Raw genomic sequence first — 55,999 nt, forward strand, 5'->3', positions numbered from 1 at the left:
CCGACCTCCCCCAACACACACCCCACTGACCACCCCGCCCCCACGGCGCCCACCCCCACGGCGGGCGCCACACCGGCACGCCCGGGCAGCGCCATCGCGGCGCACGCACGGCGCGCGGGCACGGAGCGCGAGCAAGCGAGCGAGGAGGCGGGGAAACGAGCTCGACCCTGGGGTCAGCCCCCGGAGACGCTCAGCTCCGCCTCACGCAGCCGCAGCTCGAGATCCGGCGTGATGTCCTGCGTGTCCAGCCATCCCTCGGGGCACGCCGGCACGCGGGCCGAACCCTGACGCCCGCGTGGCCCCTCGGCCTCCTCGCCCGGATACGGCGCCTCGAGGTCGAGGGTGTCGAGGATGTCCCGCAGCTCGGCAAGAGTCGACACGAGCCCGAGCGACCGGCGCACCTCGCCACCCACCGGGTAGCCCTTGAGGTACCAGGACATATGCTTGCGGATCTCGCGCATCGCCTTGTCCTCGTCATCGCCGAAGTGGCCGACCATGAGCTCGCCGTGGCGGTAGATGGCGGCCGCAACCTCGCGCAGTCCGGGCTGGACCCGCTCAGGGCGCCCCTCGAAGGCGGCCTGCAGATCCGCGAACAGCCACGGCCGGCCCATGCATCCACGCCCGACGACCACCCCGTCGCACCCGGTCTCCTCGACCATGCGGATCGCGTCCTCGGCCTGCCAGATGTCACCGTTGCCCAGTACCGGGATCGACGTGACCGTCTCCTTGAGGCGAGCGATCGCGGACCAGTCCGCCGTCCCGCTGTAGTACTCGGCAGCCGTGCGCGCATGCAGCGCGACCGCGGCCACACCTTCCTTCTCAGCGGTGCGGCCCGCATCCAGATAGGTGAGGTGGTCATCGTCGACGCCCTTGCGCATCTTCACCGTGACCGGGATGTCGAACTTCGACGCCTCGCGCACCGCGGCCCGCACGATGTCGCGGAACAGGTCCCGCTTCCACGGCAGGACCGCTCCCCCGCCCTTGCGGGTGACCTTAGGCACCGGGCAGCCGAAGTTCATGTCGATGTGGTCCGCGCGGTCCTCCTCGCAGATCATCTTCACGGCCGCGCCGATGGTCGCCGGGTCGACGCCGTACACCTGGACCGAGCGCGGGGTCTCGTCCGGGTCGTGCGCGATGATGCGCAGCGACTCGGGCGTCCGCTCGACGAGCGCGCGCGACGTCACCATCTCGGCCACGTAGAGCCCTCCGCCGTGCTCGCGGCACAGGCGGCGGAACGCGGCGTTGGTGATGCCGGCCATCGGCGCGAGGATCACGGGCGTGTCCACCTCGAGCGGGCCGATGCGCAGCGGCGGGAGCAGGCGGGTGGTCGGGGTCATAGGGTCCATTCTCTCAGGCCCCGGATGGGACCCGGGCGGGCACGATGCGGCGCGCACGCGAAGCGCTCGGCACCACCCGGGCGAGGCCCAACCGACGGCAGGCGCACTCGCGCCCGGGCCGCTGAGGGAAAGCCCGGGCGCGAGGCGCCGTGGCGCAGCGACCAGGCGCGCAGCCACGACGTGCAATGAGGGACGGCGGCATTCGCCTGTGTCCCCCAGAGGATGCGATCCGCATCCCCGAATGCCCGCCACGACAAGGTTGGGGCCACGGCGTATGGCGCGTCAAGAGGAACGGGGCAAATCAGTGGAAAACATCACGTTTCGGTCACATTTGGCCGCGTCAAAGCCCCATCCGAGGGCTTCTGAGCCTCAGCCGAGCCCTCATGAGCACCCGAATCCACGGAAGGCTCATCGCCCGGCCCGGCAGCCGCATCGTCCTCCTCCTCGCCGCTGAAGCCCACGATCATGGCGCCGATCGCCGTGGTGAGCGGCACCGCGAGCACGAGGCCGATCGACCCGACCAGCGTCCGCACCACCTCGCCCGCGAGCTCGGAGGAGGTGATCGCCCCCGAGACCGGGTCGTCGTACGCCGCGATGAGCATGATGAGCGGCAGCGAGGCGCCCACGTACGCGAAGGCGATCGTGTAGACGGTGGACGCGATGTGGTCGCGGCCGATGCGCATGCCGCGTGAGAACAGCTGCCACGCCCCGAGGTCGGGACGCGCCTTGCCCAGCTCCCACACGGCCGAGGCCTGGGTGATGGTCACGTCGTTGAGGACGCCGAGCCCCGCGATCATGAGCCCGCACAGCGCGAGCCCGTGAAGCGAGATCGAGGCGTCCAGGAACGTGAGGTTGATCTCCGCCTCGGAGGGCACCCCGGGGATGTTCGCCGCATGGACGGCCCACGTGCCCAGGATGGCCGTCGCGAAGAGGCCCGCCACCGTCCCGAGGTAGGCGGTGGTGGTGCGCGCGTTGAAGCCGTGCGCGATGTAGAGGAGCACCGCGAGCGCGCCCACCGATGTCACCAGCCCGACCAGCGGCGCGCTCGCGCCGTCGAACAGCGCCGGCACCGTGTAGAACGCGATGATGCCGAACGCCGCCGCGAGGCCCAGCAGCGCCCCGATCCCCCGCCACCACGCCACCGCGACGACCAGCACGACGTAGACGATCAGCAGCGCGAGGATCGGCGAGGTGCGTTCGAAGTCGGAGAAGACCACGCTGCCGTCGTCGAGCTCGACCACCCGCAGCTCGTCGCCCGGGTTGAGCTCGAGGTTGGGGATGCCCGTGGGAGACAGCTCGCGCGACCCCTCGGCACCCTCGGTCGTGATCTCGACCGTGGTGACGCCCGACTCCAGGTCGGTGGCGACCACGGTGGCGTCGAGCCTGCGCGCGTCGGAGTACAGCAGAGTCTCCGACCCGAGCGAGTCCCACGACGAGGGCCATGTGAGCGCGGCACCCAGGACGACCGCCGCGAGCACGCCGCCCACAAGCGCCCACAGGAGGCGCGTCGTGGCGGCGGACGCCCGCGGCGGGACCTCGGAGTGCGAGTGCCCCGCCCCCAAGGTCAGGCCCCGATGAGGCGCTGCGCGAGGTAGCCGCTCACCTGCGAGAGCGCGACGCGCTCCTGCTGCATGGTGTCGCGGTCACGGATGGTGACGGCCTGATCGTCGAGCGTGTCGAAGTCGATCGTGATGCAGTACGGCGTCCCGACCTCGTCCTGACGGCGGTAGCGCTTGCCGATCGACTGCGTGACGTCCACGTCGATGTTCCACGCGCCGCGGAGCTCCTTCGCGAGGCTCTCGGCCGTGGGCACCAGGTCCGCGGACTTCGACAGCGGCAGCACCGCGGCCTTGACCGGCGCGAGGCGGTGGTCCAGGCGCAGCACGGTGCGGGTCTCGGTGCCGCCCTTCGCGGTGGGCACCTCCTCCTCGGTGTACGCCTCGACCAGGAAGGCCATGAGCGAGCGGGACAGGCCGGCGGCCGGCTCGATCACGTACGGCACGTAGCGCTCGTTCGTGGCCGGGTCCAGGTAGCTGAGGTCCTTGCCCGAGTGCTTGGCGTGCGTCGACAGGTCGAAGTCGGTGCGGTTCGCGATGCCCTCGAGCTCGCCCCACTCCGAGCCCTGGAAGCCGAAGCGGTACTCGATGTCCGTGGTGCCCTTCGAGTAGTGCGAGAGCTTCTCCTGCGGGTGCTCGTAGAGGCGCAGGTTGTCCTCGGAGATGCCCAGGTCCGTGTACCAGTCCTTGCGGGTCTGGATCCAGTGCTGGTGCCACTCCTCGTCGGTGCCGGGCACCACGAAGAACTCCATCTCCATCTGCTCGAACTCGCGGGTGCGGAAGATGAAGTTGCCGGGGGTGATCTCGTTGCGGAAGGACTTGCCCACCTGCGCGATGCCGAACGGGGGCTTCTGGCGCGCGGTGCGCATGACGTTCTCGAAGTTGATGAAGATGCCCTGCGCGGTCTCGGGGCGCAGGTAGTGCAGCCCGGAGTCGTCGGAGGCGGCGCCCAGGTAGGTGCGCAGCAGGCCGTTGAACATCTTCGGCTCGGTCCACTGCCCGCGGGTGCCGCACGCGGCACACGCGATCTCGGCGAGGCCGCCCTCGGGCGCGCGGCCCTTCTTCTCCTCGAACTCCTCGAGCAGGTGGTCCTCGCGATAGCGCTTGTGGCAGGACAGGCACTCGACAAGCGGGTCGACGAAGGCCGCGATGTGGCCGGAGGCCTCCCAGACCTGCGGCGGCAGGATGACGGACGAGTCGAGACCGACGATGTCGTCACGCGAGGTGACCATCGCGCGCCACCACTGACGCTTGATGTTCTCCTTGAGCTCGACGCCCAGCGGTCCGTAGTCCCACGCGGAGCGCGTGCCTCCGTAGATCTCGCCGCACGGGAACACGAAGCCGCGGCGCTTCGCGAGCGAGATGGCGTTGTCGAGACGGCTGGGTGCGGCCACGTGATGCTCCTTGTGCAAGGGGGTCGGAATCGCTCGCGACAGTCTAGCGGCGCGTCGCGCCCTGGACGATGCGCGCACAACCGGGCCACGCAGCGCGCGCCGTTCCGGCGGGTCGCCTGGGACCACAGTCCTGATTTCGACAATCATTCTCAACTGTGCCTAGAATGACGACCATGAAGAAGACCTCCGCCCTCATCGCCGCCGCCGCGGCCTCGACCCTCACGCTGACCGCCTGCTCCACCTCGGAGCCGAGCGTCGACGGGTCCGCCTCCGGCGATGGCGCCCTCACGGTCGCGACCGCGTTCTACCCGCTGCAGTTCGTGGCCGAGCAGGTGGGCGGCGACCGCATCGTGGTGGTGTCGATGACCCCGGCCGGCGTCGAGCCGCACGATGTCGAGCTCTCCCCCGCCACCGTGCGCCATCTCGGCACCGCGGACCTTGCGCTGTACCTCTCGGAGTTCCAGCCCGCTGTCGACGACGCGATCTCGACCACCGGCGTCGAGGCGCTCGACGCCGCCGAGGTGATCGAGCTCCACGCGGCGGCGGAGCACGCCGACGAGGACCACGCCGAGGAGGAGGACGAGCACGACCACGGCTCGTCGGACCCGCACTTCTGGCTCGACCCCGACCTGCTGGCGCACTACGCCGATGCGGTCGGCGACGCCTTCGCCGCGGCCGACCCGGAGAACGCCGACACGTACACCGCCAACGCCGAGACGCTCCACGCGGCGCTCGAGGACCTCGACGCGCAGTACGAGTCGGGTCTCGCGCAGTGTGAGCGCGACACCATCGTGACCGGCCACGAGGCCTTCGGCTACCTTGCGGACGCGTACGGCCTGCACCAGGAGGGCATCGCCGGCCTCGACCCCGAGAGCGAGCCCTCGCCCGCGCGCATCCTCGAGATCAAGGACATCATCGCCGAGACCGGCGCGACCACCATCTTCACCGAGGACGCCGTGAGCGCGTCCGTCGCCGAGGCCCTCGCGAGCGACGTCGGCGTCGAGACCGAGGTCCTCAGCCCCGTGGAGACCGTGGCCGACGGCGACGACTACATTGGCGTCATGACCAGGAACCTCTCCGTGCTGGAGGATGCGCTCGGCTGTGAGTGAATCGTCCACGCCCACGGACGTCCCGCCCTCGTTGGTCGAGGCGCGGGACGTCCGCGTCTCCCTTCAGGGCACCGAGATCCTCCACGGCGTCTCGCTGACGGCCCGCCCCGGCGAGGTGGTGTCGCTCATGGGCGGCAACGGGTCCGGCAAGTCGACCTTCGTCCGCGCGATCGTCGGCGCCGTCCCCACCACCGCGGGAAGCATCGACCTGTTCGGCTCCCCCGCCTCCCCTCTGGCCCGTGCCCGGCTGGGCTACGTCCCGCAGCGCATCACGGCCGCGGGAGGCGTCTCCGCCACCGCGCTCGAGGTGGTGACCTCCGGGCTGCTCGGCAGCCGTGAGCGGGACGGTCGCGTCGGCTCCCGCCTGCGGGGGCTCGTCCCGCCCCGCGATGCCAAGGCCCGGGCCCGTGCCGCGCTCGCCTCGATGGGGGTCGAGGACCTCGCCAAGCGCGACGTGTCCCGCCTCTCGGGCGGACAGCAGCAGCGCGTCCTCATCGCGCGCGCGCTGGTCCGCAGGCCGCACCTGCTCATCCTCGACGAGCCCATGGCGGGCGTCGACCTCGAGTCGCAGGTCCAGTTCTCCCACACGCTCGGCCACCTCAAGGAGGAGGGCGTCGGCATCGTCGTCGTGCTGCACGAGCTCGGCGCGCTCACGCGCCATATCGACCGCGCGGTGGTCCTCGAGCACGGCTGCGTGACCTACGACGGCGTGCCGCCCAAGGATCTCGGCGTCCACGCCCTCCCCGGTCACGACCACGACCACCCGCATGCCGACCCGCCCGTCCGCGACGGCTCCTCGCTCGGATTGGAGGCGCCGTGAGCCTGCTGCAGGAGCCGCTGATCCAGCGGATGCTCATCGTCGGCCTGCTCGTCGGGGCTGCGGCCCCGGTGATGGGCACCTACCTCGTCCAGCGCCGCATGGCGCTGCTCGGCGACGGCATCGGCCACGTCGCCCTCGCCGGTGTCGCCGCGGGCTGGCTCGCCGGCGCGGCGTTCGACCTCGCGAAGCAGGACGCGCTCGCCATCCCGGGAGCCGTGCTCTTCGCGATCATCGGCGCGGTGGTGATCGAGCGCATGCGCTCGCGCGGCACCGCCGCCGACATCGTCATGGCGATCCTCTTCTACGGAGGCATCGCGTCCGGCGTGCTCCTCATCGGGCTCGCGGGCGGCTCGAACGCGAACCTCCTGGGCTACCTGTTCGGATCGATCTCCACGGTCACCTGGGGCGACGTCTGGATGAGCGTGGGCCTCGCCGCCCTGATCCTGGTGATCGGGCTCGGGCTCAGGGCCGCGCTGTTCTCCGTCACCCATGATCAGGAGTTCGCGCGCTCCACCGGCCTCCCGGTGGATGCGCTCAACATGGTCGTCGCTGTGCTCGCCGCCGTCACCATCACGGTCGCCATGCGCGTGGTCGGCGTGCTGCTGGTGAGCGCCCTCATGATCGTGCCCGTCGCGATCGCGCAGCTGCTCACGCGCTCCTTCTCGCGCACCATGCACCTCGCCATGGGGATCGGCGCGGTGCTGACCCTGACGGGCATCTGGATCACCGTGTTCCAGGACATCCAGCCCGGCTCGCTGATCGTGGTGCTCGGTGTGGCGCTCTACGTCGTGGTGGCCGCCGTCACCAGCCTGCTCAAGGGAGTCCGTCGATGAACGCCACGACACCCGCGCCTCGCATGACCCGCCAGCGCCGCGAGATCCTCGAGGCGCTCGACACGCGCGACTTCCGCTCGGCCCAGGCCTGGCACGAGCGCCTGCGCTCCGAGGGCTCCACCATCGGCCTCGCGACGGTGTACCGAGGTCTCCAGTCGCTCGCCGACCAGGGCGAGGTCGATGCCGTGGTCGCCGAGTCCGGCGAGACCCTCTACCGTCGGTGCGAGGCCGGCGACGAGCACCACCACCACCTCCGCTGCCGCGCGTGCGGCAAGGCGGTCGAGATCGACGTGCCGGAGTTCGAGGCCTTCGCGCACCGCATCGCCGAGCAGCACAGCTACGGCGACATCCGCCACACGATCGAGCTCACGGGCGTCTGCCCCGAGTGCACGGCCGCGGGGAAGGGCTGATGCCCGGCATCCCCGACTTCGTCGAGAACGGCCCGTGGTGGTGGCTGTTCGCCGCGCTCGTCTGCATCGTGTTCTTCCGTACGCAGGCGACCTACTGGATCGCGCGCTGGGCGCGCGCGGGCGCCGATGCGGTCGCTGACCGCGCCGAGGCGCAGCACTCCAAGCGGGCGCGGATCGCACGCCGGTTCTCGGGCCCCACGATGGCGAAGGCCCAGGCCTTCACCGAGCGCTGGGGCTGGATCGCCATCCCGCTGTCGTTCCTCACGCTCGGAATCCAGTCGCTCGTCAACGGCGGTGCCGGCTACGCGCGCATGCACTGGGGCCGCTACACGCTCGCGATGATCCCCGGCTGCCTGCTGTGGGCGACCGCGTACGTGGTGGTCGGCTACTCCGCGTTCAAGGCCTTCACCATGTCCCCGTGGGCGCTCGGCGCGAGCGCGCTGCTGCTCGCCGCCGGCGTCGCGTACCTCGTGGCGCGCCGCCGCCGCGCGCCGCAGGACGCCGCCCTCGCATCGTCCCCGGCCGAAGGGTCCTGACCTCTCAGGCCGCGCCGAAGCGCCGGTTGCGCCGCGCGTACTCCTCGATCGCGGCCCACAGGTGCGTGCGGTCCACGTCCGGCCACAGCGTGTCGCTGAACACGTACTCCGCGTAGGCCGCCTGCCACGGCAGGAAGTTGCTCGACCGCTGCTCTCCGGAGGACCTCCAGAACAGGTCCACGTCGGGCATGTCGGGCTCGTCCAGGTGAGCCGCGAGGGTCTTCTCGTTCACCTTGGACGGGTCGAGCTCCCCCGCCGCGACGCGCATCGCGATCGCCTTGGCGGCATCGGCGATCTCCGCTCGCCCCCCGTAGTTCACGCACATGGTGAGCGTGAGGCCGGTGTTGTCCTGCGTGAGCTCCTCGGCCCTCTCGAGCTCCGTGATGACGGAGCGCCACAGCTTGGGGCGCCGTCCCGCCCAGCGCACGCGCACGCCCCACGAGTGCATCTCGTCGCGGCGGCGACGGATCACGTCGCGGTTGAAGCCCATGAGGAAACGCACCTCCTCGGGACTGCGCTTCCAGTTCTCGGTGGAGAACGCGTAGGCGCTGAGGTGGGTGACGCCGATCTCGACCGCGCCGGCGACCACGTCGAGCAGCGAGGCCTCGCCGCGCTCGTGACCGGCGGTGCGGGGAAGGCCGCGCTCCTTCGCCCAGCGCCCGTTGCCGTCCATCACCACCGCGACGTGCTTCGGCACGGCCTCGGGCGGGAGGGCGGGCGGCGTCGCGCCGGAGGCGTGCGGGAACGGGGCGGCGTAGGTCACGCCGGTCAGCCTATCGGCGGACGATGCGCGGCAGGGTCGGGCACGGCCCGCCCCCGGAGCGGCCGGGCCACCGGGACCCCGCTACTCCCCCAGGCTCTCGGAGACCACGGCGAGCGCCGCCGCGCGCGCCTCCCGCGCACGCGGGCCCCTGCGCACCACGAACGCCTCGACCAACGCCTCGATGACGAGCGCGAACGCGGCCCGCGACGTCTGCGTGAGCTCGTCCTGGAACGAGTCGGTCACGGGCGGCACCACCAGCGTGGTGGTGGCGCGCGCCACGAGCGGCGCGCGCGAGAAGGCCGTGAGCGCGAGCACGGTGGCGCCCGCCTCGCGCGCCGCGTCGGCGGCGTGAAGCGACCCCACCGTCGCCCCGGAGCCCGAGATGACGAACAGGACGTCACCCGGGCGGAGCTGCCGCGCCGCGATGTGCTGCGACAGAGGGTCGGGCTGGAACTCGACGGGACGGCCGGCGCTCGTGAGACGCATCGCCGCGTCGTGCCCGAGCGGCGCGGACAGGCCGCTCGCCGCGATCACCAGCCGGGGGGCCTCGTCGAGCGCCGTCACGAAGGCCTCGACCACGTCCGCCGTGAGAGCCGCGGCCGTGTGCGGCAGGGACCGGGCGAAGCGATCGACCGCCGCCTGGACCACACCCAGGCTCCCCTCCGCGACCGGTGCGGCGGGCGCCGCGAGGGCGCGTTCGCGTGCGAGCGCGACCCGCAGCTGCGGGTAGCCGTCGAAGCCGAGCGTCTGCGCGGTGCGGACCACCGAGGCGCGGCCCACGCCGACCGCGTCGGCGAGCTCCTGCGCCGTCATGTCGACGGCGCACTCGACGTCCGCGGCGATCGCCTCGGCCACCTTGCGCTCACCCCTGGCGAGCGAGGGCACGAGCGCCGCGATGCGCACCGTCGGGGGTGCGTCAGGAGCTCCTGTCCACGCCACGAACCTTGGCCCCTTCCATGATCCTGCGGCGGATCGCGCCGGAGACGGCGTCGATGGTCATCGTCACCACGACCACCACGATGATGAGCACGCCCACGGTGTCCCACTGCCGATGCTGAGTGTAGGTGGTGAGCATGTCGCCGATGCCGCCCACGCCGATGAGCCCCAGGATGGCCGACGTGCGGACGTTGATCTCGAAGCGGTACAGCGCGAGGGACGCGAGCTCGGGCGAGATCACGGGCCACAGCCCCCAGCGCACGGTCGCGAGCAGTCCCCCGCCGCTCGCGCGCACGGCCTCGACCGCGCCCCCCGGCGCCGACTCGACGGTCTCGTACGTCCACTTCGCGTGCGTGCCGATCCCGCCGATCGCGAGCGCGAGCGCGCCGGTGAACGGCGTGAGGCCCGTGACGGTGAGGATGATGATCGCGATGACCACCTCGGGCACGGCGCGGATCACGGCGAACAGCCCGCGCAGCGGCAGGCGGAGCCACAGCGGGCCCACGCCCTCGGCCGCGGGGATGCCGAGCATCGTCGACAGCACCACGCCCAGCAGCGCACCGAGCCACGCCATCGACACCGAGCGCCACGTCTGGCGCAGGGCCTCGGGCAGCATCGACCAGTCGGGGTCGGAGAACATCAGCGTGCCGTAGTGGACCAGGTCGCCGGGCAGGTCGGCGAGCTTGTCCCACTCGATGTCGAGGCCCACGAAGGCGGCGAGCACCACGGCGGCGACGGCCCAGGAGGCGATCCTCACCGCGAGGCGGCGGGGCTTGGGCGGCGCGATCGGCGCGCGCACGGCGAGCGCGGTCATCGCAGCCTCTTCCGTAGGACGTTGGACGCGAGCTCGATCAGCACCACCACGATGAGGATCTCCAGGACGATGGTCGAGAGCGCGTCGTAGCGGTAGAAGCCGCGCATCTCGTCGATGAGGCGGCCGATGCCGCCCGCGCCCACGAGGCCCAGGATCGCGGAGATGCGCACGTTGAGCTCGAGCGAGTACAGCACCTGCGACACGTAGGCCGGCCACGTCTGCGGCAGCGCCGTGAGGCGGTTGATCTGGGCCTGGGTGCCGCCCGCCGCACGGCCTGCCTCCATGTAGGCGGAGTCCGCCGAGTCGATCGCCTCGGAGACCAGCTTGACCACGATGCCCACGTCGAACAGCACCAGGGTGATGACGCCCGGGAGCGCACCCACACCGACCATCGCGACGAGGATCGTCGCGTAGACCAGGTCGGGCACGGCGCGGACCATGTTGAGCACGAACCGCACGGCCATGCGCGTGGGGGTGTGCGGGTTGGTCGGACGCGCCGCCCACATCGACAACGGGATCGCCAGCGCCGCGGAGATCGCGGCGCCCACGACGGCCATCTGCAGCGTCTCGAGCAGCGGCTGCCACGTGCGCGGCAGCACCGAGAGGTCGGGCGTCATCATCTGAGCGATACGGTCCGCGCCGTTGGTCCAGTTCTTCGCGATCGCACCCAGGTCGATCTCGACCCCGCCGAGCGCGGGCGTCGCGGTGAGCGCCGTGAGCACCGCGAGCGCGCCGACGATGCCGAGCGTGCGCGGCCACGTGCGCGGTCGCGCCGGGATCGCCGTGGTCGTCACGTCACTCCCCCAGCCGGTCGCGTGCCTGGACGGGACGCCCGTAGATCGCCTCGAAGTCCGCGTCGGTCGCGGTCGCGGCGGGGCCGTCGAAGACCACCTCGCCCGCGCGCAGGCCGATCATGCGGGTCGTGTACTGACGCGCGAGGTCCATGAGATGCAGGTTCACCAGCACCGTGAGGCCGCGCGAGGCGTTGATGTCCTCGAGGTCCGCCATCACGGCATGAGCGGTCGGCGGGTCGAGGCTCGCGACGGGCTCGTCGGCGAGCATCACCGCCGGCTCCTGGCTGAGCGCACGGGCGATCGCGACGCGCTGCTTCTGCCCGCCGGAGAGGGCGCCGGCGCGGTGCCAGACCTTCTCGAGCATGCCGACCGAGTCGAGCGACCGCATCACCATCTCGCGGTCCTCGGCGGAGGCCAGCCCGAGCATCGTCCGCCACGTGGGCATGTGCGCGAAGCGGCCCACCAGCGCGTTGTGGAACACGCTCGCGCGGTCCGCGAGGTTGAAGGCCTGGAAGATCATGCCGATGTCCCCGCGCGCCTCGCGCAGCGCGCGCCCGCGCAGCTCGCTCACGGCGTGGGGTCCGACCGTGACGCGTCCGCCCGTGGGCTGCACGAGCCCGTTGATGGTGCGGATCATCGTCGACTTGCCCGAGCCGGACAGCCCCACGACGGCCACCATCTCGCCTGCCGCGATCGACAGGGAGACGTTCTTGAGCGCGACGACCCCGTTCGGGTACCGCACGGTGACGTCGTCGAGCTCGATGGGCCACGGCCCGGAGGCCGGGGGCGTGCCGCCCCCGGCCTCGGACCTGGTGAGGGTGTCGCTCATCACTCTCCGCTGAAGCGGGCGTTGACCTCGCGGGCGAGGTCGATCGCCGCGGCGTCCGCCGGGACCCAGTCGGTCTGGCTGAAGATGTTCATCAGCGTGTCCGGGTCCACGTCGGCGAAGCCGTCGAGCAGCGCCGTGATCTCGTCGCGCAGGTCCGCGGGGAGCTCGTCCGAGAGGACCACGCCGCCGTTGGGGTACATCTCCGACAGGCCGAAGACGACGACCTTCTCGCCCAGGTCGGGGACCTCCTCCGCGGAGACCGAGGACCGCGCGTCCCAGTACGCGAAGCCCACCTCGGCGTCGCCGTTGTAGACCGCCATGAGCAGCGTGTCGTTGCCGGTCACCGGGACCTGGTCGAGCGAGTCGATGTCGACGCCGTTGGCCTCGAGCGCGAGCACGGGGAGCTGGTAGCCGGCGGGCGAGGTGGTGTTGCCGAACGCGACAGCGGTGCCCTCCTCGATCAGCGCGAGCTTGTCCTGCGCGACGGGACCGACGCCGGTGTTGTCCTCGCCGGACGCGACGCCGTTGCAGTAGAGGAACGTCTGGCCGGTCGCGGCGTAGGTCGCCTCGACGGGCTCGTCGTCGCAGTACTTGTCGGGGTTGTTGGTGAAGTACATCGAGGCGTACTGCGACGCGCCGTAGCGGACGTCCTGAAGCACCGCGTGGGCGCCGTAGAGGTCCTCGGCCGCGGCGAGCGAGCCCGCGTCCGCGATCGCGATCTGCGCCTGGCCGGAGCCGATCGCCTCGACGGCGGCCTGGTAGTCCTTGGTGACGACGCCCTCGACCGTGATCCCGAGCTCCTCGCTCAGGTAGTCGGTGAGCGGCTCGACCGACGTGATGAGGTCGGTGACGTTCTCGTTGGGGATCAGCGCGAGCGTGATCTCGGTGGGCCACTCCGAGCCGGCCTCGGCGGCGGTCCCGCCGGAGGTCGCGGTCGATGCGGGGTCGGCGTCGGCGCTGCAGCCGGCGAGCGCGACGAGGGCCGAGGCCGCGAGGCCAACGGTGATGAGCGGGGTGCGCATGTCAGACGTGCCTTTCATGAGGATGGGTGCTGCTCAGGAACGGGTGGTGCCGGTGGTGCGGGGCGTGCCGGACGGCACGTTCTCGAGGGGCGCCGAGTCGGCGGCCCACGCTTCGATCGCCGGGTACAGGAGCTCGAGGCGCTCCGCGGCGAAGGTGACCTCGGCTGGGGGTGCCGCGGCAGCGGCGCCCACGAGCGCCGTCGCGGCACCGCGCTCTCGCGCAGGCGCCAGGTCGAACTCGTCGATGTCTCCGACGGACAGCACGGGGCCGTGGTTCAGGGCCTCGTCGATCACCGCGGCGAGGCCGAGCGGCTTGCGCGCCGAGCACACGATCCGCCCGAAGGCGCCCGCAGCGCCGAGCGCGTCGAGCGCCTCTGCGATCCGCGTCTCGGGCGCGTTGGTGACCAGCACCAGCTCCGCGTGCGCGGCGAGGCGCCCCAGGAAGTCCCCGAGCCCGGGCGCGGGCTCGACGGGCGCATCGTCCGTCGCGAGCAGGTCGCGGCTGCGCAGGTAGCCCTGCTGGAGCGCGTCCTCGTCGATCCCGAGCCCCGCCGCCGCGACGGCGACTGCGTGATAGGCGTCGCGGTACAGGCCCGGCTCGGTCAGGAGCCGCGCCCGCTCGGTCGCCGCTGCGGCCGCGAAGCCCTCGACGCCGGCGACCTCGTCCACGCACCGGACGTAGGCGTCGAGGGGTCCCTCGCCCAACGCCAACGTCCCGTCGAAGTCGAAGATCACGGTACGCGGCACAGGGGCTCCTCCGGTCGGCTGAGGTGGATTCATCGCCCTTCTGGACGATGCGTCCAACCTAGCGGCCGGAAATGGACGGATAGGCCACGATCTGGTGAACATCCTGTTAAATAACGCGGTGATACCGCCGGTCCTGCCTACGAACGGTCGACGTGACCCAGGCTGCGCACCTTGCGCTCGAGATGGAACTGGGCATAGGCCGCGATCAGCCCCGCCGCGTCCCGCCGATGACGCGGGTCCGCCGCATCGGCGACGAGCCAGTCCCCCACCAGGAGCGCCTCGAGCAGCGAGAAGGTCTCCGGCGCCGGCGCCGCCGCCCCCGGCGGACGGCACGCCTCGCACACCGCGCCTCCCCCGCCGACGACGAACGCGCGGTGAGGCCCGGGGCGCCCGCAGCTCGCGCAGTCGCTGAAGCTCGGCTCGTAGCCCGCGAGCGCGAGCGCGCGCAGCAGGAAGCTGTCGAGCACCAGCCCGGCCTCGTGCTCGCCCCGGCTCAAGGTGCCGAGCGCGCCGTGCAGCAGGCGGTAGTGGTCCCACGCGGGCTCGCGCTCGTGGTCGACCAGCTTGTCCGCGGTCTCGACCATCGCGGTCGCCGCCGTGAACTTCGCGTAGTCCTCCGCGATCCGCCGGGCGTACGGCTCCTTGGTCTCCACCTGGCTCACGATGTCGAGGTTGCGCCCCTCGTAGAGCTGGACGTCGACGAGCATGAACGGCTCCATGCGCGAGCCGATCCGGCTCGACGTCCGGCGCACGCCCTTGGCGACGGCGCGCACCTTGCCGTGGCGCCGCGTGAGCATGGTGACGATGCGGTCCGCCTCACCCAGCTTGTGGGTGCGGAGGACGATGGCGTCGTCACGGTAGAGGGGCACGGTCCATTGTCGCGCGCGTCAGGCGCGCTCCCGCTCCACGGCACGCGCGAGGCCGTCGAGCAGCAGGTCGAGCCCGTAGTCGAACGAGTCCCCGAAGTTGAAGTCGGGCCGCATCGCGTGCTCCATCGCGAAGCGCGTCATCATCGGGTAGGCGCTCGGATCGAAGGCCGCGGCGATCTCCCCCGCCAGCTCCGCGTCCTGGTCCCCGCGCTGCACCGCGAGGTTGGCCTCCTGCATCGCGAAGCCGTAGACGAAGCTGTCGAGGACCGCGTAGGCGTGCGCCACGAGCGGCAGCGGCATGCCGGCGCGGTCGAGCGTCACCAGCACCGACTCGTGGTGCGCGAGGAGCTCGGGGCCCGGGTGGTGGCGCGACTCGAGCAGGGGCACCGCCCAAGGGTGACGCCCGAGAACCTCGCGCGCGGAACGGCAGCGCACGCGCAGCGCCTCGCGCCACTCGAGCTCCGCCGGCGGCTTCTCGATCTCCGAGAAGACGATGTCGACCATGCCGTCGAGCAGCACCTCCTTGCCGGCGACGTGGTGATAGATCGACATCGGCTTGGTCCCGAGGTGGTCCGCGAGCGCGCGGATGGTGAGCGCCTCGATCCCGTCGCGGTCGGCCAGCTCCATCGCCGCGGCGAGCACGCGCTCGCGCGACAGCCGCGGCTTGCGAACATCCTGCCTGGTATCTGACATTCTCTGCTCCTACCCTTGCGCGTCGTACTAAGTACGTCTACCGTCGAGCATAGCAAGTCGTACTAAGTACGAGTCACAACGACACGAGAAGGAGAACCGACATGACCGCCACCGTCCCCACCTCCACCACCACGATGCGAGCCGCCGTCCAGCGTCGCTACGCCGGCCCCGAGGAGATCCACGTCGAGACCGTCGAGGCGCCCACGCCCGGCACCGGCGAGGTGCTCATCGAGGTCCGCGCCGCCGGCGTCGACCGCGGCGTCTGGCACCTCGCCACCGGCCGGCCGCTCGTCATGCGCGTCATCGGCTTCGGCTTCCGCCGTCCCCGTCAGCCCATCTCGGGCGAGGACGTCGCGGGCGTCGTCGTCGGCATCGGCCCCGGGGTGACGCGCTTCTCGCTCGGCGACGAGGTGCTCGGCGCGGCCTCGGGCTCCTACGCGGAGCACGCCATCGCGAAGGAGGACCGCCTGGTCCGCAAGCCCGCGTCGCTGAGCTTCGAGGAGGCGGCCGTGACGCCCGTGTCCGGCGTCGCCGCCCTTCGGGCCGTCGAGCGGGCGACCATCACCCCCGGGCAGCGCGTGCTCGTCCTCGGCGCCTCGGGCGGGGTCGGCTCGTTCGCCGCGCAGCTCGCGGTCGCCGCGGGCGCCGCCGTCACCGGCGTCGCGAGCGCCGCCAAGGCCGATCTGGTCCGCTCGCTCGGCGCCGTCGAGGTGATCGACTACCGCACCACCGACATCACCGCCCTCAACCACGAGTTCGACGTGATCATCGACACCGGCGGCCTGACCCCGCTGCGCCGCCTGCGCCGCATCCTCTCCCCCACGGGCACGCTCGTGATCGTCGGCGGCGAGGGCGGCGACTCGCTCATGGGCGGCTCGACGCGGGCGCTCCTGTCCCCCCTGGTCTCGCTGTTCACGCGCCAGCGCCTCATGGGGCTGATGTCCGTCACCGCGGCGGCGCCGCTCGAGGACCTGGTGTCCCGCATCGAGGCCGGGGACCTCCGCCCCGCCCTCACCCGCACCTTCCCGCTCGCGGAGGCCGGCAAGGCCGTCTCCGAGCTCGCGGCCGGCCGCATCGCCGGCAAGGCGGCCGTCGTCGTCTCGCAGCCCTGACGCCACCAGCTCGACCCACCTCACCCGACAGGAGTCCCCGCATGACCGCCATGACAGCCGCAAACGCGCCGGGCGCCACCCGCGCGCCGGCCCCCGCGCCCGCATCGTCCGCCGTCGCCCGCTGGGCGGGCGCCGGATACCTCGCGATCTTCGCGCTCGCGATCTACGCCAACTTCGCCGTCCGCAACCGCCTGGTGGTGGCCGACGACCCGATGGCGACCATGACCGCCATCGCCGGCGACGCCTCGACGTTCCGCCTCGGGATCGCCGCGTTCACCACGATCACGGTGATCGACATCGGCATCGCCTGGGCGTTGCACCAGGTGCTTCGACCCAGCGGCGAGCAGCGCTCGCTCCTCGCGGCGTGGCTGCGCCTCGGCTACAGCGTGATCTTCGGCGCCGCCGTCACGTTCATGGCGGTGGCGCTGCACCTGGCCACGGGCGGCGATGCGGTCGCCGGTCTCGGGGACGAGGCACGGGCCGCGATGACGGGCACGGCGATGGAGGCCTTCGACGTCGCGTGGCTCATCGGCCTCGTGGTGTTCGGCCTCCATCTCATCGCCGTGGGCCGCATCCTCGTCGACGCCCGCCTCGCACCCCGTGCGCTCGGGTGGGCCCTCGCCGTCGCGGGAACCGCGTACATCGCGGACACGTTGACCCACGTGCTGCTCGCGGACTACGCGTCGGTCGCGGACCTGATGCTCGTGATCGTCATGATCCCCTCGATGGTCGCCGAGATGTGGCTGACCGTCTGGCTCCTCGCCGGGGCGCGCCGCGCCACGGTGGAGGCGAGCCGCGCGGAGCCGGAGGCGGTCCCGGCGTGACGCGCGGCGGAGGGGCGATGCCCCGGCCTCACGGGCCGGGGCATCGTCGCGTCACCCGCCGGTCAGGTCGCCGACCTCCGCCGACACGGGCTCGCTGAACACCAGCACCTCGAGCGCGGCGCCTGCGAGCGCGGCCTCGACCTCGGCGTCGGCGGGGTCGTCGGAGATGGCGCCGATCACGTCGGCAGGGTCGACCAGCGACACCACCGCGGACACGAGCGTGCCCGACTCGGTGTCGCCGACGAGCACCGCACGGCACGCGCTCGCCTCGGCATCCGTCACCGTGTCGGACCAGCACAGCGCGCCGCTGACGTCCTCGGCGGAGCCGTTCGCGTCGAGCAGCAGGTCGAGGATCGAGTCGGCGGTGTCGAGGAACGTCGCCTCGGGGCTCCCGACCCAGCACTCCAGCACCGCGTCCTCCTCGCCCGTGGCGATGCCCGACATCTGGACCGTGTCCTCGCACGATGTCGACGTGAGCCCGAGCCCGGAGAGATCCGGCAGGTCGGTGTCGGTCGGCGACGAGCACCCGGCGAGCCCCGCCGCGAGCGCGAGCGCGGCGAGGGCTCCCGCGGCGACCCTCATCGACCCTCGCGGTTGACCGCGGAGATGATGGCCTTGAGCGTCGCCGTGGTGATCGACGGGTCGATGCCCACGCCCCACAGGATCTGGTCCCCGATCGCGCACTCGACGTAGGCGGCCGCGGTGGCGTCGCCACCCGTGCTCATCGCGTGCTCGTGGTAGTCGAGCACCTCGACATTCACCCCGCGCGTCGCGAGCGCCGCCACGAACGCGGCGACGGGGCCGTTGGCCGACCCCTCGATGGTGACCGCCGCTCCCCCGTCGGTGATGTCCGCGGAGAGCGTGTCGGGACCGGTCTCGCTCGACGTGCCGCGCGTGCCCACGAGCGAGAGGCGTCCCCACTTGCGCTCAGGGTCCGCCGCGGGGAGGTACTCGTCCTCGAAGATCTGCCACAGCGTGTCCGCGGTCATCTCGGCGCCCGTCGCATCGGCCTCCCGCTGTACGACGCGCGAGAACTCGATCTGCAGGCGGCGCGGCAGGTCCAGGCTGCGCTCGTTCTTCAGCAGGTACGCGACGCCGCCCTTGCCCGACTGCGAGTTGACGCGGATGACGGCCTCGTAGGAGCGGCCCACGTCCTTGGGGTCGATGGGCAGGTACGGCACGGCCCACAGGAGGTCGTCGACGCCGACGCCCTGCTTCTGGGCCTTCGCGTCCATCGCCTCGAGGCCCTTCTTGATCGCGTCCTGGTGGGAGCCCGAGAACGCGGTGAACACCAGGTCGCCGCCCCACGGGTGGCGCGGGTGCACGTCGAGCTGGTTGCAGTACTCGACCGTGCGGCGCACCTCGTCGATGTCCGAGAAGTCGATCTCCGGGTCGATGCCCTGGCTGAAGAGGTTCATGCCCAGGGTCACCAGGTCGACGTTGCCCGTGCGCTCGCCGTTGCCGAACAGGCAGCCCTCGATGCGGTCCGCGCCGGCCATGTAGCCCAGCTCCGCGGCGGCGATGGCGGTGCCGCGGTCGTTGTGCGGGTGCAGGCTCAGCACCACGGAGTCGCGGTAGTCGAGGTTCCGGTTCATCCACTCGATCGAGTCGGCGTACACATTCGGCGTCGCCATCTCGACCGTCGCCGGCAGGTTGATGATGACCTTGCGGTCGGGCGTGGGCTTCCAGACATCGAGCACCGCGTTGCAGACGCGCACCGCGTACTCGAGCTCCGTGCCGGTGTAGGACTCGGGGCTGTACTCGTAGAACACCCGGGTGTCGGGGATGGTCTCCTCGAACTTCTGGCAGAGCATCGCCCCATGCGTCGCGATGTCGAGGATCTGGTCCTCGTCGGCGCGGAAGACGACCTCGCGCTGAAGGATGCTCGTGGAGTTGTAGAGGTGGACGATCGCCTGCTTGGCGCCCTTGAGCGACTCGTAGGTGCGCTCGATCAGGTGCTCGCGCGCTTGCGTCAGCACCTGGATGGTCACGTCATCGGGGATGCGGTCCTCCTCGATGAGCTGGCGCACGAAGTCGAAGTCGGTCTGGCTCGCGCTCGGGAAGCCGACCTCGATCTCCTTGTAGCCCATGCGCACCAGGAGCTCGAACATGCGCAGCTTGCGCTCGCCGTTCATGGGCTCGATGAGGGCCTGGTTGCCGTCGCGCAGGTCCACCGCGCACCAGCGCGGAGCCTTCTCGATGCGCTTGCTCGGCCATTGCCGGTCCGGCAGATCCACCCGGATCTGCTCATGGAACGGCGCGTACTTCCGGATGGGCATAGGGGACGCCGTCTGGGCGCCGCCGGTGTAGTGGCTCATGATTCCTCGCTGCTTCGCTGTGTCCTGGGGTCCTCGGTCGGCAGGCGAAGGGCCGCGACGAGGGACCGACCTGGGCTAGGCCTCGTCGCGGCACGTAAGCAGCGAGCGTGCACGCATAGAGCCACCATAGCCCACGCGCCTCCCCACCAGTGGCGCGCATCGGCCGCGCCCCACCTCGCCGCCGGGACGCCGACCACGCCTCTTCGGGCGCGAGACGACCCGACGGGACGCCGACCTCTTGACCTTCGTACTAAGTACGAATAGCCTGGGAGTCACCACACGTACTTAGTACGAAACCTACAAGGAGAACCCTCATGTCCACGACCGCCCCGACCACCGAGACCCCCCAGCACGCCTCCCCCAGGAAGGACCACCCGTGGTGGGCCGTGCCCGCGATCCTGTCGATCATCATGCTGTCCAGCGGCGGGCTGTTCGTGCTGATCGCGTATGGGATTCGGATCATGTCCTCGGCGGGCTGAGCGCCCTCACCCGAGGGCGACGACCACCGCCGCCGCGGCCAGCACCACCGAGACCGGGGCCATGACGAGGCGCTCGGGCCTGCTCCGGGACATCGCGTTCGAGCCGATGGACAGGACGAAGAACGCGACGCAGACCCACATGGCGACCTCGCTGAAGGTCTCGCCGAACAGGTCGATGGCATCCGCGCGGTCCCAGGCGATGAGCCCGATCACCCCGTAGACCGCGATCGACACAGCGCTGCCGACGCGGAGGCGGGCCGGGAGCACCCGGTGCTGGCCGCCCCACGCGAAGCGGCCGAGCGGCGCGCCGAGCACCAACGCGGCCTGGAGCACGGCAAGACCCGCAAGGACGACGGTGAGGACGATCACGGCGGCCATGCAGGTCCCCCCTCTCGTCGGGCATCCTTGCACGGGCCGGTGCGTCGGCGCACGACCGATGTCGGTGAACCGCGAGAAGCCGCGCCTCTAGAAACCGAGGCGCCCCAGCTGCTTGGGATCGCGCTGCCAGTCCTTGGCCACCTTGACGTGCAGGTCGAGGTAGACCTTCCGGCCCAGCAGGTGCTCGATCCCCGCCCGCGCGGTCGCGCCGACCTCCTTGAGCCGCGAGCCGGCCTTGCCGATGATGATGCCCTTCTGCGAGTCACGCTCCACGAACACGTGCGCGCGGATCTCGAGCACCGGCCGGTGCGCGTCCTCGGAGTCGGGCTCGACCATCTCCTCGATCACCACGGCGATCGAGTGCGGGAGCTCGTCGCGCACGCCCTCGAGCGCGGCCTCGCGGATCAGCTCCGCGATGCGCACGTCCTCCGGCTCGTCGGTGAGGTGGCCCTCGGGGTACAGCGGGGGGCCCTCCGGCAGGCGGTTCGCGAGCACGTCGACGAGGGTGTCGATCTGGATGTCCTTGACCGAGCTCACGGGCACGATGTCCGCCCACTCCCCCAGCTGCGACACGTCGAGCAGGTGCTCGGCGACCCGCTCGCGCGACACCTTGTCGACCTTGGTGACGATCGCCACCACGGGCGCGCGCGTCTCCGCGAGCTCACGCGCGATCCACTTGTCGCCCGGGCCCACCTTCTCGTCGGCCGGCAGGCAGAACCCGATGACGTCGACCTCGAAGAGCGTCTCGCGCACCAGGTCGTTGAGGCGCTCGCCCAGCAGCGTGCGGGGACGATGCAGGCCGGGCGTGTCGACGATGACCAGCTGCGCATCGTCCCGGGTGACGATGCCGCGGATCGCGCGGCGCGTGGTCTGCGGGCGGGACGACATGATCGCGACCTTCTCGCCCACGAGCGCGTTCATCAGCGTGGACTTGCCCGCGTTGGGGCGTCCCACGAAGGCCACGAAGCCCGACCGGTGCTCACTCATCGTCGCCATCCTTCCGGCCGCGCCTGCGCGGCACCGTCTCGTTCTCGCCCGTGTCCTCGGGCGCCTCGGCGCGCTCCGCGATCACGGATACCAGCGTGCGCCTGCGGCCCTCGGCCCGCTCGGCGAGCAGCAGGAGCCCGTGCGCCGTGGCCTGCGAGCCCGGGATGGGCACCTTGCCGAGCGCCTTCGCGAGCAGCCCCGCGACGGTCTCCACGTCCTCGTCGTCGATCTCGACGTCGAAGAGCTCCGCGAGCTCGTCGAGGCCGCAACGCGCGGGGATCCGGTAGCGGCCCTCGCCCAGGTCCTCGACCTCGGGGGCGGACCGGTCGTGCTCGTCGACCATCTCTCCCACGATCTCCTCGAGCGCGTCCTCGATGGTGACCAGGCCCGCGACGCCGCCGAACTCGTCGACCACGACGCCCATGTGGAACACCTCGTCCTGCATGCGTCGCAGGAGGTCGTCCACCGGCACGGACTCCGGGATGAACTCGGGGTCGCGCACCAGCGCGTCGACCGGCTCCTCGAGCCGCTCGGGGTGGTCCCACGTCGCCCTCACCACGTCCTTGAGGTACAGGACGCCGCGGATGTCGTCGACACCGTCGCCTATCACGGGCACGCGCGAGAACCCGGAGCGCATGAACAGCAGCATGGCCTTGCGCGCAGGGGTGCCCGCCTCGATCGTGATCATGTCGGTGCGCGGCACCATGACCTCGCGCGTGAGGGTGTCGCCCAGGCCCACCACGGAGCGCAGCAGCTCGGCGTCCTCCTCCTCGAGCGCGTCGGTGGCCTGCTCGACCAGGTCCTCCGGCTCGGACAGCTCGCGGATGCGCAGCGGCGGGACCACCGCCCGGATAGGCGAGGTGAGCCGCACGAGCACCCACGCGAGCGGCGCGAGGGCGCGCACCGCGGCCTCGGGCGCGCGCCGCGCGGCGGCGCGCGGCCACGCACGCACCACCACGAGCGAGAAGAAGCCCGCGATGGCGACCGCGAACACGAGCGAGGCCTCGGTCTCCCACCCGGCCGCGCGGCCGATCTCGAGGGCGAGCGCGGTCCATGCGACGAGCGCGACGGCCTCGAGGACCGCGTACGCGACCGACGCCGCGTTGTCCGCGTGGTCGGGCAGCGCCGCGAGCCGGGCCGCGCGCGTCGGCCGGCCGTCGGGCCGCAGCTGCGCCGCGATGCGACGCTCGTCGGCGTACGGGATCTGCTCGAAGGCGGCGACGAGCGCGTGCAGCACCGCCGCCCCCGCGAGCCCCGCCGCGAGGACGACGACCAGCAGGGTGATCGCGGTCGACGTCATCGGTTCGCGAGGAACGTCAGCAGGAGGTTGCGCTGGAGCGCGAACATCTCCTTCTCCTCCTCAGGCTCGACGTGGTCGTAGCCCAGCAGGTGGAGCAGGCCGTGCGTGGTGAGCAGGAGCATCTCCTCCTCCGCCGAATGGCCGGCCGTCGCGGCCTGGCGCGCGGCGACCGACGGGCACACCACGATGTCGCCCAGCAGCCCGGCGGGGGTGGGCTGGTCGGGGGTGCCGGGGCGCAGCTCGTCCATGGGGAAGCTCAGCACGTCCGTGGGACCGGGCTCGTCCATCCACTGGAGATGGAGCTGCTCCATCGCCTCCTCGTCGACGAACATGATCGCGAGCTCCGCGCCCTCCGCGACATGCATCTGCCCCAGGACGTAGCGCGCGAGCTCCGCGAACTCGACCTCGTCGACGGTCGCATCGGTCTCGTTGTTGACCTCGATCACTGCCGCTCCTCCCGCTCGAACCGGCGCTTCTGGCCGGTGGGCCGCGCACGCCCCTGCGTGCGCTCGTCGTTCTCGGCGTACGCCGTGATGATGTCGCTCACCAGGCGGTGGCGCACCACGTCATCCGCGTTGAGGTGGCAGAACGCGATGTCCTCGACGCCGGTGAGGATCTCCGACGCCGCGCGCAGGCCCGACTTGGTGCCCCCGGGCAGGTCCACCTGCGTGACGTCGCCGGTCACCACCATCGTGGTGCCGAACCCCAGCCGCGTGAGGAACATCTTCATCTGCTCGCGCGTGGTGTTCTGAGCCTCGTCCAGGATCACGAACGCATCGTTGAGGGTCCTGCCGCGCATGTACGCGAGCGGCGCCACTTCGATTGTCCCGGCCTCCATGAGGCGCGGGATGGACTCGGGGTCCACCATGTCGTGCAGCGCGTCGTAGAGCGGCCGCAGGTACGGGTCGATCTTCTCCGAGAGCGAGCCGGGCAGGAAGCCCAGCCGCTCGCCGGCCTCGACGGCCGGGCGCGTGAGGACGATGCGGTTGACCCGCTTCGACTGCAGCGCCGCCACGGCCTGCGCCATCGCGAGGTACGTCTTGCCGGTGCCGGCGGGACCGATGCCGAACGTGATGGTGTGCGAGTCCATCGCGTGGACGTACGCCGCCTGGCCTTGCGTCTTGGGGCGGATGGTCCTGCCCCGCGTCGACAGGATCGAGCGGCTGAGCACGCCCGCGGGACGCTCGGCGACCTCGGTCGCGGTCCCGACGGACGATGCGGCGCGTCCCGAGGCGCCTGTCGAGCGCAGCATGCGCACGGACTCGCGCGCGACGTCCGGCGTGAGCGGCACGCCCGCGCCCAGCACGTCGCGCAGCTCCTCGACCGCACCGGCCGCTGCCGCGACATCGTCCTCGTCGCCGGACAGCGTGATGCGGTTGCCGCGCACCATGATGTCGACCGCCGGGAACGCCTTCTCCACCTCGCGGAGCACGCCGTCGCCGGAGCCGAGAAGGTCCGGCATCCGTGCGGCGTCCTCGACCACGACCACCCGGGTGACGCTCACGCGGGGTCCCAGCCGAGGGTCGCGCCGCCGAGCACGTGGGCGTGCACGTGGAAGACGGTCTGGCCGGCGGCGGCGCCGGTGTTGAAGATGAGGCGGTGCTGCCCGCCGGACTCGGCGTCGGAGACCTGCTGGGCGACGATCGCCATCTCCGCGAGCACGTCGGGGATCTCGCGCGCGGCCGCCGCGACGTCGGGGACGTGGACCTTGGGAGCGACCAGGACATGCACGGGCGCCTTGGGCGCGATGTCCCGGAAGGCGACGACGTTCTCGGTCTCGACGACCTTCGTCGCGGGGATCTCCCCCGCGACGATCTTGCAGAAGATGCAGTCCGTGGTGCTCATCCCCCTAGCGTAGTGACCGCTCACCGGGACGGGTGGCCCTGCGGTGCGGCCCAGTGCCCGCGCAGCGCGCCGAGCGCCGCGAGCGCCGCGGGACCCGCGGACGAGGCGCGGAGCACGTGGGGGCCAAGCACCACCGCGTCGGCTCCCGCGGCCCGCAGCGCATCGACCTCGGCATCGGAGATCCCGCCCTCGGGGCCCACGATGAGCCACACGGGCTGGTCGGGGTCCGCCCACGCGAGACCCGCGAGGGGCTCCGCCGAGGCCTCGTGGAGCACGAGCACGCGGTCCCCGGCTTCGACGGCCGCGCGCACGAGCGCCGCGAGCTGCTTGGAGGTCACGGCATCGTCCACCGCGGGCACGAACGCCCGCCGGCTCTGCTTGGCCGCCGCGAGCGCGAGCGACGCCCACTTCTCCCGACCCTTGGCCGCCTTGGGCCCTCGCCACTGCACGATCGCGCGCTCGGACGCCCACGGCACGATGCGGGTGGCGCCGAGCTCGACCGCGGCCTCCACCGCCTGCTCGTCGCGTCCGCCCTTCGCGAGCGCCTGCACGAGCGTCACCAACGGGTCGAGATCGCGGCCCACTGCGTCGACGGCAACCTCCATCCACCGGTCCCCCGTCGCGGCGATCATGCCGCTCGCGCGCGCGCCCGCGCCGTCGACCACGTCGACGCGCTCGCCCGCGTGCCGGCGCTGGACGGTCACGGCATGGCGCGCCTCGTCACCCTCGACGCGGATCCGGTCCCCCGCGGCCGCCGTCGCGGCCGCGGGATCGACGAAGACGGGTGCGGTCACCGCTCCCGGCCCAGGAACGCATCCTTGAGCCGGGAGAAGACGCCGCCGCCGATGGGCGCGAGCCGCGCCTCAGGCGCCTCCTCGCCGCGCAGCGCGGCGAGCTGGCGCAGCAGCTCCTCCTGCTCGGCGGTCAGGTCCGTGGGCGTCACCACGTCGAGGTGCACGAACAGGTCGCCGCGGCCGGCGCGCTGAAGCCGCCCGACGCCGAGACCCTTGAGCTTGACCGTGGATCCCGCGTGGGTGCCGGGTCGCACGTCGACGTCCTGCGGACCGTCGAAGGTGTCGACGGACAGCACCGTGCCGAGCGCCGCGGCGGTCATGGGCACCTCGAGCGTGCAGTGGAGGTCGGAGCCCCGACGCTCGAATACGCCGTGAGCACGCTCGCGGATCTCGATGTAGAGGTCGCCCTTCTGGCCGCCCGCCACGCCCGCGTCGCCGACGCCGGTCATGCGGATCCGCGTGCCGGTCTCGACTCCGGCCGGGATGTCCACCGAGACGGTGTGACGCGAGTGCGTCCGGCCCTGGCCCGAGCAGTCCGTGCACGGGGTCTCGATGGTGGTGCCGTAGCCGCCACAGGCGGGGCAGGGCGCGGTGGTCATGACGTTGCCCAGGAGCGAGCGCGCGACGCGCTGCACCGACCCCTGGCCGTTGCACTGACGGCAGGTCTGCGGCTGGGTGCCCGGCGCGCAGCACGAGCCGTGGCACGTCGAGCACACGTCGGCGAGGTCCGCCTGGATCTCGCGGGTGACGCCGAACACGGCCTCCTCGAGCGTGATCTCCGTGTGGACCAGGGTGTCGCCGCCGCGCTGCGTGCGCGAGGCCGGCCCTCGCTGGGCGGAGCCGAACGGGCCCGCGCCGCCGCCGAAGAAGGTCTCGAAGATGTCCTCGAACCCGAAGCCCTGCGGGCCTCCCGCGCCGCCCGACGCCGAGCGCGGGTCCACGCCGCGGTCGTACTGCGCGCGCTTGTCGGCGTTGCCGAGCACGTCGTAGGCGGCCGAGACCTCCTTGAACCGCTCCTCGCCGTCCGCACCCGCGACATCGGGATGCAGCTCGCGCGCGAGCTTGCGGTACGCCTTCTTGATCTCCGCCTCGGTCGCGTCCCGGGAGACGCCCAGCGCGGCGTAGTAGTCCTTCACCTAGAGCTCCACCACTTTCGACAGATAGCGGGCGACGGCGCGCACGGCGCCCATCGTCCCTGGATAATCCATGCGCGTCGGACCGAGCGCACCCACGAGCGAGGAGGCGTCGCGACCGTACGCGGCGGCGACGATCGACGTGCGCGACAGCGCCTCGTAATGCGTCTCGGCGCCGATGCGGACCGAGACATCGTCCCCCTCGGCCGCCATCTCGTGCAACAGCCGCAGGAGCACCACCTGCTCCTCGAGCGCGTCGAGGACCGGCGCGATCGTGTCGGCCTCGAGCCCCGAACCGGCGCGCGCGAGGTTCGACGCGCCCGCGAAGACCACCCGCTCGACCGTGCCGCCGCGCGTCGCGGCGACCACCGCATCGGCCACCGTTCCCGCCCACGGCACCTGGTCGGGCGCCTGCACCCACAGCGTGAGGGCGGCCTCGAGGCGCGCCCCGCCCAGCCCGTGCGCGGTCGCGTTGACCTCCCGCACGGCGCGCTCGAAGTCCTCGTCCGACGTCGCCTCGCCGAGCGCGATGCTCTGCTGCTCGACGCGGGCATCGGACGACACCACGACCACGAGCGCATGCTCGGCGCCCATGCGCACCAGCTCGACGCGGCGCACCGCGGACTCGCGCAGCGACGGGTACTGGACCACCGCGACCTGGCGGGTGAGCTGGCTCAGCAGGCGCACCGAGCGCTCGACCACGTCGTTGAGGTCGACCGCATCGGACAGGAACGTGCCGATCGCGCGGCGATGCGCCTCCGGCAGCGCCGCCGCGGCGAGCTGGTCGACGAAGGACCGGTAGCCCTTATCGGTGGGGATGCGGCCTGCCGAGGTGTAGGGCTGCGCGATGAGCCCCTCCTCCTCGAGGATCGCCATGTCGTTGCGGATGGTCGCCGAGGAGACCCCGAGCGCACGCGTCTCGGCAAGGGCCTTCGAGCCCACCGGCTCATGCGTGGCGACGTATCCCTCCACGATCGCGTGGAGCACGGCGCGCCGACGTTCCTCGGTCACGGTCCCTCCTGGCACTCTGGCTTGCTGAGTGCTAATCCTATCGTGGCGCCCCGACCGTCCCGCCGGGCGCGCGAGGGTGCGCGGAATCTCCTCCGAGACCCGCGCGTTACGAGGCACGTCTCACTACGATCGAGAGAGGGGCCGCTCCCCCGGCGGCCCGCCAGCACACCGACGAAAGGCTCTGCCATGACCGAGAACCCGACTCCCCCGGCCTCCCCGAGCGGCGCCGCAGGCGACACGGGGCTCGCCACCGTCGCCCACGCGACGGTCTTCACCGGCTTCCTCATCCCGCTGATCCTGTGGCTCGTGGGCCGCGAGCGCAACGCGTTCACCGACACCGAGGGCAAGGAGGCGCTGAACTTCGGCATCCTCGTCACCATCGGGTACCTCGCGGCGAGCGTGCTCGGTCAGATCGGTCTCGGCTTCTTCGGCTGGCTGCTCAACCTCGCGGTCTTCGTGTTCGCCCTCGTGTTCGGGATCCAGGGCGCGGTCGCCGCGAGCAAGGGACAGGGCTACCGCTACCCGTACACGCTGCGCCTCGTCTCGTAGGGGTCGCACCCCGACGCGGATCAGGGCCCCGCTCCCCCTCCGGGTGGATGCGGGGCCCTGCCTCGTCCTGCGAGGCTGGAGCCATGAACGAGCAGACCACACCCCACGCCCCCGACGGCGGCGCCGAGCAGCCGTCGCAGCAGGCCTTCGGCGGCCAGGCCTACGACCAGACGCCGCCTTATGCGCAGACGCCGCCGCCCTATGCCCCGGCGCCCATGCTGGAATCCGACGCCCGGACCATCGCGATGCTGATCCACATCCTCGCGGCGATCGCGATGCTGCTGTCCGCCGGCACGCTCGCGTTCGTGGTCCCGCTGGTGATGTGGCTCCTCTACCGCGAGCGCAGCGCGCTCATCGACCACCACGGCAAGACGAACCTCAACCTCCAGCTGACGTCCCTCGCCGTCATCATCGGCGGCACCGTGATCGGGTTCGCCACGCTGTTCATCGGGTTCATCGTGACCGGCCCCCTGATGATCGCCTACGCGATCTACGCGCTCGTGATCTCGATCATCGCGGGCATCCGCGCGAACCGCGGCGAGTACTACCGGATCCCGCTGATCATCCCGTTCGTGCGCTGACGGCGTCGAGCAGCCCCTGCTCGACCACCTGCGCGAACCGCTCCATGCCCGCCTGGTCGGGGTGGATCCCGTCCGGGCCCAGCACGGTCGGATCCGCCTCGACCGCGTGCTGCCAGTCCGCGAGCACCACGGCATCATGGCCGCGGGCGGCCTGACGCACCGCCTTCTGCGAGCCCTTCATCCACGAACGATCGCCGTACGGGGTCACCAGCACGAGCGACCGGTCCCCGACCACCTCGAGCAGCCGATCCATCTGTGCCCCCGGGACCGCGCCGTTGGTCCCGAGCGCGACCACCACGTACGGGCGCAGCCGCCCCTTGCGCGCGAGCGCTTCGAGCCGGTCGACCCCCGCCGAGAACTGGCGGCCCACCTCCGCGTCGATCGCGATACCCGGGAGCGCGGCGGTCAGCGCCGGCGCCGCCCCGAGCGCGACCGAGTCGCCGACGACCGTGACGTCGGCGCCGGCCGGCAGCTCGGGCTCCGCCGCTACGGGGGGCGTGCCCGGAGCATCGGACGATGCGGGCGGATCGAGGCGCACCACGCCCGGGACCTCGCGCCGCGCCTCCGTGAGCGGCACCGTCGATCCGACGGGCACGGGAGGCCCCAGCGTGGCGCCCCCGGGCGCCGGTGCGGGGACGCCGACGACGCTCGCGCTCGCCCCGATCGAGGCGGCGCCGGCATCGAGCGCGACCTCGAGCGAGGTGCGCTCGGGCGCGATCGCGACGCCCCACCCGGCGAGCCCGATCACGGTCGCACCCGCGCACGCGAGCCCGACGGCACGCGCCCGCCGGAGGCTCTCCCCGTCGCCGAGCGCGTCGCGCAGGCGCCGCCATCCCGCCCGCACCGACCGAAGGAGCCCGGCGCGCCGCACCGGCATCTCGAGCCAGCGGTACGAGGCCGCCGCCGCGCCCACCGTCACCGCCACCGTCAGCACCACCGTGAGAAGTGAAGGCGCCTGCACGCGACCGCCGTCCAGCAGGGTCGCCAGCACCACGAGCACGGGCCAATGCCACAGGTAGATCCCGTACGAGCGATCGCCGATCCACCGCAGCGGCGCGGCGTCCAGTCGCGCGCCCACCTCGGGCACCACGAGCACCATCCTGATGACCGCGACCGCGGCGACCGACGCGGCGAGCAGGCCGCCGCGGTACGTCCACGGCGAGTCCCACGGCAGCGCGAGGGCGAGCGCCGCGAGCGCCGCGGCTCCGAGGGCTCCCACTGCGAGCGCGCCGGGGGCGCGTCCGCGCGACCCGGCCCGCGCATCGTCACCCGACCAGGCGAAGGCGAGCGCCGAGCCCGCCATGAGCCCGAAGGCGTGCGTGTCGGTGCCCATGTAGGCGCGCGTGGGGTCGATGCCGGGCGCCGCCATGAGCGCCATCGCGACCGCCGATGCCGCGGCCAGCGCGCCGGCCGCGACCGCGGCGCGCCGCGCCGCGAGCCCGAGCGCGGCGAAAGCGACCACCACGAGCGGCCACACCACGTAGAACTGCTCCTCGACGCCGAGCGACCACAGGTTCTCGAACAGGCGCGGCGACGATGCGCCGGCATAGCTCTGCCCGGACGCGACGGTCGCCCAGTTGCTGGTGAAGGTCGCGGCGGCCGCGCCCTGCGCGCCCGCGCCGACGAGCAGATCGCCCCACGGCGAGCCCTCGACCTCCCCGCCGTTCGCGCGGAGCACGGCCGCGCCGAGCGAGACGGCGGCCGCCGGGACCGCGACCGCGGCCGCGAGCGCCGGCACCAGCCGTCGGATCCGATGGCTCCAGAACCGTCGCAGCGAGACGCGGCCGGCTGCCGCGCGCTCGCGCACGAGGATCGTCGTGATGAGGAACCCCGAGAGCACGAAGAACACGTCAACGCCCACGTAGCCGCCGGGCACCAGGGCGGGCGCCAGGTGGTAGGCGACCACGAGCAGGACCGCGACCGCGCGGAGCCCGTCGAGCCCCGCGATGCGCGCGCGACCCGGCGCCGGCGTCGAGGACGTGCGCGGGGCGGGACGCGTGAGGCTGTCGATGCTGATGGTCGTGCCGGCGGCCGCTGGCCGCCGCTCCTTCCGAGGACGGGTGGCTCGAGGGGCGAGCGACAAGCGTACGCGCGCGTGAGGCCCATCCCGGACCGCCGCGTCGGCGCGTCACGTGAGGGCGCGCACCACCATGTCGGCCAGCAGCCGGCCGCGCCGCGTGAGGCGCAGGGTGCCGCGCAGCGCCGCGCCGCCATCGAGCAGCTCGTCGGCGATCAGGCGCGCGATCGCCTCCGCCCGCCCGTCCACGCTCTCGGTCGGCACGCCCTCGCGCAGGCGCAGGCGCAGCATCACCTCCTCGAGACGGAGGTCCTCGAGGCTCAGCTCCTCGCCCTCGGCCTCGGGGCTCTCGCCCGCCGCGAGCCGCGCGGCGTACGCGCGCGGGTGCTTGACGTTCCACCACCGCCGCGCGGGGGTCTCCGTCCCGTCCACGATGCGGGGTCCCAGGTAGGAATGCGCGCCCGGACCGATCCCCCACCAGTCCTGGCTGCGCCAGTACGCCATGTTGTGGCGGCAGCGGTCCGCGCTCTCGCGGGCCCAGTTCGAGACCTCGTACCAGGAGTAGCCGGCCTCGCTCAGAAGCGTGTCCGCGAGCTCGTACATGTCCGCCTGGACGTCCGGGTCGGTCGGAGCCACCTCGCCGCGGCGCAGCTGGGCGCCCATGCGGGTGCCGGGCTCGATCACCAGCGCGTAGGCGCTCACGTGGTCGGGCTCGAGCGCGAGCACCGTCTCGAGGCTCGCGCGCCAGTCCGACAGGGACTCCCCCGGCGTGCCGTAGATGAGGTCGAGGCTGACCTTGAGGCCGGCGTCACGCGCCCAGGCGACCGCGCGCTCGACGTTGGCGGGGTTGTGCGTGCGGTCGAGCGTCGCGAGCACGTGCGGGACCGCGGACTGCATGCCCAGGCTCACGCGCGTGAAGCCCGCCCGCGCGAGCGCATGCAGGGACTCGCGCGTCACCGAGTCGGGGTTGGCCTCCGTGGTGACCTCGGCGTCGGCGCTCAGCCCCCACGTGCCGCGGACGCCGTCGAGCAGCGCGATGAGCGCGGACGAGTCGAGCATCGTCGGCGTCCCGCCGCCGAAGAAGACCGTCCGGACGGCGCGCGCGTCCCCGCGCATCGTGGTCCGCGCGAGCTCGAGCTCCTGGAGCGCGGCCTCGACGTAGCCCTCGCGCGTCGCCCCCTCGACCTCACCCGGGGCGTAGGTGTTGAAGTCGCAGTACCCGCACCGCACCGAGCAGAACGGGACGTGGATGTAGACACCCAGGTCCCTCGCCGCTACACCGTTGGCCATAACGTCATCATGCCTGGTGACAGGCGACTCCGTCGCGTCGGACGGGGGCACTCTACTTCTTCTTGCCCTTGTCCGAGCCGTCGTCCGACGTGGACAGCGCGGCGATGAAGGCCTCCGGCGGCACCTCGACCGAGCCGATGTTCTTCATGCGCTTCTTTCCGGCCTTCTGCTTCTCGAGCAGCTTGCGCTTGCGCGAGATGTCGCCGCCGTAGCACTTGGCGAGCACGTCCTTGCGGATCGCGCGGATGGTCTCGCGCGCGATGACCCGCGAGCCGATGGCGGCCTGGACCGGGATCTCGAACTGCTGGCGGTCGATCAGGTTCTTGAGCTTGCCGACCATCATGACGCCGTAGCTGTACGCCTTGTCCTTGTGGACCACGGCGGAGAACGCATCGACCTGCTCGCCCTGAAGCAGGATGTCGACCTTCACGAGGTCCGCGGCCTGATCGCCGGCGGGCTCGTAGTCGAGCGATCCGTAGCCGCGCGTGCGCGACTTGAGCTGGTCGAAGAAGTCGAAGACGACCTCAGCGAGCGGCAGCGTGTAGTGCATCTCGACGCGCGTGTCGCTGAGGTAGTTCATGGTGCCCATGAGGCCGCGGCGCTCCTGGCACAGCTCCATGACCGTGCCGATGAACTCGCTCGGCACCAGGATCGAGGCCTTGACCACGGGCTCGCGGACCTCGGAGATCTTGCCTCCGGGGAACTCGGACGGGTTGGTGACGGTGACGACCTTGCCGTCCTCCATGTGGACCTCGTACACCACGTTCGGCGCGGTCGAGATGAGGTCGAGGCCGAACTCGCGCTCGAGGCGGTCGCGCACGATCTCGAGGTGGAGCAGGCCCAGGTAGCCGCAACGGAAGCCGAAGCCGAGCGCGACCGAGCTCTCCGGCTCGTAGACCAGCGACGCGTCGTTGAGCTGCAGCTTGTCGAGCGCGTCGCGCAGGATCGGGAAGTCCGAGCCGTCGACGGGGAACAGGCCCGAGTAGACCATCGGCTTGGGGTCGCGGTAGCCGCCGAGCGAGGTCTCCGCGCGGCGGTTCGCGAGCGTGACGGTGTCGCCGACCTTGGACTGGCGCACGTCCTTCACGCCCGTGATGAGGTAGCCGACCTCTCCCACGCCGAGGCCCTTGGTGGGCACCGGCTCGGGGCTGATGACGCCGATCTCCAGGAGGTCGTGCGTCGCGAGCGTCGACATCATCGCGATCTTCTCGCGCGACTTGAGCGAGCCGTCCACCACGCGGACGTAGGTGACCACGCCGCGGTAGGTGTCGTAGACCGAGTCGAAGATCATGGCGCGCGTGGGCGCGTCCGCGTCGCCGACCGGCGGCGGGATGTCGCGCACCACGCGGTCGAGCAGCTCGGGCACGCCGGCGCCCGTCTTGCCCGAGACCCGCAGGACGTCCTCGACCTCGCAGCCGATGAGCTGCGCGAGCTCCGCCGCATAGCGGTCGGGGTCCGCCGAGGGCAGGTCGATCTTGTTGAGCACCGGGATGATCGTGAGGTCGTTCTCCATCGCGAGGTACAGGTTCGCGAGAGTCTGCGCCTCGATGCCCTGCGCGGCATCGACCAGCAGGATCGCGCCCTCGCAGGCCGCGAGCGAGCGGGACACCTCGTAGGTGAAGTCCACGTGCCCCGGGGTGTCGATCATGTTGAGCGCGTGCGGCTCCCCGTCGACGGCCCACGGCATGCGCACGGCCTGCGACTTGATGGTGATGCCGCGCTCCCGCTCGATGTCCATGCGGTCGAGGTACTGCGCCTTCATCTGACGCGGCTCCACCACACCGGTGAGCTGGAGCATGCGGTCCGCGAGCGTCGACTTGCCGTGGTCGATGTGCGCGATGATGCAGAAGTTGCGGATGAGCGCCGGCTGGGTCGAGGCGGGCTCGATGCGGGGATCTGCGGACACGGTGATGACGGTTCCTCGGGTTCTGGCGACAGGGGTGCAGGCCATTGTCCCACGAGCAGGGGCGGGACCGGGGCGACCACATGAAGACTTCAGCAATCGCTGACAGCGCCGATACTAAGGGCAGACCGGTATGTCCGGATGCGGCGAGCACGTGTGGGAAGGGGGGCCATGTCGGACTCTGCGCTGTTCCGCCCCGCCTTCGACGGCTCCCCCATCGGCATGGTCGTGCTCGGCGCCGACGGCTCGCTGCTCGACGTCAACGGCGCGTTCGCGCGCATCGTGGGGCGCACCGTCGCCGGCCTCCGCACGTACCGGCTGCGCGACCTCACCCACCCGGACGACATCCCTCGCGACGAGGAGCTGCGATGGCAGCTGGACAACGGCGAGCTCCCGTACTTCCAGGCGCAGACGCGGCTCGTGCATCGCAACGGCGACTCCGTATGGACGCGCATGACGGTGTCGCCCGTCACGGGTGAGGACGGGGTGCAGCGCTACCTCGCGCACGTCGAGGACATCACGGAGATCCGCCGCGCCAAGGACCTGCTCGAGCGCCGCGCGCTCTACGACCACCTCACGGGCCTCGCGAACCGCACTTTGCTGCTCGACCGCCTCGAGGCCGCTCTCGAGGCGCGCCGCACCGACGCCCACACCGTCGCGTGCGTGTTCCTCGACGTCGACCACTTCAAGGTGGTCAACGACTCGCTGGGCCACGAGGCCGGGGACCTGCTGCTCCAGGAGATCGCGCGCCGGATCAAGGGCGCCGTGCGGCCCGGCGACACCGTGGCCCGTCTGGGCGGCGACGAGTTCGTGGTGATCCTCGAGTCCATCCCCACGCAGGCGGCGGCCGAGGCCTTCCTCACGGTGCTCGCGGCGGACATCCAGGTGCCGTTCACGCTCAGCGGGCACGAGGTGGTGCCGACCGTCTCGGTGGGCCTCGCCCTCGCGGAGCCCGACATCACGGCCGAGAGCCTGGTCCGCAACGCCGACACCGCGATGTACGCGGCCAAGCAGCGCGGCCGCGCGCGCGTCGAGGTGTTCACGAGCGAGCTGCGGTCGCACGCCCTCAACAAGCTGTCCATCGAGGCGGAGCTGCGCACCGCGATCCGCGAGGGCGAGCTGGTGGTCCACTACCAGCCGATCGTGCGGCTCGACACCGCCGAGGTGGTCGCCTACGAGGCGCTCGTGCGCTGGAACCATCCGAACCGCGGGCTCCTGCTGCCGGACGAGTTCATCAGCATCTGCGAGGAGGCGAACCTGGTGGTCCCGCTCGGGGCCTTCGTCATCACGGAGGCGTGCGAGTTCATCGCGTCGCATCCCGAGTTCACCGGCCGCGTGTTCGTCAACGTCTCGACCCGGCAGATCGGCGGCGCCGACCTCACCCGCGTGGTGACGGCCGCGCTCGACGCGACCGGCATCGACCCCGGACGGCTGGGCCTCGAGATCACCGAGTCCGGCATGCTCATCGCGACCCAGGCCGCACGCTCGGACCTCGACGGCCTGACCGCGCTGGGGATCGACCTCATCATCGACGACTTCGGCACCGGCTACTCGGCGCTCAGCTCCGTGCTCCTCAACCCCGTGTCGGGCATCAAGCTCGCGCGCGAGTTCACGCTGCGCCTGGGCGACCGCGGCACCGGCGACCGCATCTCGACCACGGTGGCCACGCTCACGCGCAGCCTCGGCATGTCGGGCGTGATCGAGGGCGTCGAGTCCGAGGCTCAGCGCGCGATCGCGCGCGCGCACGGCTGGCAGCTGGGCCAGGGCTTCCTGTTCGGCCACGCGCGCCCGGCGCACGAGCTCGACCTGGGCGACGCCACCGCCATGGCGGGCGGCCTCTAACGCCCGGTACCGTCGGCACGGTGAGCTCCTTCGTCGACCTGCTGCGGCGCATCGTCCGCGCGATCCGCTCCACGCCGCACCCCGCCGCGTCGCGCGGCACCGCAACCGCCTACCCGGGCGACTTCACGGGCCGCCCGCGGATCAGCTACTCCCCCGCGCGCGGCGGCGCGCCCGAGCCCGGCGAGGTCGTCTGGACGTGGGTGCCGTTCGAGGAGGACCACTCGCAGGGCAAGGACCGCCCCGTGCTGCTCGTCGGGCGCGAGGGGCGATGGCTGCTCGGCCTCATGCTGACGAGCAAGGACCACGACCTCGACGCGGCCCAGGAGGCCCGGTGGGGACGCTACTGGATGGACATCGGCGCCGGTCCGTGGGATTCTCGTGGACGCCCGAGCGAGGTGCGCCTCGATCGGATCGTGCGCGTGGATCCTGCAGGGGTTCGGCGCGAGGGTGCGATCCTCGACCGCGCGACCTTCGACAAGGTCGCCGGTTCGCTCAAGGACCACCACGCCTGATATGCTGTCCGTTCGTGTGTGAGCGCGCCTGCTCGCGCCCCACCCATAAGTTTTCACCTGAAATGTAGAAGGATCGCTGTGGCTAACATCAAGTCGAAGATCAAGCGCATCGGCACCAACGAGAAGTCGCGCCTGCGCAACGTCGCCGTCAAGTCCGAGCTCAAGACCAACGTCCGCAAGGTGCGCGAGGCCATCGCCGCCGGCGACAAGGCAACCGCCGAGACCGCCCTCAAGACCGCCTCCGTCAAGCTCGACAAGGCCGTGTCGAAGGGTGTCATCCACAAGAACCAGGCCGCGAACCGCAAGTCGGCGCTGGCCAAGCAGGTCGCCGCTCTCTGACGACCGCCCGCTCGCACGCCCCGCATCGCTCACGCGATCGGGGCGTTCGTGCTTTCTAGGGCAAACATGGATAGTCTGCACACCGTGAACTTTCACACCCAGCCGCGCCTGTGGCATCCGCCGCACCATCACGAGGGGGCGTCGCGCGCCCTCGTGGCGCGCCAGGGCATCTTCACGCGCGTCGGCGAGGCCCGCGGTCACGAGCTGCTCTACCGGGCCCCGGGCGGCACGCCGCTGCCGGTCGACCGCTGGTGTGCCGACGACCAGGACCGCGCGACCGAGCACGTCCTCGCCGCGGCCTTCTGGCGTCATCCCGACATCACCTCCCCGCTGCCGGCCTTCGTCAACTTCACGGGCAGCTACCTGGTCACGCGAGACGTCGCGCGGCACTGCGACCCGTCGCGCGTGGTGATCGAGGTGGTCGAGTCGACCGACGCCACCGCGTCCGTGGTCGAGCGCATCGCCGAGCTCAAGGCACAGGGCTTCCGCGTCGCTCTCGACGACTTCGTCGGGACCTCGTCGCAGCGGCGGATGCTCCCGCTCGCCGACTACGTCAAGATCGACTGGCGCGACCTGCTCCACCTGGGGGCCGACCTCGTCACGTCCGCCCGCCGCTACGGCGCCACGCTGATCGCCGAGCGCGTCGAGGACGGAGCCATCCTCGACTCCTGCACACGCGCAGGCTTCGACCTGTTCCAGGGGTGGCACTTCGAGGCCGCGGTCACGTTGGACCGCGGCGAGCACGATCCCGAGCCCGCGCTGGTCTGAGCCGGCCGCGCTGCGCTACGAGGCGAGCTCCGCGACGGTCCGCACCGCGCGCTCGAGCGCGAAGCCGGGCGCGCGCGACGCACCCTTGATCTCCGCGTCGGCCTGCGCGACCGCCTGCACCGCGAGCGCGAGCGAGTCGGCGTCCCAGCGACGCAGGTCGCGACGCGCGCGATCCTCCTGCCACGGCTGGATGCCGAGCTCCTTGAGGCTCACGCCCCGGCCGCGCGCGGCGCCGACCTTGATGAGCGTGCGGAGCTTCGAGGCGAGCGCCGCGATGAGAGGGACCGGATCGGTGCCCGTCGACAGCGCGTGCCGGACCAGGGCGATCGCGTCCGAGGTGCGGCCCGCGATCGCCGCGTCCGCGACGGAGAACCCCGTCGCGTTGACGCGCGTGCCGTAGTAGCGCGTCACCACCTCCTCGTCGATGGGGCCGTCCACGTCGCTCATCAGCTGCGCGCACGCGGCGGCGAGCTCGGCGACGTCCTCGCCGATCGCGTCCACCAGCGCCCGGACGGCCCGCGCCTGCGTCGGGCGGCCGCCGCGCTCGAACTCGCCCGTCGCGAAGTCGACGAGCTCCGCGTCCTTCTTGATCGCCGGGCACGTGTACTCCGGCGTGCCACCCTTGCGCAGGGTGTCGAGCAGTCTCTTGCCGCGCACGCCGCCGCCGTGCTGGAGGACCACCACGCAGTCGGGGTCCGGGCGCTCCACGTACGCGAGCGCGTCCTGGAGGAAGTCGTCGTTCATCGACTCGAGCGACTCGACCACCACGAGCCCGGGCTCCGCGAACAGCGAGGGGCTGGTCGCGCCCGCGAGACCGCCCTTGGAGTACGCGGCGGCGTCGAGGCGCGTCACCTCGATCTCCCCCGCCGCCCGCATGCGTGCGGCGATGCGCTCGATCGCGCGGGAGGCGAGGAGCTTCTCGGGCCCCGAGACGAGCACGATCGGCGCGGGCGCCGCACGATGCCACGTCGCCTGAGGTGCCTGCCGTGCGGACTGTCGCGCTGCCATGCGCACTAGCGTGCCACGGGGTCCCGACAGCTCCTGACCAGCACGGGCGCGCCGTCGCGCTCGCCGAGCACCACGTCGCCGCACAGATCCGTCCGCAGGACCACGGCGCCGTTCTCACCGTAGAGCGCGAGCGCCTCCGGCGAGGGATGGCCGTAGTCGTTGCCCTCCCCCACCGACACGAGCACGACCGGCGCCGCGATCGCCCGGACGAGCGCCGGATCCTGCGTGGCTGAGCCGTGGTGCGCGGCCTTCACCACGTCGACGCCCGCGAACGTCGCGGTGCGCACGAGCCTGTGCTGCGCGTCCCGCTCGACGTCCCCGAGCGCCACCGTCACGAGCCCGTCCGCCGCGATCCGCACCACGGTCGACGAGTCGTTGACCTCGGTGCCGTCCCTCCCTCGCGGCGGCGGCCCCGACTGCAGCGCCTCGACCGTCACCGAACCTTGCGCCCAGGCGAGCCCGGCGGCAGGCTCGTCTCCAGGCACGTCGGCGAGCGCGGCCCGCGTGGCGACCGAGGGGCTCGGCGGGGGCCACGCGCGCGTCACCTCGACGGCGTCGAGTACCGCCCCGAGCCCGCCCGTGTGGTCCGCGTGCTCATGCGTGAGGATCAGCAGGTCGACGCGCGACACCCCGATCCGGTCGAGGCACGTCGCGGCCGCGTCGCCGACGGACCCCACGTCGACCATCACCACGGCGCCGCCACCGTGCACCACGAGCGCGTCGCCCTGCCCCACATCGCAGGCCACCACCGTCCACCCTCCGATCGCGCCGCCGAGCCGCTCGGGGAGCCACCGCGCGGGCGCATGCGCCGCCGCGGTCGCGACGAGAGCGAGGACCGCCGCCGCCCGCCTGCCGCGGGTCGAGCGCGCGGTCCACACCAGGGCCGCGCACGCCAGCGCGCCGAGCACGATGCCGCGCACCCCCGTCGCGGACGGCCAGCCTCCGCCCGGGACGAGCGAGAAGGCGCGCGCCGCGACCACCACGGGCCACGCGCACCAGGCGGCGGCTGACGCCAGCGCCGCGGCGACCGCCGGCACGGGGACGGCGAGCACCAGCGCGAGCGCGCCGAGCAGCGTCACGGGGACCGCGAACGGCGCCGCTGCCGCGTTGGCCGCGACGGCCCACGGCCCCACGGAGGCGTCGACCGCGGCCAGCACGGGCAGGCAGGCCGCCTGCGCGGCCAGCGTGACGGCAGCGGCGTCGGCCAGGGGCGCCGCGACCCGACGTCGCAGGCGTGCCGCGAGCGCGGGCGCGAGCTGGGTGATCGCGGCCACGGCGGCCACGGACAGGGCGAGGCCCGCGTCGCGCGCCAGCTCGGGTCGCAGCAGGATGAGGGCGATGACGGCCGCGGAGAGCGCGGGCATGGGCTGTCCCCGCCGACCGGCGACGAGCGCGCCCGCCCCGATGCCCGCCATCGCGAGCGCGCGCAGCACCGAGCCGCCGCCAGTGACCGCGAGGGCGAACGCGCCGCATGCGGACACCGTGACCGCCGCGACCACGAGCGGCGCCGCACGCATCCGCCGCAGCGAGGCCCCGATCGCGGCCGCGAGGATCGCGAAGTGGGCGCCGGAGACCGCCGTCAGGTGCGCGAGCCCGGCCGTGCGCATCTGCCCGACCACCTCCTGCGGGATGCGCGAGGTGTCGCCCAGCACCATCCCGGCGACCACCGCGCCGGCCGTTCCCCTGCCGTCGAGGATCCCGAGGAACCGGGTGCGCGCCGTCTCGAGCGCCGCACGCCAGCCTGTCGGCGGCGTGGAGCCGACCATCTCCCCCGCGAGCAGGGCGTCGACGCTGCCGGGGCCCGCCGGCGCCACGACCCCCGTCGCACGCGCGTGCGCACCTCGTACCGGTGCGCCGTCCGCGTCGGTCACCACCACCACGAGGCCGCCCGCGGACCGCCACGGCTCGCCCGCCGGGCGCCACGCCTCGACCGTGATGCGCACGGCCACGCGCGGCTCTGACGACGCCGATGCGACGGCCCTGACCTCGGTGACGCCGCCCGCGATCGCTTGAGCACGGCCCTCGTGCGCAGGGATCCACGCGCGCGCCTCGACCGCCGCCGAGGTGCTGAGCGCCGCGGCCGTCGCACCGACCGCGGCGAGCGCGAGGAGGGGCGCCACGCCCTCCCTCGCGGTCCCGCACCGGACCCGGCGGGCCATCGCGACGCCCGCGACCACGCAGCACCCCAACGCCACCGACGCGGCGGCCCTCCCGCCTGCGTGCCACGCCGTCAGCGAGACCGCCCACACCGCGCACGCGGTGGGCACGAGACGCAGGTCGCCCCACCCGTCGCTCACGGGATGGCCAGCTCGGCGATGCCGGCCACGAGCGCGGGTCCCACGCCCGAGACGCGCGCGAGGTCGTCAAGCGTGAGGAACGGACCGTTGGCCTCCCTGTCGGCGACGATGCGCGCCGCGAGCACCGGGCCGATTCCGGGCAACGTCTCGAGGGCGGCCGCGTCGGCGGAGCTGAGGCTCACGGGTGCGCCCTCCGCGCCGCCGCCCGCCGCCGGCGCCCCGTCCTCGCCGAGCGCCGCGACGATGATGTGCTCGCCGTCGATCACGGGCCGCGCAAGGTTGACCGAGGACTCGTCCGCCTCGGGCGCGAGCCCGCCCGCGCCCGCGACCGCGTCGACCACGCGGCCGCCCGCGGCCACCGAGACGAGGCCGGGCTCCGCCACGGCACCGCTGACGTGCACCACGGCGAGCGGCTCCGCCGGAGCCGTCGCAGCGACCTCAGGCGTGGCTCCCGGGGACGCCGCCGCGCCCGGCGACGCCGTGGGCACGAGCGCGGTCACCTCGGCGCCCCGCAGCCCCCACCACGCCAGCACCCCGAGCAGCGCGAGGACGGCCGCGGCCGTGGCTGCGGTGCGCGCGTCGAGGCGCCAGCGCGTCGGACGGGGCTCGGGCGGCTCGGTCCCGTGGCTCGCGGCGTAGGCGGTCGCGGCCGCCCGTCGCACCCCCTCGGACCATCGTGCGCGCACGTCCTCAGGCGACGATGCGCGCACGTCTTCAGGCGACGAAGCGCGCACGTCCTCAGGCGACGAAGCGCGCACGTCCTCGGGCGACGATGCGCGCGTGCCGGGCGAGGGATCCATGCAGGCACGCTAGGCCTCGGGCCGCGCAGGGACGCGACGCAGCCGACGCCCTGGGGAACCCCTCACACCGCGGACGGCACGGGCACATCGGTTCCCGGCGCCCGGGCCCCGGCCGATCAGCCGGGCAGGTCGGAGACGACCGCGGAGAGCGTCCCGGGTCCCGCGTGCGCGGCGAGCACCGCGCTCACCTGGCCGATCACCACCGGCGCGACCTGCGGGTGCCGCGACTCGATCTCGCGAGCCATCGCGACCGCCGCATCGTCCACCCCGACTCCCATGACCGCGACCGCGGGACGGGAGCAGCGCGCCACCGCCTCATCGACCGTGGCGTGCAGCGCGGCGCGCGCGCGGGCGAGGCTGCGCACGCGCGACGCGACGATCACCTCGCCGTCGACCACCTCGAGCACGGGCCGGATCCCGAGCACCTTCCCCACCGCGGCGACCGCAGGGCCGATCCTGCCGCCCCGACGCAGGTGGTCGAGCGACTCGACCGAGAAGACGCAGCGGGCCGTGGCGGCCGCGGTGCGCGCCGCGTCGGCGACGCGTTCCACGGTGCCGCCCGCGAGCGCGGCCTGGGCCGCGGCGATCGCCGCGAACCCCATCGCCATCGCGACGGTGCGGGTGTCGACCACCTCGACGCGGACGAGCGAGCGCGCCGCGGCGGCGCGCGCCGCCTCCGCCGTCCCCGACAGCGTGCCCGCGAGGGTCAGCAGGACGATGCCCTCGGCGCCGTCCGCGACGGCCGCGGAGATCGCCGTGTCGAACGCCACCGGCGTGGGCTGCGACGTGGTGAGGGCCTCCCCCGCGCGCAGCCGCGCCACCACGTCATCGTGCCCGATGCCGATGCCCTCGGCCCACGACTCGTCGCCGACCATCACCTGGAGCGGGACCACGGCGATCCCCCACCGCGCGGCAAGCGCGGGTGGCAGGGATGCCGCGGAGTCGGCGATGACGGCGACGGTCATGGCGTCACCTTAGCGAGGCCTCGCCCCGCGGTGGTCACGCCGTGACGATGTTGACCAGGCGCGGCGCCTTCACGATGACGGTGCGGATGCCCTTGTCGCCGATGGCGCGCTTGGCGCCGTCGGTGGCGAGCGCGAGCTCGCGGAGCTCGTCCTGGCCGATGCCGGGGGTCACCTCGAGACGGTCGCGCACCTTGCCCATGACCTGGACGATGCACGTGACCGTGTCCTCGACCAGCAGCGACTCGTCGACGGCCGGGTAGGTGGCGAGAGCGACGTCCTCGTGCCCGAGCATCGCCCACATGTCCTCGGCCGCGTACGGCGCGAACAGGCTCAGCAGGATGGAGACCACCTCGGCCGCCTCGCGCACGGCGGGGTCGGCCGGGCCGGCGCCGCTGTCGATGACCTTGCGCGTCGCGTTGACCAGCTCCATGGTGCGGGCGACCACCACGTTGAACTTGAAGCCCTCGACCAGCTCCTGGGAGTCGTGCAGCGTGCGGTGCGTGATCGCGCGCAGCGCCGCGTCGCCCGTGGACGGGTCGACCCCCGGCTCGGACGTGACGTCGCGGGCCAGGCGCCACGCGCGGGCGAGAAACTTGGCCGAGCCGGCGGGCGAGACGTCCGCCCAGTCGATGTCGTCCTCCGGCGGGCCCGCGAAGGCCATGGTGAGGCGCACCGCGTCGACGCCGAACTCGTCGAGCTGCTCCGACAGGCGCACCAGGTTGCCGCGCGACTTCGACATCGCGGAGCCGTCCATCTGCACCATGCCCTGGTTGAGCAGCGCGGAGAACGGCTCGTCGAAGTCGAGCATCCCCATGTCGCGCAGCGCCTTGGTGAAGAAGCGCGAGTACAGCAGGTGCAGGATCGCGTGGGTGACGCCACCGACGTACTGGTCGACGGGCGCCCAGCGCTTCGCGTCGAGCACATCGAACGGGCCGTCGGTCTTGGCCGGGTCGAGGTAGCGCAGGAAGTACCACGACGAGTCCACGAAGGTGTCCATGGTGTCGGTGTCGCGCAGGGCCGCGCCGCCGCACGACGGGCACGTCGTGTTGACCCAGTCCGTCGCCGCCGCGAGGGGCGACTGGCCCTTGGGCTTCAGATCGAGGCCCTCGGCGTCGGGCAGCGTGACGGGCAGCTGGTCGTCGGGGACGGGGACCTCGCCGCAGGCCTCGCAGTGGACGATCGGGATGGGCGTGCCCCAGTACCGCTGGCGGGAGATCAGCCAGTCGCGCAGGCGGTAGTTCGTCGCCGCGTCGCCGGTGCCTGCCGCGGAGAGCTCCGCGGTGATGGCCGCGATCGCCTCGTTCTTCGCCATGCCGTTCAGCGAGCCCGAGTTGACGAGCGTGCCGTCGCCCGCGGCGGCGATGCCGGTCTCGGCCGGGTCGCCGTAGGCCTGCCCGTTCTCGTCGGTGCAGTCGAGGACCACGCGGACGGGCAGGTCCATCGCGCGGGCGAAGTCGAGGTCGCGCTGGTCGTGCGCGGGCACGGCCATGATCGCGCCGTGGCCGTAGTCCGCGAGCACGTAGTCGGAGGCCCAGATGGGCAGGCGCTCGCCGTTGACGGGGTTGATGCCGTAGCGCTGCAGGAACACGCCCGTCTTGGGACGGTCGGTCGCGAGGCGGTCGATCTCGTTCTCGCCCTTGACCTTCTCGACGTAGGTCGCGAACTCGGCCTGGGTCGCCTCATCGGCGCCAGTCGCGAGCTCGGCGGCCAGGTCGGAGTCCGCCGCCACGACCATGAAGGTCGCGCCGTGCAGGGTGTCCGGGCGGGTCGTGTAGATGGTGATGGGCTCGTCGCGGCCCTCGATCTCGAAGGTCACGTCGGCGCCCTTCGAGCGGCCGATCCAGTTGCGCTGCATCGCGATGACCTTGTCGGGCCAGCTGCCGCGCAGGGTCTCGAGGCCGTCGAGCAGCTCATCGGCGTACTCGGTGACCTTGAAGTACCACTGGTTGAGCTTCTTCTTGGTGACCGGGGTGTCGCAGCGCTCGCACAGGCCGCCCACGACCTGCTCGTTCGCCAGCACCGTCTGGTCCTTGGGGCACCAGTTGACGTTCGAGTGCTTGCGGTACGCGAGGCCGCGCTCGAACATGCGCGTGAAGATCCACTGGTTCCAGCGGTAGTAGTCCGGGCGGTGCGTCATGAGCACGCGGTCCCAGTCGAACGAGCACGCGTAGCGCTTCATCGACGTGAGCTGCTGCGCGATGTTGTCCTCGGTCCAGCCGGCCGGGTCCACGCCGCGCTTGATCGCGGCGTTCTCGGCGGGCAGGCCGAACGAGTCCCAGCCGATCGGGTGGAGGACGTTGAAGCCCTTCTGCACCCAATGGCGCGAGATGACGTCGCCGAGCGCGTACGCCTCGGCGTGGCCCATGTGCAGGTCGCCGGAGGGGTACGGGAACATGTCGAGCACGTACTTGGTGGGGCGCGCATCGTCCTCGCGGCCCGAGCGGAAGGGCTGGCGCTCCTCCCACACGGGGAGCCACCGGTCCTCGATGGATCGGAAGTCGTAGCGGGCAGCCTCGGTCTCAAACGTCTCGGTCACCCGAGGATTCTACCGAGGGACGATGCGGGGCACGTCCGCGCGCGCGTGGCGCCTCCCGAGCGCATGGTTCCCGATGTGACGTGGGTCACGTTCTCTCCACTCGGGGCTTGATCCGTGGGAGAAATGTGCCGATATCTCCCCTACGCGGGGAATCCGTGCCCGCCGCACCGCAGGAGGACCCCCGATGCGACCCGTCACCCCCGTCCCCGCCCGCCGACTCATCCCCCTCGCGAGCCTCGTCGCGCTCGTCACGGTCATCGCGACCACCGCCGTGCCGTCCCCACCCGCAGACGCCGCGACCAGCGCCGTCACGTCGGTGCTCGACCGCACCAACTCGTATCGGGCGTCCAAGGGACTCGCGAAGCTCCGCCTGCATCCGGTCATCGAAGACGTCGCGGTCGACTGGAGCAGCGTGATGCGCTCGAAGCGCTCGCTCGCGCACAACCCCCGCGTGGGCGTCGAGATGCCCGACGGGGCGCGCGCGAGCGGGGAGAACGTGGGCTACGCGTGCGGCTATGGTGGCGTCCAGCACAACGCGAACGCCGTGATGAGCGCATGGCTTCAGTCGTCGGGCCACCGCGCGAATATCCTCGGCAAGTACACCGACATCGGCATCGGCATCACCTACGACTCCGTGCGCGACTGCGTGTGGGCCACTCAGGACTTCGGCCGCTACACGACTCGCGCGACCGCCGTTCCGCTGTACAAGTTCACCGAGGCGCCGCGCGGGCGCATCTTCGGCACCCCGGCGGTGGGCCGCACGCTCACCGCGGCGCACGGCGACTGGAGCCCCAACCCCGACCGGTACCTCTACCGCTGGTACCGCGACGGTGTGCGCATCGTCGGAGCCACGGACCGGCGCTACACCGTGACCAAGGCCGACAAGGGCCACACGATCACGCTGCGGATCTACGGCCAGCGCGACGGCTATCAAACCACCATCCGTGGCGCGCGGGTGAGCGTCTCCTGACGCGCCCGAGCCTTCCGCAGCCTCCCGTGGCACCATGGACAGGGAGTCGCCAACCGCGGAGGGAGGCCGCCGATGGAGTCCGCTCGACCCGAGGGTCTCGCTCGCCGCGTCACCCTCGGCCTGGGAACCGCGGCGCTCGGCCTCGCCCTCGCGACGACGACGGGCACGGGAGCGTCGGCCGCCGAGGCCTCCCCGGCCCCCTCGCCTACCCAGGAGTCCGCCGGCGCGGAGACGGACGCTCAGGACGCGGCGATCGCCGAGGCCGCTGCGCCGGAGCCCGCAGCCGAGCCCGAGCCGACCGCGGAGCCCGAACCCGCCGCGACCACCGAGCCTGAGCCCACGATCGCCCCGGAGCCCGAGCCCGCACCGACGACGACCGCGACTCCGGACCCCTCCCCCGCCTCCGAGCCTTCGCCGCAGGCCTCGCCGAAGCCGAGAGCATCCGCGGAGCCGGACCCCGCGACGACACCCGCGCCCGCACCCGCCGAGGCGCCCGCCGCATCGTCCGGTACGGGACCGGCCGCGGCTCCCCCGGCGCCCGCGCTCGCGCCGTACGACCCGACCGAAGCCGCGCTCATGGCCACGGGCCCCGCGCCGCTCGATCCGACGCGCTTCTCCGACGTCTCGGGCACCCTGGGCGCCGCGGACTACACGGCCTTCGCGGCGGACATCGTGTGGCTCGGGCGCGAGGGCATCGCGGCCGGCACGCCGGACGACGACGGCGACGTCGCCTTCGCCCCCGACGCGACCCTCACGCGAGGCGAGTTCGCGGCGTACCTCTACCGGCTCGCCGGCTCCCCCGCAGACGAGGTGCCCGCGGTGAGCGTCTTCGCCGACGCCCAGCCCGAGGACACGGAGTACGCGGCGCAGATCGCGTGGGTCGGGGCCCGGGGAATCGCCGCGGGCTTCACCGAGGGCGGCACCCGCGAGTTCCATCCGGACGCGCTGCTCACGCGCGGCACCGCGGCGCTCATGCTCCACCGCTATGCCGGCCTGCCTGCCGCGCGCCACTCCGACCCGTACGTCGACCTCGAGGCGGGCACCACCCTGGACGATGCTGCGGCCTGGCTCGCGAGCCGCGTCGCGGCGATCGGCTGGGAGGGCGACGAGGGCCGCGAGTTCCGGGCCGACGAGCCCCTCACCAAGGGCGCGGTGGCGGCGATGCTCCACCTCGCGGTCGAGGCGGGCGTGACGTCCACCGCACCGGGCGACCGCATGCGGCTCGTCACCCCGGTGACGGTGGTGGTCGACGGCGCGGCCACCCTCAACCTGCGTGCGGGCCCGTCGCTCGAGGCCGAGGTGGTCGCGTGGGCGTCGCAGGACGACGAGCTCGAGACCACGGGCGCGGTGACGGGCGACGGCTGGGTGCAGGTCCTCGACGACGACGGCCCGCTGTGGGCCTCGCTCGACTACCTCGCGCGGGACACGTCCGTCGCGCCGGATCTCTCGACCGCGGGCACCACGGTCGCGGCGCTCTCCGGCGTCTACGCGAACGGCGCGATCCCGGCCTCGGCGCTGTGCGCGCTGCCCTGGAACGGCGCGGCGCTGCTCGAGTGCGGCGCGGCCGCCGACCTCGAGCGTCTCGACGCGGCCTTCCACGAGCGGTTCGGCATCCACGTCCCGGTGGGCTCGGGGTACCGCGATCTCGCAGGTCAGTACGCGGCCCGCGCGAGCAAGGGATGGTTGGCGGCGACCCCTGGGACGTCGAACCACGGCTGGGGCGAGGCGATCGACCTCGACGAGTCCGGGCTGCCGGGCGGCTACGGCGGGGCCGCCTACACGTGGCTCGTCTCGCAGGCGCCCGCCTACGGATGGCACCTCCCTGCGTGGGCGGGCCCCGGCGGCGCGAAGCCCGAGCCCTGGCACCTCGAGCACGTGGCCGGGGACGCCGAGCAAGCCGCCGAGGACCCGGCCGGCGCGTAGCGCTACTCGACCTGCGTGACCTTGACCGTCACGTCCAGCGCCGTCGTCGATCCCGCGACCACGCCGGTGAGCGGCGGCACATCCGTGTACTCCCTCGCACGCGCGACGATCACGTGGTGGTCGCCCACCTCACGGTCGTTCGTGGGATCGAAGCCGAACCAGTCGCCCGTCCACCACTCGACCCACGCATGCGACTCGCCGGAGACGGTCTCGCCGATCTCGGCATCGCGCTTGGGGTGGAGGTAGCCCGAGACGTACCGAGCGGGGATCCCGACGGTGCGCAGCGCGCCGATCGCGAGGTGCGCGAAGTCCTGGCACACGCCGGACCTGGCCTCCCACGCGTCGCGCGCCGGGGTATGGACCGTGGTGGCTCCGGGCACGTACTTCATCTGGTCGTGGAGGTGATCGCAGATCGCGCGGGCGGCGGCGTCCGGCTGCTCCCGCCCGGCGGCCTCGCGCGCGAATGCGGCGAGCTCCTCGGTGGGCTCGGTGACCTCGCTCAGGCCCAGGTACTCGCTCAGGAGGTCCTGGAAGCGCGGGCCCGTGAGGGTGTCCCACGTCGCGCGCTCCTCGCGCGCAGCCACGCTCGCGACCTCGACGAGGCTCGAGCCCACCACGGTGAGCTCCTCGTGCGGCTGGAGCACCTCGAAGACGTTGACGGTCGCCTCCCAGTAGTCGCGGTACGTCGACCGCCACGTCACCGGCGAGACCTCGACGCGGGACTCGAGCACGCGCTGGCGCGGCAGCCACGCGGGCGTGAGGCGCGCCTCGTTGTAGGAGGACACGATCGGGCTCGCGTAGCTGAACGTGGTCCGATGCTCGACGCGCAGGGTGCTCACAGCGCCTCCTGGTTCCACAGCACGGTCGAGGCCGGCAGGAAGTAGCGGTCACGGATGAGGTCCGAGGCGGTCGCGCAGGCGCCCTGCACCTCGCGCATCTGGCCCGGGAGGTCGTCGAGGACGTCCCTCACATCGCGGTACTCGAGGTTGGTGCGGGCGCGGCCCAGCGCGAGCCGCGCGCGGTCCGAGAGCGCGCGCGAGTTCGAGGCGCCCTCGATGCGGCCGAGAGTGTCCTCGGCCTTCTGGAGGTTGTACGCGATCGAGCGCGGGAACAGGCGGTCCACCAGGAGGAACTCCGCCGCCCTCTCCTCGGTCACGAGCGCGCGGACGGTGCGCAGGTACGCCTCGTGGGCGCTGCACGAGCGCAGCAGCGTGGTCCAGTTCGGGCCCGTGGTCCCCTCGAAGTGACGCGTCATGAGCAGGCGCGCGATCATGTCGGCGCGCTCGAGCGAGCGCCCCAGCTCCATGAAGTGCCACGCATCGTCGCGCGAGGTTGTGGCCGAGTGCAGGCCCCACACCACGGCCGCCCGCTCGCGCACCCACACGAAGAACTCGTGCGGCCGCGCCGCGGAGGTCCAGCGCGGGAGCTGGTTGCGCGTCATGTTGAGCGACTCCCACACCTCGGTGGAGATCACCTCGCGGGCGCGGCGCGCGTTCTCGCGCGCCGCTCCGAGCGTCCACGCGATCGACGACGACAGCTCGGGGTCGAACGCGAGGGTCTGGAGCACGTCACGCCGCGAGACCGGAGCCTCGAACCCGCAGTTCATCACGGACAGCAGCGAGCCGTTCGCGCTCGGCTCGTCGACCCACGGGTCCTCGAGCAGCACGTTGAGGTGCACGTCGAGCAGGCGCGCGGTGTTGTCCGCGCGCTCGACGTAGCGGCCGATCCAGAAGAGGGACTCCGCGATGCGGCTCAGCATGACCCGTCCCCCTGCCTCGGCTCGCCCTGCTGCTGCTGTTGCTGCTGCTGCTGGCCGTGCTCGATGTCGTCGGGGTGGGCGGCCTGCGGCACCGCGGCGATGCCGCCGAGTTCGACGCGTGACTCGGGTGGCGGGGCGGCGCGTCCGCGCTGACGTTCTCCGCCGAGCACCCACGTGTCCTTGGACCCGCCGCCCTGGGAGGAGTTGACGATGAGCTGGCCGCGCGCGAGCGCGACGCGTGTGAGGCCGCCCGGCAGCACCCAGACGTCGTCGCCGTCGTTGATGGCGAACGGACGGAGGTCGACGTGGCGCGGCTCGAGGCCGTCGTCGGTGAGCGTCGGCACCGTGCTCAGCTGGATGACGGGCTGCGCGATCCACCCGCGGGGGTCCTCGAGGATGCGGGCGCGGGCCTCGTCGAGCTCGGAGCGCGAGGCCTTGGGGCCGATGATGACGCCCTTGCCGCCCGCGCCGTCGACAGGCTTCACCACGAGCTCGTCGAGGCGGTCCATGACCTCCTCGCGGGCCTCCTCCTCCTCGAGCCGCCAGGTGTCCACGTTGGGAAGGATCGGGTCCTCGCCCAGGTAGTACCGCGTGAGCTCGGGCATGTACGTGTAGATGAGCTTGTCGTCCGCCACGCCGTTGCCGATCGCGTTCGCGATGGTCACGTTGCCCAGGCGGGCCGCGTGGACCAGCCCGGGCGCGCCCAGCGCGGAGTCGGGGCGGAAGGTCACCGGGTCCAGGAAGTCGTCATCGACGCGGCGGTAGATGACGTCCACGCGGCGGCGCCCCGCGGTGGTGCGCATGTAGACGCGACCGTTGTGCGTCTCGAGGTCGCGGCCCTCGACCAGCTCGACGCCCATGGTGCGCGCGAGCAGCGAGTGCTCGTAGTACGCGCTGTTGAACACGCCCGGGGTGAGCACCACGATGGTGGGGTCGTCGATGTCACCAGGCGCGCATCGTGCCAAGGCGGCGCGGAGGCGCTGCGAGTACTCGAGCACCGGGCGGACACCCATCGCGCCGAACATGTCGGGGAACATCTGCGACATCGCGCGACGGTTCGACAGCACGTAGCTCACGCCGGAGGGCACGCGCACGTTGTCCTCGAGCACGCGCCAGATGCCGTGCTGATCGCGCACCAGGTCGATGCCCGACACATGCGCACGGACGCCGTTGGCCGGGTCGATGCCGGCGGCCGAGCGGTAGAAGTACTGCGAGGTCGCGATGAGGCGGCGCGGCACCAGGCCGTCGTTGACGCAGTGCTGCGAGCCGTACACGTCCGCGAGGAAGGCCTCGAGCGTGCGCACGCGCTGCGCCACGCCCGGGGAGATGATGTCCCATTCCTCGCCGCCCACCACGCGCGGGACGATGTCGAGCGGGAACGGCCGCTCCTCGCCCGCGTGGTCGAACGTGACGCCCTGTGCGAGGTAGGTCGACGCGAGCGCCTCCGCCCTCGAGTAGAGGTCGTCGCCCGACATGCGGTCGATCTCCGAGTACACGCGCCGGTAGGGGTCGCGCACCTTGCCGTCGAGATCGACGGCCTCGTCCCACGCCTGAACAGGCTGGTAGCCGGTCCACGGTGTGTGCTGATCGGCGGTCATAACGTCACCATAGCGACGGCATGTTTCTCAAGGGTCACGGACACGTGTCGGGTCGCGATCACGCCCCTGTCGCGCACGCCCCTCGCCTGCTACGTTCGCGCCATGGCCTACCCGCGCAACCTGCTCGCTCCCGACGAGGAGATCGTCGTCGACGCCCGCCCCCACTGGAAGGCGCTCATCGGCGCCGTGCTGTCCGCGGTCCTCGCGATCGCGGTGATCGGCCTCGCGTGGTGGTGGGTCGCGTCGGTCGAGTACGCGGACCTCGCGGAGACGAGCATCGGCGTCGCCGCCGGCGTGGTCGCGGCCGTGCTCATCGGCTGGCTCTCGCTCGCGCCGTTCATCCGCTGGTCCACCACGCACTTCGTCATCACGGACCGGCGCGTGATCTTCCGCACGGGGGTGCTCACCAAGTCCGGGATCGACATCCCGCTCGCGCGCGTCAACACGGTGCAGTTCCGGCACGGCCTGATCGACCGCATGTTCCGCACGGGCACGCTCATCATCGAGTCGGCGTCGGACGACCCCCTCGAGTTCGACGACATCCCGAACGTCGAGAAGGTCCACGCGCTGCTGTACCACGAGCTCCTCGACGAGCTCGACGGCGACGACGAGCCCCGCAACTCCAGCACCGCCTGATCCCTTGTCGCGCCGCATCTGCGGCGTTAGCCTCGGCCTCATGCCGCATCTGCGTATCTCCGAGGCCGCCGCGCTCGTCGGCGTGAGCGACGACACCATCCGCCGCTGGATCGAGGCCGAACAGGTCCCCACCCTCCGGGACGATGCGGGACGCACCGTGGTCGACGGCGTGGACGTCGCCGCCTACGCGTCGCGCGCGTCCGCGCCCGACGACCCGACGGACGTCGCGCGCTCGGCGCGGAACCGCTTCACCGGGATCGTCACGCGCGTGCTCGTCGACGGGGTGATGGCGCAGGTGGACCTCCAGTGCGGCAGGCACCGCGTGGTGTCGCTCATGAGCGCCGAGGCCGCACGCGAGCTCGGCCTCGAGCCCGGCTCGGTGGCCACCGCGGTGGTCAAGGCGACCACCGTCATCGTCGAGACGCCGGGCGCCCGGGCATGAGGCTCCGCGCCCTCGCCGCGCTCGGCGTCGCGTGCGCCGCGGCCCTCTCCGCGTGCGCCGCCGACGCGGCCGAGGGCGACACGCTCACCGTGCTCGCGGCGGCCTCGCTCGCGGAGGTGCTCGAGCCCATCGCGGCGAGCTTCGAGGACGAGCATCCCGGGGTCGACGTGATCGCCTCCTACGCCGGGTCGTCGGACCTGGCCGCGCAGATCCTCGAGGGCGCACCCGCGGACGTGTTCGCGTCCGCCGACGAGGCGACCATGGACAAGGTGGCCGACCTGGTCACGGGGACGCCCGTGGTCTTCGCGACGAACACGCTCACGATCGCCGTGCCCTCGGGCAACCCCGCGGTCGTGGCGACGCTGGCCGACCTCGCCGACCCCGGCATCGTCTCCGTGATCTGCGCCCCGCAGGTGCCGTGCGGCACAGCGACGGCGAGCCTCGCGGCGCTCGCCGGGGTGACGCTCACGCCCGCCTCGGAGGAGGCGAACGTCACCGACGTCCTGGGCAAGGTCGCGTCCGGCCAGGCCGATGCGGGCATCGTCTACGTCACCGACGTCGCCCGGTCCGAGGGCGTCGAGGCCGTGCCGATCGAGGGAGCCGAGGCGGTGGTCAACCGCTACCCCGCCGCCGCATTGGCCTCCTCCGACACGCCCGAGCTCGCGACGGCGTTCGTCGACCACCTGTCCGGCGAGGCGGCGCGCGAGGCGCTCGCCGCCGCAGGGTTCGGGATACCGTGAGCGGGCCGCGCTGGCTGGTGCCGCTCGCGCTGCTCGGGGCCCTCCTGGTCGCCGCGCCGCTGGTCGGGCTCATGGCGCGCGCGAGCTGGGGCGAGCTGTGGACGCTCATCACGGCGCCCGAGTCCCTCGAGGCGCTCGCGCTGAGCCTGCGCACCGCGGTCGCCTCGACCGCGCTCGTCATCGTGCTCGGGGTGCCGCTCGGCTTCGCGCTGCGAGCCGTGCACGGCCGCGTCCGCGCCGCATTGCGCGCCGTCCTGCTCGCCCCGCTCGTGCTGCCGCCCGTGGTCGGCGGCCTCGCGCTGCTCTACGCGTTCGGCCGCCGCGGACTCATCGGCGCGCCGCTCGAGGACGCCGGGATCTCGGTCGCGTACACGACCGCGGCGGTGGTGCTCGCCCAGACGTTCGTGGCCATGCCCTTCATGGTCGTGTCGATCGAGTCGGCGCTCGCCGCGCGCGGCGAGAGGCGCGAGGCGATCGCCGCGACGCTCGGCGCGTCGCGCACGCGGATCCTGGCGAGGATCACGCTGCCCGCGCTGGGCCCGGCCCTCGCGACGGGCGCGGTGCTCGCGTTCGCGCGCGCCCTCGGGGAGTTCGGGGCGACCCTCACGTTCGCCGGCTCGCTCGCCGGGGTGACGCGGACCGCGCCGCTCGAGATCTACCTCGCACGCGAGACCGACCCGGACGCCGCGGTGGCCCTGTCGCTCGTGCTGCTCGTGGTCGCGGTCGCGGTGGTCGCGATCGCGTACCGGCCCGCGGCCATGCGAGGCGTCCGATGAGGCTCGAGGCGCGCGTCGCGGTCCTCGCGCGCGGCGTCGACGCGACGGTGTCCGTGGGCGCCGGGCGGACGCTCGCGGTGCTCGGCCCCAACGGAGCCGGGAAGTCGACCGTGCTGGAGGCGCTCGCGGACGTCACCCGACCCGACCGCGCGAGCGTCACGCTCGACGGGCGTGAGCTCGCCGGGCCGCGGCGGCGCACCGCGGTGCCGGCCCGCCGGCGCGGGATCGTGCTGCTGTCGCAGGACGATGCGCTGTTCCCCATGAGCGTGCTCGACAACGTGGCGTTCGGGCCTCGGTCGGCGAGGCGCGGCGACGCCCTCGCGATCGCGCGCGAGCAGCTCGCGCGCGTGGGCTGCGAGGACCTCGCGGAGCGCCGTCCGGGGGAGCTCTCGGGCGGTCAGGCGCGGCGGGTCGCGATCGCACGAGCGCTCGCCGCCGAGCCGCGCGTGCTCCTGCTCGACGAGCCCTTCGCCGGGCTCGACGTCGAGGCCGCATCGTCCATCCGGGCGCTTCTGCGGACCCTCCTCGCGGACGTCACCACCGTGCTCACCACCCACGACGCGCTCGACGCCCACACGCTCGCGGACGACGTCGCGGTGATGGAGTCGGGCCGGGTGGTCGAGCATGGGACGGCTGCGGACGTGCTGGCGCGGCCGCGCACGCGCTTCGCGGCGAGGATGGCCGGCCGGGTGCTGATCGAGGGCACGATGCGCGGCGGGAGGCTCGCGCTCGACGGCGGATCGAGCGTGCCGGTCGAGGGCGGGCCCGGGGCGGGCTCGCGCGCGGCGATCGCGGTCCACCCGGCGGCGATCCCGGTCGCGCTCGACTCGCCCGCGCGCGCCGGCGCCCACGCGTGGGTGATCGACGAGGTCCTCGCCCTCGAGCCCCGGGGCGATCATGTGCGGGCCCACGGCGCGGTGGTCTCGGCGGACGTCGACCCGGCCCTCGCCGCCACGCTCGCCGTGGGGACGCGCCTCTGGTGCGGCGTGCCGCGCGGCATGCCCGCCTACGCGCTGTGACAGGGCGCGCTCACGACGCGCCCCGCCGACGTGCCAGCGCGACGCAACCGCGACGAAACAGCGGGTTCGTACACTGACCGCATGTCCCCCGTCCTCGCCGGCGTGAGCATCGCCGTCATCACCGTCTCCGACCGCTCCGCCGCGGGCGCGCGGGACGATGCGACCGGCCCCGTGCTCGCGGACCGCCTCGCGGCTGCCGGGGCCGACGTCATGAGGTCCCTGGTACCCGACGAGGTCGAGGAGATCCGCCACGCCGTGGCCGGTGCCGTGGCCGCGGGCGCACGGGCGGTGGTGACCACGGGCGGGACCGGGATCGGGCCGCGCGACGTCACGCCCGAGGCGACGGCGCCGCTGCTCGCGCGGGAGCTGCCCGGGATCCCCGAGCTGCTGCGTCAGCGCGACGCCCACCTCACGCCGGCGGTCGCGCTGTCTCGCGGGCGCGCGGGCGTCACGGCGGGCCCCGCTCCGGCGCTGGTGATCAACCTCCCGGGCTCCGTCCGCGCGGTGGAGTCCGCGCTGGCGGTGCTGCCCGCGCTGATCGCACATGCCGTCGCGCAGCTCGACGGGGGCGACCACTGATGCCGGCGATCGCCACGGTCTCGGACGCCCCGCTCTCGCTCGACGCCCACGTGGCGGCGGTGACCGGCCCCGCGCACGGCGCCGTCGCGACCTTCGTAGGGCTGGTGCGCGACCATGATCCATCGGTCGAGGGCGAGGTCGTGGCGCTCGAGTACTCGGCCCACCCCGACGCGGCCGCCGTGGTCGCGCGCATCGTCGCCGAGGTCGAGGCAGCCCACGGCGCGGCGCTCGCGCTCACGCACCGCGTGGGGCTGCTGGGCGTGGGAGAGCCCGCGATCGTCGCGGCAGCCGCCTCCGCGCATCGTGCCGAGGCCTTCGCGGCGTGCCGCGAGGCCGTTGAGCGCGTCAAGGCGGAGGTCCCGGTGTGGAAGCGCGAGGTGCTCGCGGACGGGTCGCACACGTGGGTGGGGATCGCGTGACCGGGGCCGCGAACCCGGGGCTGGTCGACCGCTACGGGCGCGTGCATCGTGACCTGCGGATCTCGCTCACCGACCGCTGCTCGCTGCG

Annotated in this window: 58 protein-coding genes (1 of these 58 cut by a window edge); 24 read left to right on the top strand and 34 right to left on the bottom strand. The window is 72.6% G+C overall.

What is annotated here, in order from left to right; all coding sequences use genetic code 11:
- Positions 1–173: 173 nt before the first annotated feature.
- From dusB to AOM06_RS05980, 3 genes are all read right to left on the bottom strand, one after another.
- Complete coding sequence (dusB, locus tag AOM06_RS05970) at positions 174–1,337, bottom strand: tRNA dihydrouridine synthase DusB (RefSeq protein ID WP_062303846.1); 1,164 nt, start codon at positions 1,335–1,337, stop codon at positions 174–176.
- A gap of 314 nt (positions 1,338–1,651) precedes the next feature.
- On the bottom strand, positions 1,652–2,899 hold the full coding sequence (locus AOM06_RS05975; protein WP_062303847.1) for a YibE/F family protein: 1,248 nt from the start codon (positions 2,897–2,899) through the stop codon (positions 1,652–1,654).
- A 2-nt stretch (positions 2,900–2,901) separates the two neighbouring features.
- Complete coding sequence (locus AOM06_RS05980) at positions 2,902–4,287, bottom strand: glycine--tRNA ligase (RefSeq protein WP_062303848.1); 1,386 nt, start codon at positions 4,285–4,287, stop codon at positions 2,902–2,904.
- 173 nt (positions 4,288–4,460) lie between these two features.
- Between AOM06_RS05980 and AOM06_RS05985 the strand changes: the two genes are divergently transcribed.
- Genes AOM06_RS05985 through AOM06_RS06005 form a run of 5 tightly spaced genes read left to right on the top strand, consistent with a single transcriptional unit; the run spans position 4,461 to position 7,995 of the window.
- On the top strand, positions 4,461–5,396 hold the full coding sequence (locus tag AOM06_RS05985) for a metal ABC transporter substrate-binding protein (protein ID WP_228372871.1): 936 nt from the start codon (positions 4,461–4,463) through the stop codon (positions 5,394–5,396).
- The gene (locus AOM06_RS05990; protein ID WP_228372872.1) at positions 5,389–6,216 is read left to right on the top strand and encodes a metal ABC transporter ATP-binding protein; all 828 of its coding nucleotides are present in this window, start codon (positions 5,389–5,391) and stop codon (positions 6,214–6,216) included. The genes AOM06_RS05985 and AOM06_RS05990 overlap by 8 nt, the downstream gene beginning before the upstream one ends.
- On the top strand, positions 6,213–7,049 hold the full coding sequence (locus AOM06_RS05995) for a metal ABC transporter permease (protein WP_267127764.1): 837 nt from the start codon (positions 6,213–6,215) through the stop codon (positions 7,047–7,049). The genes AOM06_RS05990 and AOM06_RS05995 overlap by 4 nt, the downstream gene beginning before the upstream one ends.
- Positions 7,046–7,459: a Fur family transcriptional regulator gene (locus AOM06_RS06000; RefSeq protein WP_062303851.1), complete on the top strand. Its 414-nt coding sequence runs from the start codon at positions 7,046–7,048 to the stop codon at positions 7,457–7,459. Before AOM06_RS05995 ends, AOM06_RS06000 begins: the two co-directional genes overlap by 4 nt.
- Positions 7,459–7,995: a DedA family protein gene (locus AOM06_RS06005; protein ID WP_062303852.1), complete on the top strand. Its 537-nt coding sequence runs from the start codon at positions 7,459–7,461 to the stop codon at positions 7,993–7,995. The genes AOM06_RS06000 and AOM06_RS06005 overlap by 1 nt, the downstream gene beginning before the upstream one ends.
- A gap of 4 nt (positions 7,996–7,999) precedes the next feature.
- Here AOM06_RS06005 and AOM06_RS06010 read toward each other — a convergent pair whose 3' ends face one another.
- The 9 genes from AOM06_RS06010 to AOM06_RS06050 form a co-directional block, all read right to left on the bottom strand.
- Complete coding sequence (locus AOM06_RS06010; protein ID WP_062303853.1) at positions 8,000–8,758, bottom strand: isoprenyl transferase; 759 nt, start codon at positions 8,756–8,758, stop codon at positions 8,000–8,002.
- A gap of 81 nt (positions 8,759–8,839) precedes the next feature.
- Positions 8,840–9,697, bottom strand: a complete 858-nt coding sequence (locus AOM06_RS06015; RefSeq protein WP_062303854.1) for a MurR/RpiR family transcriptional regulator — start codon at positions 9,695–9,697, stop codon at positions 8,840–8,842.
- A complete protein-coding gene (phnE, locus tag AOM06_RS06020) occupies positions 9,675–10,508 on the bottom strand; it encodes a phosphonate ABC transporter, permease protein PhnE (protein WP_062303855.1) in 834 nt (277 codons plus the stop codon). Before phnE (AOM06_RS06020) ends, AOM06_RS06015 begins: the two co-directional genes overlap by 23 nt.
- Positions 10,505–11,302, bottom strand: a complete 798-nt coding sequence (phnE, locus tag AOM06_RS06025) for a phosphonate ABC transporter, permease protein PhnE (RefSeq protein ID WP_062303856.1) — start codon at positions 11,300–11,302, stop codon at positions 10,505–10,507. Before phnE (AOM06_RS06025) ends, phnE (AOM06_RS06020) begins: the two co-directional genes overlap by 4 nt.
- A gap of 1 nt (position 11,303) precedes the next feature.
- Complete coding sequence (gene phnC, locus AOM06_RS06030; protein WP_062303857.1) at positions 11,304–12,131, bottom strand: phosphonate ABC transporter ATP-binding protein; 828 nt, start codon at positions 12,129–12,131, stop codon at positions 11,304–11,306.
- Positions 12,131–13,153 carry a phosphate/phosphite/phosphonate ABC transporter substrate-binding protein gene (locus tag AOM06_RS06035; protein ID WP_062303858.1) on the bottom strand — a complete coding sequence of 341 codons (1,023 nt, stop codon included), beginning with the start codon at positions 13,151–13,153 and terminating at the stop codon, positions 12,131–12,133. The genes phnC and AOM06_RS06035 overlap by 1 nt, the downstream gene beginning before the upstream one ends.
- Positions 13,154–13,186: 33 nt before the next feature.
- Complete coding sequence (locus tag AOM06_RS06040; protein WP_062303859.1) at positions 13,187–13,900, bottom strand: HAD family hydrolase; 714 nt, start codon at positions 13,898–13,900, stop codon at positions 13,187–13,189.
- A 137-nt stretch (positions 13,901–14,037) separates the two neighbouring features.
- Complete coding sequence (recO, locus tag AOM06_RS06045) at positions 14,038–14,769, bottom strand: DNA repair protein RecO (RefSeq protein WP_062303860.1); 732 nt, start codon at positions 14,767–14,769, stop codon at positions 14,038–14,040.
- A gap of 18 nt (positions 14,770–14,787) precedes the next feature.
- Entirely contained in the window at positions 14,788–15,462 is a 675-nt protein-coding gene (locus AOM06_RS06050) for a TetR/AcrR family transcriptional regulator (protein WP_062303861.1), read from the bottom strand.
- Positions 15,463–15,563: 101 nt separating this feature from the next.
- Here AOM06_RS06050 and AOM06_RS06055 point away from each other — a divergent pair, with 101 nt between their 5' ends.
- Both AOM06_RS06055 and AOM06_RS06060 read left to right on the top strand, forming a co-directional pair.
- On the top strand, positions 15,564–16,574 hold the full coding sequence (locus tag AOM06_RS06055) for an NAD(P)-dependent alcohol dehydrogenase (RefSeq protein WP_228372873.1): 1,011 nt from the start codon (positions 15,564–15,566) through the stop codon (positions 16,572–16,574).
- A 41-nt stretch (positions 16,575–16,615) separates the two neighbouring features.
- Positions 16,616–17,398 (top strand): DUF4386 domain-containing protein, encoded by a 783-nt coding sequence (locus tag AOM06_RS06060; RefSeq protein WP_062303862.1) that lies wholly within the window; start codon positions 16,616–16,618, stop codon positions 17,396–17,398.
- A 51-nt stretch (positions 17,399–17,449) separates the two neighbouring features.
- Here the strand turns inward: AOM06_RS06060 and AOM06_RS06065 are convergent, their stop codons facing one another.
- Both AOM06_RS06065 and leuA read right to left on the bottom strand, forming a co-directional pair.
- Positions 17,450–17,980, bottom strand: coding sequence for a hypothetical protein (locus AOM06_RS06065; RefSeq protein ID WP_062303863.1), 531 nt, complete (start codon positions 17,978–17,980; stop codon positions 17,450–17,452).
- Positions 17,977–19,716 carry a 2-isopropylmalate synthase gene (gene leuA, locus AOM06_RS06070; protein ID WP_062303864.1) on the bottom strand — a complete coding sequence of 580 codons (1,740 nt, stop codon included), beginning with the start codon at positions 19,714–19,716 and terminating at the stop codon, positions 17,977–17,979. Before leuA ends, AOM06_RS06065 begins: the two co-directional genes overlap by 4 nt.
- A gap of 314 nt (positions 19,717–20,030) precedes the next feature.
- Between leuA and AOM06_RS14725 the strand changes: the two genes are divergently transcribed.
- Positions 20,031–20,195 carry a hypothetical protein gene (locus AOM06_RS14725; RefSeq protein ID WP_156163604.1) on the top strand — a complete coding sequence of 55 codons (165 nt, stop codon included), beginning with the start codon at positions 20,031–20,033 and terminating at the stop codon, positions 20,193–20,195.
- 6 nt (positions 20,196–20,201) lie between these two features.
- Here the strand turns inward: AOM06_RS14725 and AOM06_RS06075 are convergent, their stop codons facing one another.
- The 9 genes from AOM06_RS06075 to hrcA all read right to left on the bottom strand — a co-directional run bounded on the left by AOM06_RS06075 (position 20,202) and on the right by hrcA (position 27,643).
- Positions 20,202–20,573: a hypothetical protein gene (locus AOM06_RS06075; RefSeq protein ID WP_062303865.1), complete on the bottom strand. Its 372-nt coding sequence runs from the start codon at positions 20,571–20,573 to the stop codon at positions 20,202–20,204.
- Between the two features lie 87 nt (positions 20,574–20,660).
- Positions 20,661–21,560, bottom strand: a complete 900-nt coding sequence (gene era / locus AOM06_RS06080; RefSeq protein ID WP_062304037.1) for a GTPase Era — start codon at positions 21,558–21,560, stop codon at positions 20,661–20,663.
- Positions 21,553–22,860 (bottom strand): hemolysin family protein, encoded by a 1,308-nt coding sequence (locus AOM06_RS06085; protein ID WP_062303866.1) that lies wholly within the window; start codon positions 22,858–22,860, stop codon positions 21,553–21,555. The genes era and AOM06_RS06085 overlap by 8 nt, the downstream gene beginning before the upstream one ends.
- Positions 22,857–23,306: an rRNA maturation RNase YbeY gene (gene ybeY, locus AOM06_RS06090; RefSeq protein WP_062303867.1), complete on the bottom strand. Its 450-nt coding sequence runs from the start codon at positions 23,304–23,306 to the stop codon at positions 22,857–22,859. Before ybeY ends, AOM06_RS06085 begins: the two co-directional genes overlap by 4 nt.
- Positions 23,303–24,322: a PhoH family protein gene (locus tag AOM06_RS06095; protein WP_082105378.1), complete on the bottom strand. Its 1,020-nt coding sequence runs from the start codon at positions 24,320–24,322 to the stop codon at positions 23,303–23,305. The genes ybeY and AOM06_RS06095 overlap by 4 nt, the downstream gene beginning before the upstream one ends.
- Before the next feature lie 38 nt (positions 24,323–24,360).
- A complete protein-coding gene (locus AOM06_RS06100; RefSeq protein WP_062303868.1) occupies positions 24,361–24,705 on the bottom strand; it encodes a histidine triad nucleotide-binding protein in 345 nt (114 codons plus the stop codon).
- Between the two features lie 20 nt (positions 24,706–24,725).
- Positions 24,726–25,499: a 16S rRNA (uracil(1498)-N(3))-methyltransferase gene (locus tag AOM06_RS06105; RefSeq protein WP_062303869.1), complete on the bottom strand. Its 774-nt coding sequence runs from the start codon at positions 25,497–25,499 to the stop codon at positions 24,726–24,728.
- Positions 25,496–26,635, bottom strand: a complete 1,140-nt coding sequence (dnaJ, locus tag AOM06_RS06110) for a molecular chaperone DnaJ (protein ID WP_062303870.1) — start codon at positions 26,633–26,635, stop codon at positions 25,496–25,498. The genes AOM06_RS06105 and dnaJ overlap by 4 nt, the downstream gene beginning before the upstream one ends.
- The gene (gene hrcA / locus AOM06_RS06115; protein ID WP_062303871.1) at positions 26,636–27,643 is read right to left on the bottom strand and encodes a heat-inducible transcriptional repressor HrcA; all 1,008 of its coding nucleotides are present in this window, start codon (positions 27,641–27,643) and stop codon (positions 26,636–26,638) included. It abuts the gene before it with no gap.
- A 186-nt stretch (positions 27,644–27,829) separates the two neighbouring features.
- On the opposite strand from hrcA, the gene AOM06_RS06120 reads away from it, so the two are divergent.
- Together AOM06_RS06120 and AOM06_RS06125 are read left to right on the top strand one after the other, a co-directional pair.
- The gene (locus AOM06_RS06120) at positions 27,830–28,192 is read left to right on the top strand and encodes a DUF4870 domain-containing protein (RefSeq protein ID WP_062303872.1); all 363 of its coding nucleotides are present in this window, start codon (positions 27,830–27,832) and stop codon (positions 28,190–28,192) included.
- A gap of 83 nt (positions 28,193–28,275) precedes the next feature.
- A complete protein-coding gene (locus AOM06_RS06125; RefSeq protein ID WP_062303873.1) occupies positions 28,276–28,773 on the top strand; it encodes a DUF4870 domain-containing protein in 498 nt (165 codons plus the stop codon).
- On the opposite strand, the gene AOM06_RS06130 is transcribed toward AOM06_RS06125, so the two are convergent.
- From AOM06_RS06130 to lepA, 3 genes are read right to left on the bottom strand one after another with little or no spacing between them, the layout of a single operon-like run.
- The gene (locus tag AOM06_RS06130) at positions 28,754–30,856 is read right to left on the bottom strand and encodes an acyltransferase family protein (RefSeq protein ID WP_062303874.1); all 2,103 of its coding nucleotides are present in this window, start codon (positions 30,854–30,856) and stop codon (positions 28,754–28,756) included. The genes AOM06_RS06125 and AOM06_RS06130 overlap by 20 nt on opposite strands.
- Before the next feature lie 45 nt (positions 30,857–30,901).
- The gene (gene hemW / locus AOM06_RS06135; RefSeq protein ID WP_062303875.1) at positions 30,902–32,080 is read right to left on the bottom strand and encodes a radical SAM family heme chaperone HemW; all 1,179 of its coding nucleotides are present in this window, start codon (positions 32,078–32,080) and stop codon (positions 30,902–30,904) included.
- A 52-nt stretch (positions 32,081–32,132) separates the two neighbouring features.
- Complete coding sequence (gene lepA / locus AOM06_RS06140; protein WP_062303876.1) at positions 32,133–34,031, bottom strand: translation elongation factor 4; 1,899 nt, start codon at positions 34,029–34,031, stop codon at positions 32,133–32,135.
- Positions 34,032–34,154: 123 nt separating this feature from the next.
- On the opposite strand from lepA, the gene AOM06_RS06145 reads away from it, so the two are divergent.
- From AOM06_RS06145 to AOM06_RS06160, 4 genes are all read left to right on the top strand, one after another.
- On the top strand, positions 34,155–35,825 hold the full coding sequence (locus AOM06_RS06145) for a putative bifunctional diguanylate cyclase/phosphodiesterase (RefSeq protein WP_062303877.1): 1,671 nt from the start codon (positions 34,155–34,157) through the stop codon (positions 35,823–35,825).
- Positions 35,826–35,845: 20 nt separating this feature from the next.
- On the top strand, positions 35,846–36,337 hold the full coding sequence (locus AOM06_RS06150; RefSeq protein ID WP_062303878.1) for a type II toxin-antitoxin system PemK/MazF family toxin: 492 nt from the start codon (positions 35,846–35,848) through the stop codon (positions 36,335–36,337).
- Between the two features lie 78 nt (positions 36,338–36,415).
- Complete coding sequence (gene rpsT / locus AOM06_RS06155) at positions 36,416–36,676, top strand: 30S ribosomal protein S20 (protein WP_042212820.1); 261 nt, start codon at positions 36,416–36,418, stop codon at positions 36,674–36,676.
- Between the two features lie 84 nt (positions 36,677–36,760).
- Complete coding sequence (locus AOM06_RS06160) at positions 36,761–37,444, top strand: EAL domain-containing protein (RefSeq protein WP_062303879.1); 684 nt, start codon at positions 36,761–36,763, stop codon at positions 37,442–37,444.
- A 15-nt stretch (positions 37,445–37,459) separates the two neighbouring features.
- Here AOM06_RS06160 and holA read toward each other — a convergent pair whose 3' ends face one another.
- The 5 genes from holA to leuS form a co-directional block, all read right to left on the bottom strand.
- Positions 37,460–38,452 carry a DNA polymerase III subunit delta gene (gene holA, locus AOM06_RS06165; protein ID WP_062303880.1) on the bottom strand — a complete coding sequence of 331 codons (993 nt, stop codon included), beginning with the start codon at positions 38,450–38,452 and terminating at the stop codon, positions 37,460–37,462.
- A gap of 5 nt (positions 38,453–38,457) precedes the next feature.
- On the bottom strand, positions 38,458–40,749 hold the full coding sequence (locus AOM06_RS06170; RefSeq protein WP_062303881.1) for a ComEC/Rec2 family competence protein: 2,292 nt from the start codon (positions 40,747–40,749) through the stop codon (positions 38,458–38,460).
- Entirely contained in the window at positions 40,746–41,549 is an 804-nt protein-coding gene (locus AOM06_RS06175) for a ComEA family DNA-binding protein (RefSeq protein WP_062303882.1), read from the bottom strand. Before AOM06_RS06175 ends, AOM06_RS06170 begins: the two co-directional genes overlap by 4 nt.
- 116 nt (positions 41,550–41,665) lie before the next feature.
- Positions 41,666–42,514 carry a DegV family protein gene (locus AOM06_RS06180; RefSeq protein ID WP_062303883.1) on the bottom strand — a complete coding sequence of 283 codons (849 nt, stop codon included), beginning with the start codon at positions 42,512–42,514 and terminating at the stop codon, positions 41,666–41,668.
- A gap of 34 nt (positions 42,515–42,548) precedes the next feature.
- Complete coding sequence (leuS, locus tag AOM06_RS06185) at positions 42,549–45,050, bottom strand: leucine--tRNA ligase (protein WP_062303884.1); 2,502 nt, start codon at positions 45,048–45,050, stop codon at positions 42,549–42,551.
- Positions 45,051–45,234: 184 nt separating this feature from the next.
- On the opposite strand from leuS, the gene AOM06_RS06190 reads away from it, so the two are divergent.
- Complete coding sequence (locus tag AOM06_RS06190; protein ID WP_062303885.1) at positions 45,235–46,020, top strand: CAP domain-containing protein; 786 nt, start codon at positions 45,235–45,237, stop codon at positions 46,018–46,020.
- Between the two features lie 72 nt (positions 46,021–46,092).
- Positions 46,093–47,943: a D-alanyl-D-alanine carboxypeptidase family protein gene (locus tag AOM06_RS06195; protein ID WP_062303886.1), complete on the top strand. Its 1,851-nt coding sequence runs from the start codon at positions 46,093–46,095 to the stop codon at positions 47,941–47,943.
- A 2-nt stretch (positions 47,944–47,945) separates the two neighbouring features.
- Here AOM06_RS06195 and AOM06_RS06200 read toward each other — a convergent pair whose 3' ends face one another.
- From AOM06_RS06200 to AOM06_RS06210, 3 genes are read right to left on the bottom strand one after another with little or no spacing between them, the layout of a single operon-like run.
- Positions 47,946–48,782, bottom strand: a complete 837-nt coding sequence (locus tag AOM06_RS06200) for a transglutaminase family protein (protein WP_062303887.1) — start codon at positions 48,780–48,782, stop codon at positions 47,946–47,948.
- Positions 48,779–49,702 (bottom strand): alpha-E domain-containing protein, encoded by a 924-nt coding sequence (locus AOM06_RS06205; protein WP_062303888.1) that lies wholly within the window; start codon positions 49,700–49,702, stop codon positions 48,779–48,781. Before AOM06_RS06205 ends, AOM06_RS06200 begins: the two co-directional genes overlap by 4 nt.
- Positions 49,696–51,300, bottom strand: coding sequence for a circularly permuted type 2 ATP-grasp protein (locus AOM06_RS06210; protein ID WP_062303889.1), 1,605 nt, complete (start codon positions 51,298–51,300; stop codon positions 49,696–49,698). The genes AOM06_RS06205 and AOM06_RS06210 overlap by 7 nt, the downstream gene beginning before the upstream one ends.
- A gap of 102 nt (positions 51,301–51,402) precedes the next feature.
- Here AOM06_RS06210 and AOM06_RS06215 point away from each other — a divergent pair, with 102 nt between their 5' ends.
- The 8 genes from AOM06_RS06215 to moaA form a co-directional block, all read left to right on the top strand.
- Positions 51,403–51,936, top strand: coding sequence for a PH domain-containing protein (locus tag AOM06_RS06215; protein WP_062303890.1), 534 nt, complete (start codon positions 51,403–51,405; stop codon positions 51,934–51,936).
- A gap of 40 nt (positions 51,937–51,976) precedes the next feature.
- Positions 51,977–52,378 carry a TOBE domain-containing protein gene (locus tag AOM06_RS06220; RefSeq protein WP_062303891.1) on the top strand — a complete coding sequence of 134 codons (402 nt, stop codon included), beginning with the start codon at positions 51,977–51,979 and terminating at the stop codon, positions 52,376–52,378.
- Positions 52,375–53,118: a molybdate ABC transporter substrate-binding protein gene (modA, locus tag AOM06_RS06225; protein WP_062303892.1), complete on the top strand. Its 744-nt coding sequence runs from the start codon at positions 52,375–52,377 to the stop codon at positions 53,116–53,118. The genes AOM06_RS06220 and modA overlap by 4 nt, the downstream gene beginning before the upstream one ends.
- A complete protein-coding gene (locus AOM06_RS06230) occupies positions 53,115–53,894 on the top strand; it encodes an ABC transporter permease (RefSeq protein WP_062303893.1) in 780 nt (259 codons plus the stop codon). Before modA ends, AOM06_RS06230 begins: the two co-directional genes overlap by 4 nt.
- On the top strand, positions 53,891–54,913 hold the full coding sequence (locus tag AOM06_RS06235; protein ID WP_062303894.1) for an ABC transporter ATP-binding protein: 1,023 nt from the start codon (positions 53,891–53,893) through the stop codon (positions 54,911–54,913). The genes AOM06_RS06230 and AOM06_RS06235 overlap by 4 nt, the downstream gene beginning before the upstream one ends.
- Positions 54,914–54,994: 81 nt before the next feature.
- Positions 54,995–55,492, top strand: coding sequence for a MogA/MoaB family molybdenum cofactor biosynthesis protein (locus tag AOM06_RS06240; RefSeq protein ID WP_062303895.1), 498 nt, complete (start codon positions 54,995–54,997; stop codon positions 55,490–55,492).
- Positions 55,492–55,911 (top strand): molybdenum cofactor biosynthesis protein MoaE, encoded by a 420-nt coding sequence (locus tag AOM06_RS06245; RefSeq protein ID WP_062303896.1) that lies wholly within the window; start codon positions 55,492–55,494, stop codon positions 55,909–55,911. The genes AOM06_RS06240 and AOM06_RS06245 overlap by 1 nt, the downstream gene beginning before the upstream one ends.
- A protein-coding gene (gene moaA / locus AOM06_RS06250; RefSeq protein WP_369401398.1) for a GTP 3',8-cyclase MoaA crosses the window boundary here: on the top strand, positions 55,908–55,999 show its start. The gene runs 919 nt beyond the window's last position; 92 of the gene's 1,011 nt are visible here — the first part of the coding sequence; it begins with the start codon at positions 55,908–55,910; its stop codon lies beyond the right edge, outside the window. The genes AOM06_RS06245 and moaA overlap by 4 nt, the downstream gene beginning before the upstream one ends.

The sequence above is a fragment of the Demequina subtropica genome (assembly GCF_000971235.1).
GTDB classification, from domain to species: domain Bacteria; phylum Actinomycetota; class Actinomycetes; order Actinomycetales; family Demequinaceae; genus Demequina; species Demequina subtropica.

Bases quoted from the DNA above. Each gene is read 5' to 3' on its own strand.
- dusB (WP_062303846.1), bottom strand. From the start codon at position 1,337: ATGACCCCGACCACCCGCCTGCTCCCGCCGCTGCGCATCGGCCCGCTC.
- AOM06_RS05985 (WP_228372871.1), top strand. From the start codon at position 4,461: ATGAAGAAGACCTCCGCCCTCATCGCCGCCGCCGCGGCCTCGACCCTC.
- AOM06_RS06000 (WP_062303851.1), top strand. From the start codon at position 7,046: ATGAACGCCACGACACCCGCGCCTCGCATGACCCGCCAGCGCCGCGAG.
- AOM06_RS06005 (WP_062303852.1), top strand. From the start codon at position 7,459: ATGCCCGGCATCCCCGACTTCGTCGAGAACGGCCCGTGGTGGTGGCTG.
- phnE (WP_062303855.1), bottom strand. From the start codon at position 10,508: ATGACCGCGCTCGCCGTGCGCGCGCCGATCGCGCCGCCCAAGCCCCGC.
- phnC (WP_062303857.1), bottom strand. From the start codon at position 12,131: ATGAGCGACACCCTCACCAGGTCCGAGGCCGGGGGCGGCACGCCCCCG.
- AOM06_RS06035 (WP_062303858.1), bottom strand. From the start codon at position 13,153: ATGCGCACCCCGCTCATCACCGTTGGCCTCGCGGCCTCGGCCCTCGTC.
- AOM06_RS06050 (WP_062303861.1), bottom strand. From the start codon at position 15,462: ATGTCAGATACCAGGCAGGATGTTCGCAAGCCGCGGCTGTCGCGCGAG.
- AOM06_RS06055 (WP_228372873.1), top strand. From the start codon at position 15,564: ATGACCGCCACCGTCCCCACCTCCACCACCACGATGCGAGCCGCCGTC.
- AOM06_RS06060 (WP_062303862.1), top strand. From the start codon at position 16,616: ATGACCGCCATGACAGCCGCAAACGCGCCGGGCGCCACCCGCGCGCCG.
- AOM06_RS06065 (WP_062303863.1), bottom strand. From the start codon at position 17,980: ATGAGGGTCGCCGCGGGAGCCCTCGCCGCGCTCGCGCTCGCGGCGGGG.
- leuA (WP_062303864.1), bottom strand. From the start codon at position 19,716: ATGAGCCACTACACCGGCGGCGCCCAGACGGCGTCCCCTATGCCCATC.
- AOM06_RS14725 (WP_156163604.1), top strand. From the start codon at position 20,031: ATGTCCACGACCGCCCCGACCACCGAGACCCCCCAGCACGCCTCCCCC.
- AOM06_RS06075 (WP_062303865.1), bottom strand. From the start codon at position 20,573: ATGGCCGCCGTGATCGTCCTCACCGTCGTCCTTGCGGGTCTTGCCGTG.
- era (WP_062304037.1), bottom strand. From the start codon at position 21,560: ATGAGTGAGCACCGGTCGGGCTTCGTGGCCTTCGTGGGACGCCCCAAC.
- AOM06_RS06085 (WP_062303866.1), bottom strand. From the start codon at position 22,860: ATGACGTCGACCGCGATCACCCTGCTGGTCGTCGTCCTCGCGGCGGGG.
- AOM06_RS06095 (WP_082105378.1), bottom strand. From the start codon at position 24,322: ATGCCGGACCTTCTCGGCTCCGGCGACGGCGTGCTCCGCGAGGTGGAG.
- AOM06_RS06100 (WP_062303868.1), bottom strand. From the start codon at position 24,705: ATGAGCACCACGGACTGCATCTTCTGCAAGATCGTCGCGGGGGAGATC.
- AOM06_RS06120 (WP_062303872.1), top strand. From the start codon at position 27,830: ATGACCGAGAACCCGACTCCCCCGGCCTCCCCGAGCGGCGCCGCAGGC.
- AOM06_RS06125 (WP_062303873.1), top strand. From the start codon at position 28,276: ATGAACGAGCAGACCACACCCCACGCCCCCGACGGCGGCGCCGAGCAG.
- hemW (WP_062303875.1), bottom strand. From the start codon at position 32,080: ATGGCCAACGGTGTAGCGGCGAGGGACCTGGGTGTCTACATCCACGTC.
- lepA (WP_062303876.1), bottom strand. From the start codon at position 34,031: ATGGCCTGCACCCCTGTCGCCAGAACCCGAGGAACCGTCATCACCGTG.
- AOM06_RS06145 (WP_062303877.1), top strand. From the start codon at position 34,155: ATGTCGGACTCTGCGCTGTTCCGCCCCGCCTTCGACGGCTCCCCCATC.
- holA (WP_062303880.1), bottom strand. From the start codon at position 38,452: ATGGCAGCGCGACAGTCCGCACGGCAGGCACCTCAGGCGACGTGGCAT.
- AOM06_RS06175 (WP_062303882.1), bottom strand. From the start codon at position 41,549: ATGGATCCCTCGCCCGGCACGCGCGCATCGTCGCCCGAGGACGTGCGC.
- AOM06_RS06180 (WP_062303883.1), bottom strand. From the start codon at position 42,514: ATGACCGTCGCCGTCATCGCCGACTCCGCGGCATCCCTGCCACCCGCG.
- AOM06_RS06190 (WP_062303885.1), top strand. From the start codon at position 45,235: ATGCGACCCGTCACCCCCGTCCCCGCCCGCCGACTCATCCCCCTCGCG.
- AOM06_RS06195 (WP_062303886.1), top strand. From the start codon at position 46,093: ATGGAGTCCGCTCGACCCGAGGGTCTCGCTCGCCGCGTCACCCTCGGC.
- AOM06_RS06205 (WP_062303888.1), bottom strand. From the start codon at position 49,702: ATGCTGAGCCGCATCGCGGAGTCCCTCTTCTGGATCGGCCGCTACGTC.
- AOM06_RS06210 (WP_062303889.1), bottom strand. From the start codon at position 51,300: ATGACCGCCGATCAGCACACACCGTGGACCGGCTACCAGCCTGTTCAG.
- AOM06_RS06215 (WP_062303890.1), top strand. From the start codon at position 51,403: ATGGCCTACCCGCGCAACCTGCTCGCTCCCGACGAGGAGATCGTCGTC.
- AOM06_RS06220 (WP_062303891.1), top strand. From the start codon at position 51,977: ATGCCGCATCTGCGTATCTCCGAGGCCGCCGCGCTCGTCGGCGTGAGC.
- modA (WP_062303892.1), top strand. From the start codon at position 52,375: ATGAGGCTCCGCGCCCTCGCCGCGCTCGGCGTCGCGTGCGCCGCGGCC.
- AOM06_RS06235 (WP_062303894.1), top strand. From the start codon at position 53,891: ATGAGGCTCGAGGCGCGCGTCGCGGTCCTCGCGCGCGGCGTCGACGCG.
- AOM06_RS06240 (WP_062303895.1), top strand. From the start codon at position 54,995: ATGTCCCCCGTCCTCGCCGGCGTGAGCATCGCCGTCATCACCGTCTCC.
- AOM06_RS06245 (WP_062303896.1), top strand. From the start codon at position 55,492: ATGCCGGCGATCGCCACGGTCTCGGACGCCCCGCTCTCGCTCGACGCC.